35 protein-coding genes and 1 pseudogene are annotated in these 45,043 nt (G+C 65.3%); 21 read left to right on the top strand and 15 right to left on the bottom strand.

The window, feature by feature from the left end; genetic code table 11:
- A pseudogene (locus tag Q0L30_RS13680) lies at positions 1-323 on the top strand (heme ABC transporter permease); the annotation flags it as partial.
- A gap of 422 nt (positions 324-745) precedes the next feature.
- Positions 746-3,124: a GNAT family N-acetyltransferase gene (locus Q0L30_RS13675; protein ID WP_296657064.1), complete on the top strand. Its 2,379-nt coding sequence runs from the start codon at positions 746-748 to the stop codon at positions 3,122-3,124.
- An 84-nt stretch (positions 3,125-3,208) separates the two neighbouring features.
- On the opposite strand, the gene Q0L30_RS13670 is transcribed toward Q0L30_RS13675, so the two are convergent.
- Positions 3,209-3,751 carry a hypothetical protein gene (locus Q0L30_RS13670; protein ID WP_296657061.1) on the bottom strand — a complete coding sequence of 181 codons (543 nt, stop codon included), beginning with the start codon at positions 3,749-3,751 and terminating at the stop codon, positions 3,209-3,211.
- A 519-nt stretch (positions 3,752-4,270) separates the two neighbouring features.
- On the opposite strand from Q0L30_RS13670, the gene Q0L30_RS13665 reads away from it, so the two are divergent.
- The 4 genes from Q0L30_RS13665 (at position 4,271) to Q0L30_RS13650 (ending at position 7,941) form a co-directional block, all read left to right on the top strand.
- Positions 4,271-5,311 carry an aldo/keto reductase gene (locus Q0L30_RS13665; protein WP_296657059.1) on the top strand — a complete coding sequence of 347 codons (1,041 nt, stop codon included), beginning with the start codon at positions 4,271-4,273 and terminating at the stop codon, positions 5,309-5,311.
- Between the two features lie 25 nt (positions 5,312-5,336).
- Positions 5,337-6,173 carry an amidohydrolase gene (locus Q0L30_RS13660; protein ID WP_296657075.1) on the top strand — a complete coding sequence of 279 codons (837 nt, stop codon included), beginning with the start codon at positions 5,337-5,339 and terminating at the stop codon, positions 6,171-6,173.
- A 98-nt stretch (positions 6,174-6,271) separates the two neighbouring features.
- Complete coding sequence (locus Q0L30_RS13655) at positions 6,272-7,015, top strand: SDR family oxidoreductase (protein WP_296657056.1); 744 nt, start codon at positions 6,272-6,274, stop codon at positions 7,013-7,015.
- A 77-nt stretch (positions 7,016-7,092) separates the two neighbouring features.
- The gene (locus tag Q0L30_RS13650; protein WP_296657051.1) at positions 7,093-7,941 is read left to right on the top strand and encodes an ureidoglycolate lyase; all 849 of its coding nucleotides are present in this window, start codon (positions 7,093-7,095) and stop codon (positions 7,939-7,941) included.
- A gap of 106 nt (positions 7,942-8,047) precedes the next feature.
- Here the strand turns inward: Q0L30_RS13650 and Q0L30_RS13645 are convergent, their stop codons facing one another.
- Both Q0L30_RS13645 and Q0L30_RS13640 read right to left on the bottom strand, forming a co-directional pair.
- Positions 8,048-8,491: a PaaI family thioesterase gene (locus tag Q0L30_RS13645; RefSeq protein ID WP_296657050.1), complete on the bottom strand. Its 444-nt coding sequence runs from the start codon at positions 8,489-8,491 to the stop codon at positions 8,048-8,050.
- Positions 8,492-8,584: 93 nt separating this feature from the next.
- Positions 8,585-8,788 carry a hypothetical protein gene (locus Q0L30_RS13640; RefSeq protein WP_296657048.1) on the bottom strand — a complete coding sequence of 68 codons (204 nt, stop codon included), beginning with the start codon at positions 8,786-8,788 and terminating at the stop codon, positions 8,585-8,587.
- A 49-nt stretch (positions 8,789-8,837) separates the two neighbouring features.
- On the opposite strand from Q0L30_RS13640, the gene Q0L30_RS13635 reads away from it, so the two are divergent.
- The gene (locus Q0L30_RS13635) at positions 8,838-9,563 is read left to right on the top strand and encodes a Tar ligand binding domain-containing protein (RefSeq protein WP_296657046.1); all 726 of its coding nucleotides are present in this window, start codon (positions 8,838-8,840) and stop codon (positions 9,561-9,563) included.
- On the opposite strand, the gene Q0L30_RS13630 is transcribed toward Q0L30_RS13635, so the two are convergent.
- The gene (locus tag Q0L30_RS13630; RefSeq protein WP_296657044.1) at positions 9,534-10,619 is read right to left on the bottom strand and encodes an AGE family epimerase/isomerase; all 1,086 of its coding nucleotides are present in this window, start codon (positions 10,617-10,619) and stop codon (positions 9,534-9,536) included. The two genes, Q0L30_RS13635 and Q0L30_RS13630, sit on opposite strands and share 30 nt — an antisense overlap.
- A 98-nt stretch (positions 10,620-10,717) precedes the next feature.
- On the opposite strand from Q0L30_RS13630, the gene Q0L30_RS13625 reads away from it, so the two are divergent.
- The 3 genes from Q0L30_RS13625 (at position 10,718) to Q0L30_RS13615 (ending at position 12,627) form a co-directional block, all read left to right on the top strand.
- The gene (locus Q0L30_RS13625; RefSeq protein WP_296657042.1) at positions 10,718-10,864 is read left to right on the top strand and encodes a hypothetical protein; all 147 of its coding nucleotides are present in this window, start codon (positions 10,718-10,720) and stop codon (positions 10,862-10,864) included.
- A gap of 68 nt (positions 10,865-10,932) precedes the next feature.
- On the top strand, positions 10,933-12,285 hold the full coding sequence (locus Q0L30_RS13620) for a hypothetical protein (RefSeq protein WP_296657040.1): 1,353 nt from the start codon (positions 10,933-10,935) through the stop codon (positions 12,283-12,285).
- Between the two features lie 186 nt (positions 12,286-12,471).
- Positions 12,472-12,627 (top strand): hypothetical protein, encoded by a 156-nt coding sequence (locus tag Q0L30_RS13615; protein WP_296657037.1) that lies wholly within the window; start codon positions 12,472-12,474, stop codon positions 12,625-12,627.
- A 390-nt stretch (positions 12,628-13,017) separates the two neighbouring features.
- On the opposite strand, the gene Q0L30_RS13610 is transcribed toward Q0L30_RS13615, so the two are convergent.
- Positions 13,018-13,926 (bottom strand): LysR family transcriptional regulator, encoded by a 909-nt coding sequence (locus Q0L30_RS13610; RefSeq protein ID WP_296657034.1) that lies wholly within the window; start codon positions 13,924-13,926, stop codon positions 13,018-13,020.
- A gap of 139 nt (positions 13,927-14,065) precedes the next feature.
- Between Q0L30_RS13610 and metE the strand changes: the two genes are divergently transcribed.
- Entirely contained in the window at positions 14,066-16,354 is a 2,289-nt protein-coding gene (gene metE / locus Q0L30_RS13605; RefSeq protein ID WP_296657032.1) for a 5-methyltetrahydropteroyltriglutamate--homocysteine S-methyltransferase, read from the top strand.
- 153 nt (positions 16,355-16,507) lie between these two features.
- On the opposite strand, the gene Q0L30_RS13600 is transcribed toward metE, so the two are convergent.
- From Q0L30_RS13600 to Q0L30_RS13590, 3 genes are read right to left on the bottom strand one after another with little or no spacing between them, the layout of a single operon-like run.
- Complete coding sequence (locus tag Q0L30_RS13600; RefSeq protein WP_296657071.1) at positions 16,508-17,191, bottom strand: anaerobic ribonucleoside-triphosphate reductase activating protein; 684 nt, start codon at positions 17,189-17,191, stop codon at positions 16,508-16,510.
- A gap of 52 nt (positions 17,192-17,243) precedes the next feature.
- On the bottom strand, positions 17,244-17,438 hold the full coding sequence (nrdD, locus tag Q0L30_RS13595; RefSeq protein ID WP_296657029.1) for an anaerobic ribonucleoside-triphosphate reductase: 195 nt from the start codon (positions 17,436-17,438) through the stop codon (positions 17,244-17,246).
- 3 nt (positions 17,439-17,441) lie between these two features.
- Positions 17,442-19,238 carry a ribonucleoside triphosphate reductase gene (locus Q0L30_RS13590; RefSeq protein ID WP_296657026.1) on the bottom strand — a complete coding sequence of 599 codons (1,797 nt, stop codon included), beginning with the start codon at positions 19,236-19,238 and terminating at the stop codon, positions 17,442-17,444.
- A 330-nt stretch (positions 19,239-19,568) separates the two neighbouring features.
- Here Q0L30_RS13590 and Q0L30_RS13585 point away from each other — a divergent pair, with 330 nt between their 5' ends.
- Entirely contained in the window at positions 19,569-20,183 is a 615-nt protein-coding gene (locus Q0L30_RS13585) for a flavin reductase family protein (protein WP_296657020.1), read from the top strand.
- Between the two features lie 163 nt (positions 20,184-20,346).
- Here Q0L30_RS13585 and Q0L30_RS13580 read toward each other — a convergent pair whose 3' ends face one another.
- On the bottom strand, positions 20,347-21,492 hold the full coding sequence (locus Q0L30_RS13580; protein WP_296657069.1) for a porin: 1,146 nt from the start codon (positions 21,490-21,492) through the stop codon (positions 20,347-20,349).
- 300 nt (positions 21,493-21,792) lie between these two features.
- Between Q0L30_RS13580 and Q0L30_RS13575 the strand changes: the two genes are divergently transcribed.
- Positions 21,793-24,327: a transglycosylase domain-containing protein gene (locus Q0L30_RS13575; protein ID WP_296657017.1), complete on the top strand. Its 2,535-nt coding sequence runs from the start codon at positions 21,793-21,795 to the stop codon at positions 24,325-24,327.
- Between the two features lie 267 nt (positions 24,328-24,594).
- Here Q0L30_RS13575 and Q0L30_RS13570 read toward each other — a convergent pair whose 3' ends face one another.
- The 3 genes from Q0L30_RS13570 to Q0L30_RS13560 all read right to left on the bottom strand — a co-directional run bounded on the left by Q0L30_RS13570 (position 24,595) and on the right by Q0L30_RS13560 (position 27,651).
- Positions 24,595-24,735 carry a hypothetical protein gene (locus Q0L30_RS13570; protein WP_296657016.1) on the bottom strand — a complete coding sequence of 47 codons (141 nt, stop codon included), beginning with the start codon at positions 24,733-24,735 and terminating at the stop codon, positions 24,595-24,597.
- A gap of 82 nt (positions 24,736-24,817) precedes the next feature.
- Positions 24,818-26,317: an MFS transporter gene (locus tag Q0L30_RS13565; RefSeq protein ID WP_296657013.1), complete on the bottom strand. Its 1,500-nt coding sequence runs from the start codon at positions 26,315-26,317 to the stop codon at positions 24,818-24,820.
- Between the two features lie 404 nt (positions 26,318-26,721).
- Entirely contained in the window at positions 26,722-27,651 is a 930-nt protein-coding gene (locus tag Q0L30_RS13560; protein WP_296657012.1) for a LysR family transcriptional regulator, read from the bottom strand.
- A 142-nt stretch (positions 27,652-27,793) separates the two neighbouring features.
- On the opposite strand from Q0L30_RS13560, the gene Q0L30_RS13555 reads away from it, so the two are divergent.
- Positions 27,794-28,525: an NAD(P)-binding domain-containing protein gene (locus tag Q0L30_RS13555; protein ID WP_296657009.1), complete on the top strand. Its 732-nt coding sequence runs from the start codon at positions 27,794-27,796 to the stop codon at positions 28,523-28,525.
- Positions 28,526-29,215: 690 nt separating this feature from the next.
- Here the strand turns inward: Q0L30_RS13555 and Q0L30_RS13550 are convergent.
- Together Q0L30_RS13550 and Q0L30_RS13545 are read right to left on the bottom strand one after the other, a co-directional pair.
- Positions 29,216-31,705 (bottom strand): heavy metal translocating P-type ATPase, encoded by a 2,490-nt coding sequence (locus Q0L30_RS13550; RefSeq protein ID WP_296657008.1) that lies wholly within the window; start codon positions 31,703-31,705, stop codon positions 29,216-29,218.
- Between the two features lie 282 nt (positions 31,706-31,987).
- Positions 31,988-32,632, bottom strand: coding sequence for an FMN-binding negative transcriptional regulator (locus tag Q0L30_RS13545; RefSeq protein WP_296657006.1), 645 nt, complete (start codon positions 32,630-32,632; stop codon positions 31,988-31,990).
- Between the two features lie 236 nt (positions 32,633-32,868).
- Between Q0L30_RS13545 and Q0L30_RS13540 the strand changes: the two genes are divergently transcribed.
- Together Q0L30_RS13540 and Q0L30_RS13535 are read left to right on the top strand one after the other, a co-directional pair.
- Positions 32,869-34,290 carry a DUF1254 domain-containing protein gene (locus Q0L30_RS13540; protein WP_296657004.1) on the top strand — a complete coding sequence of 474 codons (1,422 nt, stop codon included), beginning with the start codon at positions 32,869-32,871 and terminating at the stop codon, positions 34,288-34,290.
- A gap of 266 nt (positions 34,291-34,556) precedes the next feature.
- Positions 34,557-38,444, top strand: coding sequence for a DUF748 domain-containing protein (locus tag Q0L30_RS13535; protein ID WP_296657002.1), 3,888 nt, complete (start codon positions 34,557-34,559; stop codon positions 38,442-38,444).
- A gap of 36 nt (positions 38,445-38,480) precedes the next feature.
- On the opposite strand, the gene Q0L30_RS13530 is transcribed toward Q0L30_RS13535, so the two are convergent.
- Positions 38,481-40,019 carry a PLP-dependent aminotransferase family protein gene (locus Q0L30_RS13530; protein WP_296656998.1) on the bottom strand — a complete coding sequence of 513 codons (1,539 nt, stop codon included), beginning with the start codon at positions 40,017-40,019 and terminating at the stop codon, positions 38,481-38,483.
- 184 nt (positions 40,020-40,203) lie between these two features.
- Between Q0L30_RS13530 and Q0L30_RS13525 the strand changes: the two genes are divergently transcribed.
- The 5 genes from Q0L30_RS13525 to Q0L30_RS13505 form a co-directional block, all read left to right on the top strand.
- Entirely contained in the window at positions 40,204-41,298 is a 1,095-nt protein-coding gene (locus Q0L30_RS13525; protein ID WP_296656996.1) for an ABC transporter ATP-binding protein, read from the top strand.
- A gap of 90 nt (positions 41,299-41,388) precedes the next feature.
- Positions 41,389-42,432, top strand: a complete 1,044-nt coding sequence (locus Q0L30_RS13520; RefSeq protein ID WP_296656994.1) for an ABC transporter substrate-binding protein — start codon at positions 41,389-41,391, stop codon at positions 42,430-42,432.
- Positions 42,433-42,537: 105 nt separating this feature from the next.
- A complete protein-coding gene (locus Q0L30_RS13515) occupies positions 42,538-43,815 on the top strand; it encodes an ABC transporter permease (protein WP_296657065.1) in 1,278 nt (425 codons plus the stop codon).
- A gap of 22 nt (positions 43,816-43,837) precedes the next feature.
- A complete protein-coding gene (locus tag Q0L30_RS13510) occupies positions 43,838-44,677 on the top strand; it encodes an ABC transporter permease (RefSeq protein WP_296656991.1) in 840 nt (279 codons plus the stop codon).
- Positions 44,678-44,866: 189 nt separating this feature from the next.
- On the top strand, positions 44,867-45,043 hold a 177-nt coding region (locus tag Q0L30_RS13505; RefSeq protein ID WP_367277819.1), incomplete at its 3' end, for a transposase.

Below are 45,043 nucleotides of genomic sequence, written 5' to 3'. Positions count from 1 at the left end.
ACCCGCAGCGCGCGGACCGGGCGTGCGCGGTGCTGGCGCTGCTGGGGGCGCTGAACCTGCCGGTGATGTACTTCTCGGTGCGGTGGTGGAACACGCTGCACCAGGGGGCGACGATCCGCGCGAGCGGGGCGAGCATGGCGCCGGTGATGCTGTGGGCGATGCTGCTGTGCAGTGTGGCGGCGTGGGCGTGGGCGGCGGCGACGACGCTGCGGCGCGCGCAGCTGCTGATTGCCGAGCGCGAGGCGCATACGCGCTGGCTGCGCGCGATGCAGGACGAGGCGCCGGTCAGTGTGCCGGCCGCGCTGCCGGTCGATCCCATTTGATGAAAATTTCCGGACCTGCGCGGCGATCGGCACGATCGACATGATCGACACAATCGGCACAATCCGCACAATCCGCAGGTCTGGAACGACGCGATCGAGCCATTCGGTTTCGGTCGCAGTGAACACCGCGCGTTGCAGCGCCGGATAATCGCTCTGCGTGCCGATGGACCGCGAGACAGTCATCGACTGCTCGCGACGCTCCACGGTCATCGGACGCATCTTCGCATCACAAATCCCATCACGAATAACGACGCGATAGCGTCCGCGTTACCTCTCCCGTTCCCGCAAGTGCGTGTCGTCGCCGCGCACACGATTGCGTGTCTTTCATACCCGCCGCACCCTTGCGCGAAATCTGCGCGCCGCCGGGGCGATTAGCCTATCCTGACTCCGTATGCCGTCCATCCGATGATTCAGGAGAATCTGTGACAGTACGCAACCTCGACGCGGTCTTCCAGCCGAAATCCGTCGCCGTGATCGGCGCTTCGCGGCGTCCCGACAGCATCGGCGAGATGGTGTGGCGGCGCGTGATCGAAGGCGGTTTCACCGGCCCGCTGTGGGCCGTCAATCCGCGCCACGCGAACGATTCGGAAAACTTCAACGGCCGCCCGGTTCTGGCCGACGCAGGCGATCTGCCCGCCGCGCCCACGGTCGCCGTGATCTGCACGCGGCCCTCCACATGGCCCGGCCTCGTGCATCGTCTTGGCGGCATGGGCACACGTGCGGCGATCCTCATCGGCGAGGTACGCAACGACGAAGACCGCGCCGATCTGCGCCACGCACTGGCCGCCGCGCGCCCGCACCTGTTGCGTATCGTCGGGCCGGGCAGCGTCGGCGTGCTCACGCCCGCGCTCAACGCTCAACTCGGCGCGGCGGCGTCGCTCGCGCGGCCAGGCGGCGTGGCGTGGGTCTCGCAGTCGAACGCGCTCACCAATGCCGTGCTGCGCTGGGCCGATGCGCGAGGGCTCGGCTTTTCACATGTGATCACGCTCGGCGACGAAGCCGACGTCGATGCGGGCGACGTGCTCGACTACCTCGCAAGCGATCCTTCGACGCGCGCGATCCTGCTCGAACTCGACACCGTGCGCGCGGCGCGCAAGTTCATGTCGGCGGCGCGCGCGGCTGCGCGCAACAAGCCGGTGCTCGCGCTGCGCAGCGGCCGCGACGATCCGGGCGATGCGCTCTATTCCGCGGCGTTCCGGCGCGCCGGCATGGTGCGCGTGGACACGCTCGACGACCTGCTCGACGAAATCGAAACGCTCGGCGTGGGCCGCGTCGCCGCGAGCGACACGGCGACGCTCATCACGAGCGACCGCGGTGTCGCGATACTCGCGCGCGACGCATTCAACGCGGCGGGCGACACGCTCGCGGCCTGGACCGATGAGGCGCGCGCGGCGATGCAGAAGGCGCTGCCGCAGGTGCAGGCGGGCAATCCGCTCGTGCTCGGCGAAACGGCGAAGCCCGAGCATTTCGGGCTCGCGCTCGACACGCTCGGGCCGCATCCGAAGACGGGCACGGTGTTCGTCGTGCACGCGCCGACGCACAGCGCGCCGGTCGACGCTGTGGCGCGCATGCTTATCGATCATCACCGCGTGGCGTATCGCGGGGTGCTTGCGTGCTTCTTCGGCGGCGTCGACGCTGCCACGCGCGACGCGCTGCACGCGCACGGCATCCCGGTGCATACGACGCCACGACGGCTCGCGCGCGCGTTCGCGCGTCTGGTCGACTACCGGCTTGGCCGCGAGCTGCTGATGCAGACCCCCGAAGGCACGCCCGCGCAGCGCGCGGACGCGATCGAGGCCGCGCAGGCGCAGGCGCGCGCGGCGCTGGCTGCGGGGCAGTCGGAGCTGGATGGCGAGGCGGCGGCGAGTTTGCTGGGGTTGTTCGGCCTGCGGACCTGGACGCCGGGACAAAGCGGCACGCTGGATTCGCTATCGCCTGTGGTCGACGTGAGGGTGGAGTTTCGCGACGACGAAAACTTCGGCCCGGTGTTCTACTTCGTTGCGCCGTCAATGGACGGCATCTCGCCGCCGTTGCGCGTCTACGGGCTGCCGCCGCTCAATCCGATCCTGGCGCGCGACATCGTCACGCAGTCGCCGCACGCACAGCGCGTGAACTCGCCCGAGCCGACGCTCACCGCGCTCACCGAACTCTCGCAGGTGACGTGCGACGTTCGCGAGATCGTCGGCATGGAATTGACACTGCGGGTGTTGCCTGCGGAAACACTGGTCGTGGCGCCGCGCCTGCGGCTTGCCGCGACGCGCAGCCGCTTCGCGATCATGCCGTATCCGCGCCGCCTGGAAGAGACGCTGGACTGGTGCGGCGAGCGCCTCACGATCCGGCCGATCCGCCCCGAAGACGAGGAGCAGCACCGCGCATTGATCGAATCGATGACGCCCGACGATTTGCGCCTGCGATTCTTTTCGGCGGTCCGCAGCTTCGACCATTCACAACTCGCGCGCATGACGCAGATCGACTACGACCGCGAGATGGCGCTCATTGCAACCGTCAAAGACGAGCACGGCAAGCCGCGCACGCTCGGCGTGGTGCGTGCCGTTTCGGATCCGGACAACGAAACCGCGGAATTCGCGGTGACGGTGCTCTCGAACATCAAGGGCCACGGTCTGGGACGCATGTTGATGGAGCGGATCATTGCGTACGCGCGCTCGCGCGGCACGCACTGGCTCCTCGGCGAGGCGCTGCGCGAGAACACGCCGATGATCGGCCTTGCGCGCGCCTGTGGCTTCACGGTGACGCCGACCGAAGATCCCGGTGTTGTCGGCTTTCGCATGCCGCTGGATTGATGCAATGCGCCGCGCCTGCGACCTGGTTCGAACGGATGAAAAACCAGGCCGCAGTCAGCAGACCAAGTGCGGCGCATGCGTGCGTCAGGCTGCGAGCTTCGCGAGTGCGTCGTCCACCTGGCCGCGCGTGAGCGAGAGCTCTTCGAGCCAGGCCTGCGCGTATTGCACGCCGGTTTCCTTTTCGAGCCGTGCGATGGTCGCCGCGCAGCGCGTGGCGTCCTTTGGCGTCGCGATGAAGACCTTGACCGACTGCCCGCCCTGGAACGCCTCGAACAGCGGCTCGCGGATTTCCACGGGCAGCGCGCGCGTCCATTGATGCGTCTTGCCGTTGAACGTGAGCGAAGGCGGCAGCACGCGCTCTTTCTTCGTGGCCGGAATCAGGCCGAAATTGCGTGCGGCTTCGGCGATCTGCTCCGGCGAGAACAGTTCGTCCGGCGTGATTTCGAATTGCGTGATCGCCTCTTCGGCTGTCTTCATCGCGCTCGCGCGGTCGTCGCGCTTCTTCTGCGCGCGCGCGACGATGTCACGCAGTTCGTCGGCTTCCTCGCTCGTGATCGTGAAGCTCGCCTGCTTTTGTTGAAGCTCGGAAAAACGCTGGAATTCCTGGTCGTTCAGAAGTTTCGCCATGAGGTGTACGTGCGCTGCTGCCGCTTGTCCAGAGAAGTCCCGAGAAGTCCCGAGAAATGGACACGGCGCGCCGGAAATTTGGAGGGACGCCATTCTATCGTTTTGTGCGCACACGTTCCAGTCAAAAAAACACAACGGAAATAGGTTGAAGCGGATTGTGTGGGGCCTGAACGCGGATGCGGCATTGCCTGTTTCGACCGCATGAGACGACATGAACAGGAACGCACTCTCGGCATGGGCGCGTGATTTTCATATCTATAGAAGTGCATATTAATTAACGAAAAGATGGCGCTCGCAGTGCGATCCATCCTTTCGTGCAACAGATGCGCGGACAGCGAACGCGCCGCGGCCTGCGATTACCAGGGCGGCACGACCGGTTTCGTCGCCCGCTTCCTGATCCCGCTACGCAAGCCTGTTTCTCAACTCCAGCAGCTTCAAACGATCGGTCGAGATTGCCCCGCATTGACGCGCGCCGTACATGGCGTAATCTGTCGCAAACACTCACCGGGAGACACGCGCATGGTGCAGGAGCGACATCCGCAGGTGGCGCACAGGCGGCGCATCGGACGCACGGCGCTTGAAGTGACCGCACTCGGCCTCGGTACCGCGCCGCTCGGCGGCCTGTATCGCGATCTCTCCGAAGAAGAGGCGCAGGCCACCGTCGATGCCGCCTGGGAAGCCGGCATACGCTTCTTCGATACCGCACCGCACTATGGCCATACGAAAGCGGAACATCGACTCGGCGCGGCGCTCAGGCGCCATCCGCGCAGCGAGTACGTGCTTTCGACCAAAGTGGGCCGCCGCTTCGTGCCGCGCGTGCATGCCTACGACGGCAGCGAAGGCTGGCAGAACCCTCTGCCGTTCGAGGCGATCTACGACTACACCTATGGCGGCATCCTGCGCTCGTTCGAGGACAGCCAGCAGCGCCTCGGCATGGTGGACATCGACATTGCACTTGTTCACGACATCGGCCGCTATACGCACGGCGAGCGTCATGCGCACTACTGGCAGCAATTGACCGATGGCGGCGGATTCCTTGCGCTCGATGAATTGCGCGCGGCGGGCGTCGTGAAAGCCGTGGGCCTCGGCGTGAACGAGCGCGAAGTGATTCTCGACGCGATGCGCGAATTCGACATCGACTGCGCGTTGCTCGCGGGCCGCTATACGTTGCTCGAACAAGCACCGCTCGACGATTTGCTGCCCGCTTGCGTCGAGCGTAACGTGAGCATCCTGCTGGGCGGTGCGTTCAATTCGGGCATTCTCGCGCACGGATTGCAGGGCGAGCGCAAATTCAACTACGCCGATGCACCGGCTGAGGTAATCGAGCGCGTCGCACGGCTCGATGCCGTGTGCGCGACGTTCGGCGTGCCGCTCGCCGCCGCCGCGCTGCAGTTTCCGTATGCGCATCCCGCGCTCGCAACGGTGCTCAACGGCGCGCGCAGCGTGGCCGAAGTACGCGAGAACGCCGCGTCGTTCGAGACGCCCATCCCCGCCGATCTGTGGATCGCGCTGCGCGAGCAGGGCCTCATCGATTCGCGCGTACCGCTGCCCGCGTGCTGACATGACGACGCCTGGCACGCGCGCCATGGCGGCGCAAATCGACGCGCACCAGCACTACTGGGATCCGGCGCGCGGCGACTATGGCTGGCTCACGCCCGCCATGCCCGCTCTGTACCGCACTTTCGCTCCCGCCGATCTGGCGCCGTTGCGCACGCGTTGCGGCGTGACGCGCACGGTGGTCGTGCAGGCTGCGCCGACTGTCGAGGAGACACGCTATCTGCTTGCGCTCGCCCGCAACGATGCGTCGATTGCGGGTGTGGTGGGCTGGGTGCCGCTCGACGATCCGGACGCACCGGATCTCATCGCCGATCTCGCACGCGAGCCGAAATTCCGCGGCGTGCGCCCGATGTTGCAGGACCTGCCCGATGACAACTGGATCGCCACTGCCGATACGTCACGCGCGGTTCAGGCGCTGATCGCGCACGACCTCGCATTCGACGCGCTGATTTTCACGCGCCACGCCCCTGCACTCGAAACGTTTCTCGCGCAACATTCCGCATTGCGCGTGGTCGTCGACCACAGCGCGAAGCCGCCGATCCGCGACGGCAACGCGGGCTGGTCGGCATGGTCCGACGCGCTCGCGCGCCTCGCGCGCTTTCCGCAGGTGTGCTGCAAGCTCTCGGGCCTTGCCACCGAGGCCGCGCCGGGCTGGGGCGACGCCACGCTGCGCCCGTGGATCGCACACGTGCTGGCTGTTTTCGGCCCGCAACGTGTGATGTGGGGCAGCGACTGGCCGGTGTTGAACCTCAACGGCGACTATGAACGCTGGCATGCGTGCGCACAGCGTCTGCTCGCGCCGCTCACGGACGCCGGGCGTGATGCGGTGTTCGGCGCGAACGCAGCGGCGTTTTATCGATTGTGAGCGCGTGCGGCCAGCGCCAAGAAGCATTCATCCCCTGAACGCGGCCGCTCGAGGCTGCTTGAGGCTACTTGAGGCTGCGATTCCAACCGGAGTGACAGATGGCACCAAGACTGGCGGGCAAGACGGCTTTGATTACGGCGGCGGGGCAGGGCATCGGCTTTGCGACCGCCGAACTGTTCGCGCGCGAAGGCGCGCGTGTGATTGCCACCGATATCCGGCCCGATGCGCTCGCGTCGCTGCCGGTTGAAGCGCGGCGTCTCGACGTGCGCGACCCGCAGGCCATCGCCGCGCTCGCGCGCGAACTCGGCGCCATCGATGTGCTGTTCAACTGCGCGGGCTTCGTGCACGCAGGCTCGATCCTCGAAGCGAGCGAAGCGGACTGGGATTTTGCGTTCGACCTGAACGCGAAGGCCATGTACCGGATGATCCGCGCGTTCCTGCCCGCAATGCTCGAAGCGGGGCGCGGGTCGATCATCAACATGTCGTCGGCGGCGTCGAGCGTGAAGGGCGTGCCCAACCGCTGCGTGTACGGTGCGTCGAAGGCGGCTGTGATAGGGTTGACGAAGTCGGTCGCGGCCGACTTCGTCACGCGCGGCATCCGCTGCAACGCGATCTGTCCGGGCACCGTTGCGTCGCCCTCGCTCGAAGAGCGCATCGCGGTGCAGGCTTCCGAACAGGGCACGAGCGCCGATGCAACGCGCGCCGCTTTTGTCGCGCGTCAGCCGATGGGGCGCATCGGCAAGCCGGAGGAGATCGCCGCGCTCGCACTCTATCTCGCCTCGGACGAATCGTCGTTTACGACCGGCCAGGCTCATGTGATAGACGGCGGCTGGGCGAACTGAGAAGGAGGCGATGCAGCGCCTCGCAGCGCCTCGCATCGCCTCGATAGCACCGAAGAGAACCGGAGGAAAGACACGCAATGAAACTGCTTCGCTACGGGCCGAAAGGCCATGAGAAACCCGGCATGCTCGACGCCGAAGGCCGCATTCGCTCGCTCGTGGGCGCGGTGCCCGATATCGCGGGCGGCGTGCTGTCCGACGCGGGCCTCGCGCAGTTGCGCTCGATCGATCCCGAGACGCTGCCCATCGTTGGCGACAATCCGCGCATCGGCGCGTGCGTGGGCCATGTCGGCAAGATGGTGTGCATCGGCCTGAACTATGCGGATCACGCCGCCGAAGCAGGCATGCCCGTGCCGCCCGAGCCGGTGGTGTTCAACAAGTGGACGAGCGCGATCGTCGGCCCGAACGACGACATCGAAATTCCGCGCGGCTCGAAGAAGACCGACTGGGAGGTCGAGCTGGGCGTGGTGATCGGCAGGCACGCGAAGTACGTGGACGAGGCGCACGCGCTCGATTACGTGGCGGGCTATTGCATCGTCAACGACGTTTCAGAGCGCGAATGGCAGATCGAGCGCGCCGGGCAGTGGGACAAGGGCAAGGGCTTCGATACCTTCGGCCCGACCGGCCCGTGGCTCGTCACGCGCGACGAAGTGCCCGATCCGCAGAACCTCGGTTTGTGGCTCGAAGTGGACGGCCATCGTTATCAGAACGGCAACACGCGCACGATGATCTTCCCGGTGGCGAAGCTCGTGTCGTACCTGTCGCAGTGCATGAGCCTGCAGCCGGGCGACGTGATCTCGACCGGCACGCCGCCGGGTGTCGGCATGGGCATCAAGCCGTCGCCGGTGTTCCTGAAGCCTGGGCAGACCGTGCGTCTCGGCATCGAGGGGCTCGGCGAGCAAACCCAGCGCACGCGCGCCGCCGAATAAGCGCGCATCGCAAACGCCGCGATTCGTCATCGCACGCGGGGCCGCTCACCACGAGAACCCCGCAAACCCTGCGTTTTCCACGTTTCCCGCATGGCGTTTGAGCGGCTCAGCCGGCGGGCTCCGGCTCGCCGCGCGCGGCCGGCTCCGACAGCCGGTTCACCGTCCCCTGCGCGAGCGCGACGAGGCGCTCGTCTCCGTTCTCGATCACGAACACGCTGCACTGGCAGGTGGCCTGCTGGCGTCCCGCGTAGACCACCTTCGCGCGAGCCAGCAGCGTGCCGTTCAGCGCCGGGCGCAAATAGTTGATCTTGTATTCGCCCGTCACGACGCGCGGCCCGAGTGCGAGCGCGCCCGCGAAAGTCAGCGCGTTGTCGGCGAGGTAGCTGATCACGCCGCCATGAACGAAGCCATGCTGCTGCCTCAGCTCGTCGCGTACCGGCAGCCGCAGCGTCAGGTCGTCTGCCCCGATGTGCGTCAGTTCGGTGCCGAGCAGCACGCTGAACGGCTGTGCGTGCAACGCACCGCGCGCACGATCCACAAGATCAGTCATCGTCGGATTCCTCGGCGGGGCCCACGCCCGCATGGTTTCCTAACCACTCTAGGAAGTGCTTCGCTGCGGCGCAAGGTGAATCGAACGGCGCGTTTATGCGCTGCCGATGAAAATCGCCGGAAGGTTGAGTACGCCGTTTCCGCAACCGCCTGGTGCGCCGGTTTGGTGCACCGCAGGCTGCGCGTTGGGTTGTGCTTCGGGCTGCGCTTCGGGCCGCGCTTTGGACCGTTTTGTCGCGGTCTGGCGCTCAAGAAAACGTTTGCGCAGCCGTAACACAGATTGGCTGCGAGCGATCACACGCTTCGCTCCACGCGATTTCCCGTTCTCCGTCCCGAGGTGTTCGAAGATGTCCGGCAAGCTCAAGACCGCAGCTAGCCTGTTGTGTGCGCTCTTCCTGTTCTGCGTGCCGCCGCTCGTGGCACAAGGACCGGCTTTCTGCGCATGCGCGCACACGCGCGACGACGTGGACGATCTTGCGCGCGTCGCGCAGCACCAGACCAGCGCGGCGGACGAAACCACCCGGCATCTCGAAGATGCGCGCAGCAATCTTGCGCGCGCAGGTACGCGCATGGCCGGCGGCGACGCCGCCCCGCGCGATGTCATCGAGCACGCCCGCGAGGAACTCGCGGCGGCCGACCGCTCATTCGCGGCGCTGGTGGACGTGCCGCCTGCCGACGAGGCAGACCGTGCCCACGTTGCGGCGCTTGCGCGGCGCTATCAGGTCTTGCGCCGTGCGCTGGGCGCGCTGGTCCAGGATCTGGACGCGCGTGATCTCCGGGCGTTTTTCGATCAGCCGACGCAGTCGTACCTGGACGCCTGGGTCGCCGAATTGCGTGGGTTCGCCCAGTTCAGCGCGGCGGCGAGCCGCGATGCGTCCGGTTCTAACGATTGGCACGATTGGCGCGACGCGATTCACGTGCGCATGACGTTCCTGCGCACGGCGGGCGCGTTTTTCCTCGTGGCGCTGGTCGCGCTCGCGGGCCTCGCGATGAGCGTCACGCCGCGCGCCAGGGCGCCGTACTGCGCGTGCCGGGTACGTGGTTCAGACCGGCAACGCGAGATAAGCCGATAGCAGGTGGTAAGGCGTCGTCGACGGCATGTCGGCGCGCGCGACGTTGCCGGACGCCCTCCGGCATTCCACCCACCCTTGCGGCGTGAGGAAGCGTGCTGCGAAGCGGCCGATCTGCGCGGGCAGCGTGGCGTTCACATCGGCATCGCCGTGCGTCGCGATGGCGCGCAGATACTCGGTTTGCGCCCAGATGCGCTGCGTCGCGTCGATGACGCGGCCCTGTTCGTCGAGCGCAGCCGCCACGGCGCCGCTCGCCGGGTCCATGCCGTGCGTGACGGCGAAGCGAAACGCGCGCGCGAGCGCCTCGGCGAGGCCCGACGCGCCCAGCCGCTCCGAAGCACATGAAGCGAGCCAGAACCATTCGAACTGATGGCCGGGTTCGAGCCGGTTGTCGGCCGCGCCGATCGGGAGTTCGGCGATGCAGCCCGTCGGCTCATGCAGGAATGTCCGCGCGACGGCCTCGACGAGCCGCGTGAGCGCCGTATCGAAAGCGGCGTCGCCGGTGGCTTCGCGGGCGGCGAGCCAGGCTTCGGTGAGATGCATCAGCGGATTTTGCAGCGGCGTGCCGGTGACAGCGGCAAACGGCGCGTCGAGCGACGCATTGAAGAGACCGTTCCCGGCGTCGAAGCGGTCGACGATCAGCGCGGAGGTCGACCGGGCAATTTCGAGCGCGGCGTCCACGCCGAAGCGCTGACCGTAGATCGAGCATGCGAACACGACGAAGGCGTGCGTGTAGAGGTCCTTGGTGGTGTCGAGCGGCGTACCGTGCGGATCGACGCTGTAGAACCAGCCGCCGTGCGCGCGGTCGTGGAAACAGTGTTGCAGCGATTCGAAGAGCGTGTGCGCGTGCGCGGCGTCGCCCGCCTGCGTGAACACGAACAGTTGGCGGGCGCATGCCATCGCGCGGTAGCGCACGACTGGCAGCGGCGCGGCGCCCGCTGCGTCCAGCGCCTCGTAGGGCAGGCGCAGTGCGGCGTTGAAGCCCGGGCCGTGCCACTGCGGCAAGACGATGCGTTCGAAGTGATCGCGCAGCCCTGCTGCGCCTGGGAATGCGTTCATGAGTGGGGCGTTTGGCACGCGGGTGCACGGCTTGAAGGCGACGCTCGCGATTGTACGCTGCGCCACGCGCCGCAAGCGGGCGTCCGGAGCACGCGTGCGTGCGCCGTACCCGATATCGGCCGTGGATTACGGCGCAATTCACGGGCAAGGATTTCCGCGAAAACGGCGAGCAGGAATGGCCCACACGCGACGCGTGTACGGCGCTGCCCCCGCTTGCGGCCATGCGACAATGGCGGCTCGAATAAAAAACACGAGGATGTTGCGCGACGGACCGGACCAGCCGTCGCGCGGCGCCAGGCGCCTCGAATCCCTCATGGCAGAAAACGCAGATACCGCATCCCTGAGCCCCGCACGTGAGGCGCGTCGCGCGCCGTCGAAGCGACGTCGGGCATCGTCCATCCCCTCCGATTCCGCGCACCAGCCCGCATGCGAGGCTCAGCAGCCCGCGCAGCCGGGCGAGCCGGTGCGCGACGAGAATACGCTCGATCTTTTTGCCGGCGATCCGGCGCATGCGCCTGCTCAAACGGTGGAGACCGGACGCCGCCGGGGCAGGTCGAGCGGTGGAGAGCGGTCGCGTCCGGTGCGATCGGTGGACGAGGCGGACGAGGCGAGCGAGGTAGCGCAGGCGGTGGAGACGCTCCCTGTGGCTGCCGTCGAAGAGAAGGTTGAGGTGTCGCGCACGATTGCGCGGGCGGAAGGTGTGGCTGCCGCCGAGGAGCGTTCGCCGTCCGCAGTGGATGGCGGAGGCGTGCCTGGCGAACTTGCAGCAGCGTTGAAGCCTGCCGACGGCATAGTCGACGGCACAGTTGGCGACGAACGCGCGGCAGAAGTGGTTGCTCCAGCAACGGACGCGGCGCAAGGCGTTGCCGCCGTCGAGAGCGATGCTGCCGCTGTGGCGAACGTGCCGGAGGTTGTCCCGGCCACGGTAGAGGCGCCCGTTGCGGAACCGATGCTGCCCGGCCAGGCACTCGCGCAGGCGCATACGGCCCGTGCCACGGCGGCGCAGCGGCCAAGGAACGGCTGGACGGCAGCCCAAGCGGCGGCTGCCGATGCCGCAAACGCTACCACCACCACTGGCGACACGTCCGGCTCCGGCCCGATGGAGGCCGCTGTACCGGGGCACAAGCCGCGCGCCGAAACCTCGCCGGTTGGCGGTCGTAAAGCATCCGAGACCCGCAACGCCGCCGCGACTATCGCGCGCGCGGCTGCCGCAGCTGTACCGGCAGCCGCCGACACAGCCCGCACGGCGCGGCCCGAACCGGACCGTGCGCGTTCCGCCGCATCACCGAGCACAGTCGATGCGCTCGATGGCCTGATCGCCAGCCAGCGCCGTGCGTCCGCGGATCTGTCGCGCCGGATGCGGTGGATGCTCGGCACGGCGGTGGGCGCGCTGGTGGTCACCGTGGCCGCCGCTATCGCGCAGACGGTCATGCTCTCGCGCGTCGCTGCGGACGCCCGCGCCCAGCAGCAGCGCCTCACTCAGATGATGGAGGAGCAGCAAGCGGCGTTCGCTGCCGCGCTGGCGCGACTACCGGCGCCGCCCGCTGAAGCATCCTCCGCGCAGGCCGTGCCGCAAAGCGTCGCCCGTCCCGCTGCGCCCGGTCCCGCACACCGCACCCGACGTGCGGCCGCGCACGCCCACCGTGCGCGCCTCGTCAGCCAATAAACACATTTCGACCCCAGTTGGAAGGCGACGGTGCGTTGCATTGATGCAGCGCATCATAGGTACTCACGCCCTGTGGCAGGCCGCCGCAGTTTTTTTGCTGCGCCGCACTAGCAGTCTGTCAGGGAAAACCCTATAATGGCCTTGTCCTAGGGAAAACCCTGATCGTCCAACTAACCGGGAGTCGCCATGAGCTTTATCCTTGCACTGTTTGAAAAGGTGAGCGATCTCTTCGCCTCGCCGTATCTGCCGATGGATTCGGATTATTCGTACGAAGCACGGTCTCGCGAAGCAGAGCGCATCCGCCGCTCGCACTACCTGCCGTTCAACGTACCGCGCGGCTAAGTCGCACGAGCGCGGTTCGAGGCGGCGTTCACCGCCGGTTTCACCGCGCCGGATTCGTCCGCGAAACAAGTTTGAAGTCTGCCAAACAGGGCCGGCTCTCGACAGAGAGCCGGCCCTGTTCGCATGGGCGCGCTCAAGTGGCCACGACAAGGACGATGCACACGTCGCGTGCGTGAACGCTGCGCGATACAAGCGACCACGAGTAACCGCAAGCGATTAGAAGTGGCGCAGGATGCACGGCAAAAGCGCGGCGCTGCACAAATCTGTCAGTGCCCCAAAAAAGCGTTGTGCGTCAGCGGTCTGGCTGGGATGTGCCCAGGTTGTCCACATCCCTGTCCACGAAAACTGTGGAAAACTGCGCTGTGGAAAAGTGCGGCGCACGACGAGGCATCATCGCCGCATGCGGGACGCCTGCCAGTTCGATTCCCGCGCGAACTGGACGAACGATCTCAAGTAATCGACCGCGCCATCTGCCTCACGCGTGCCGAGAAAGATCTGCTTCGCGATGCCTTCCTTGCCGAGTTTCACGATGGCGAGCGGCATGCGGTCTGCGTACTCCTCCGCGAGCCATCGGGGCAGGGCGGCCACGCCGCGAAGGCTGGCCACCATCTGCATCATGATGTCGGTCGTTTCGATCGTCTTGTGACGGCGCGGCACGATGCTCGCCGGGCGCAGAAACTGGTTGTAGATATCGAGCCGGTCCGTTTCCACGGGATACGTGATGAGCGTCTCGTCGACAAGCTGCTCGGGCTTCACATAGCGCACGTTGGCAAGCCGATGACCTTCCGCCACGACCAGCACCTGCTCGTAGTCGAACACGGGCTCGAAACGCAGGCCGGGACGATTGAGCGGATCGGGCGTCACGAGCACGTCGACGTCATAGCCGAACAGCGCGCCAATGCCGCCGAACTGGAAGCGCTGCTTCACGTCGACATCGACATCGGGCCAGCGCGCGAGATAGGGCGACACCACCTTGAGCAGCCACTGATAGCACGGATGGCATTCCATGCCGATGCGCAGCGTGCCGCGCTCGCCGGCGGCATATTGCTTCATGCGTTCCTCGGCGAGCTCGAACTGCGGCAGGAGACGTTCGGCCAGCGAGAGCAGATATTGGCCCGCCTGCGTGGGGCGCAGGCTGCGGCCTTCGCGGTCCCAGATGGGCGTGCCGAGCTGCTGCTCGATCTTCTTGACCGTATGGCTCAGCGCGGATTGCGTGAGAAAGAGTGTGCTCGCCGCCGCCGTAAGCGATCCCTGGCGCGCGACTTCGCGGACGATGACGAGATGAATGCGTTCGAGCATGGCAAGCGAGACTGAATTTTCGAATGAAGAAAACTAATGGATAAATGAAATAATGCCATTTTATTTCATTAACTGATACCTCTATCATCGCAGCCACTCCGCTTTGTTTTCAGTACTTTTCCTACGGATGGCAGCGCACATGGTCACTACACATAATCTCGGCTTTCCGCGCATCGGCGCAAAACGCGAACTGAAGTTCGGCCTCGAACGCTACTGGAAGGCCGAAGCCTCGCGCGACGAACTGAAGGCGCTCGGCGCCGATCTGCGCGCGCGCAATTGGGCGAGCCAGGCGTCGCTCGATCTCGTGCCCGTGGGCGACTTCTCGTTCTACGACCAGGTGCTGGACATGAGCTTCACGCTCGGCAACCTGCCGGAGCGCGTGCAGGGCTTTCACGGCGACAAACTCGACAATTACTTCCGCGTGGCGCGCGGCCGTTCGGCGCAGGGAGCCGAAGAGCACGCCGCGTGCTGCGGCGGCGTCGCAGCGGGCGAAATGACGAAGTGGTTCGACACGAACTACCACTACATCGTCCCCGAATTCACAGCCGATACGCAGTTCAACCTCGACACGTCCCATCTGCTCGAACAATTGCGCGAAGCGCGTGCGCAGGGCGTGAAAGCCAAGCCTGTCATCATCGGGCCGCTGACCTACCTGTGGCTCGGCAAGGCCAAGGACGATTCGGACAAGCTGGCGCTGCTGCCGCGCATCATGCCGGTGTACCGCGCGCTGCTCGACTATTGCCGCGTCATGGACGTCGAGTGGGTGCAGATCGACGAGCCGATTCTCGTGACCGAACTCGATCCGGCGTGGCGTGCGGCATTCGCGACCGCGTATGAAGGCTTCGAGGAGCGCAGCGTCAAGTTGCTGCTCACGACGTATTTCGGCCCGCTCAAGGAGAATCTCGACCTCGCGTGCGCGTTGCCGGTCGACGGTCTGCATATCGACGGGATCAATGCACGCGAAGAAGTCGCGCTCGCCGCGCGCAAGCTGCCCGAGCAGAGCGTGCTGTCGGTCGGCGCGATCAATGGCCGCAACATCTGGAAGACGGACCTGACTGCGACGCTCGAATGGCTCGAACCGCTCGCGAAGCAACTCGGCGAGCGGCTCTGGATTGCGCCGTCGTGCTCGCTGCTGCACGTGCCGGTCGATCTCGCGAGCGAAGAGAAACTCGATCCGGAAATCCGCTCGTGGCTCGCGTTCGCGCTGCAAAAGCTCGACGAAGTGAAGCTGCTGGCCACCGCGCTCAATGAAGGCCGCGACAAGATCGCTGCGGAACTCGCCGCAAATGCAGCCGCCATCGCGGCGCGCCGCGACTCGCCGCGCGTGAACAACCCGGCGGTGAAGGCCGCGCTTGCGCGCATCGACGCGAAACTCGGCCATCGTCAGAACGGCTACGCCGAGCGTGCAGCGAAGCAAGCCGCGATCCTCAAGCTGCCCGCGTACCCGACCACGACAATCGGTTCGTTCCCGCAGACGGCGGAAATCCGCCAGGCGCGCAGCCAGTTCAAGAGCGGCGCACTCGACCACGCGGGCTACCGGGTCGCGATGCGCGCCGAAATCGAGCGCAGCGTGCGCGAGCAGGAAAAGCTGGGCCTCGACGTGCTCGTGCACGGTGAAGCCGAGCGCAACGACATGGTCGAATATTTCGGCGAACAACTCGACGGCTACGCGTTCAGCCAGTTCGGCTGGGTGCAGTCGTACGGTTCGCGCTGCGTGAAGCCGCCCATTCTGTTCGGAGACATCAGCCGTCCGAAGGCGATGACGGTCGAGTGGATCACCTACGCGCAGTCGCTCACGAACCGGCCGATGAAGGGCATGCTGACCGGCCCGGTGACGATCCTGAACTGGTCCTTCGTGCGCGACGACCAGCCGCGTTCGGTGTCGTGCTACCAGCTTGCGCTTGCGATCCGCGAGGAAGTGCTCGACCTGGAAAAGGCCGGCGTGCGCGTGGTTCAGATCGACGAGGCCGCGCTGCGCGAAGGGCTGCCGCTGCGCCGCTCGCAGTGGACCGAGTATCTGGGCTGGGCCGTCGAATCGTTCCGTATCGCCGCGAACGGCGTGCAGGACGAAACGCAGATTCACACGCACATGTGCTATTCGGAGTTCAACGACATCATCGCCTCGATCGCCGACATGGATGCGGACGTCATCACGATCGAGACCTCGCGCTCCGATATGGAACTGCTCGATGCGTTCGACAATTTCCGCTATCCGAATGACATCGGGCCGGGCGTGTACGACATCCACTCGCCGAACATCCCGAGCGAGGCGCATATCGTGCAACTGATGCAGAAGGCCGCCGAGCGCATTCCGGCGCAGCGTCTGTGGGTGAACCCGGATTGCGGTCTGAAGACGCGTCAGTGGGCCGAGGTGATTCCGGCGCTTACCAACATGGTCGCCGCTGCGAAGACGTTGCGTGCGCAATAAGCGCGGCGTGCTTCCGGGCTAGCATCCGCCGCACGCGCGACGGATGCGGCGAATCAAGTTGTTAATGTCCCGAGCCAGTCTCGGGACATTTGCTTTTGGACAACGCAAACGGGCCGCGATGACATCGCGGCCCGGATAAACATACGTGTGGCTTTATCCGCGGCGAAGCGTAAAGGTGGGAAACAGCGCTTCGACCTGCGTCACGACGTCGTTGCCAGGGTAGCCGGCCAGTGACGCGGCGTTCAGGCCGTTGTCATTGCAACCGTTGGTTCGGAAGATCTGGAGCGCGTACTGCTTCACGTTCATCGCCGACAACGTCTGCGCAAGGCGCACTATTTCGTCTTCGGGCAACAGTTCGGGATGCAACGTCGTGCGGCATTCGTAGTCCACGCCGCTCGCCAGCACGGCTTCGAGGCTCTCGCGTGCGCGATCGCCGCTGCCCGGTTTCTTCGTGATGCGCGGGTAGTTGTCGAAAGTCGCCTTGATATCGATGCCGACCCAGTCCAGCAACGGCAAGACCTCTTTGATCCGCTGCGGATGCGTCCCTGCGGTATGCATGCCGACCTTGAATCCGAGTTGCCTGACTTCGCGGATGGCATGGCCGAGCGAAGGATCGGTTGCCGGTTCTCCGCCGCTGAATACGACACCGTCGATCAAACCCACCCGGCGCTTGAGCAGGTCCATGACGCTGTCCCACTGAACCGCGCCCTGGCGGGTTCGCGGCTGCAAATGCGGGTTATGGCAATAGCCGCAGCGCCAGGGGCAGCCCTGCACGAATACGACTGCGGCAAGCTGGCCCGGGTAGTCGGTCGCGGTGAACGGCACAACCCCGCCCACGCGGAGCGGGCGGGGTTGCGTCGAACCGGGTTCGACGTCTGGCGATGCGAGCTCAGGCTGCAACCGATGCCTCGTGTTCGCTGAAGAACTTGCGCTCGTGGAATTCGCCCTTCTTGCCCGTGTTGAATGACGACACGGGACGGTGATATCCCATGACCCGCGTCCAGATTTCGCACGGTTGACGTTCTTCGTCGGACAGCGTGATAGCGGCGTGACGAGCTTCTGCGGATTGAGCGATTGCGGTCATGGTTCAGACTCCAGCGGGTTCGAGTTGAGAAAGTTTGCGTTGAATGAGTTCTTCATCGCATCGTGGGCAAAACTTGTGGCTGCCGCCCAGGTAGCCGTGCTTCGGGCAAATCGAGAACGTCGGCGTGACGGTGATGTACGGCAGCGAGAAACGGTTGAGCGTGCGCTGGACGAACGTGCGGCATGCGTCGGCGGTCGAGAGCGGCTCGGTCATGTACAGGTGCAATACCGTGCCGCCCGTGTACTTGCGCTGCAGCTCGTCCTGACGCTCCAGGGCTTCGAACGGATCGTCAGTGAAGCCGACCGGCAGTTGCGACGAGTTGGTGTAGTACGGCATGTCCGGCGTGCCGGCCTGCAGGATTTCCGGGAAACGCTTGCGGTCTTCCTTGGCGAACCGGTAGGTCGTCCCTTCAGCCGGCGTGGCTTCCAGGTTGTACATATGTCCGGTTTCTTCCTGAAACGCGAGCATGCGCGCACGCACGTGGTCGAGCAGACGCACGGCGAATGCATGGCCCCATTCGCTCGTGAGATCGTGCGAATTGAACGTGAAGTTGCGCACCATTTCGTTGACGCCGTTGATGCCGAGCGTCGAGAAGTGGTTGCGCAGTGTGCCGAGATAGCGCCGCGTATAGGGGAACAGCCCGTTGTCCAGATGCTGCTGAATGACTTTGCGCTTGATTTCCAGGCTGACCTTGCCAAGCTCGAGCAGTTCGTCCAGACGCCGGAACAATGCGGCTTCGTCGCCTGCGTACAGATAACCCAGACGCGCGCAATTGATGGTGACCACGCCGAGCGAACCTGTCTGCTCGGCGGAGCCGAACAGCCCGTTGCCGCGTTTGAGCAGTTCCCGCAGATCGAGCTGCAACCGGCAGCACATCGAGCGGATCATGTTGGGCTTGAGTTCCGAATTGATGAAGTTCTGGAAATAGGGCAGCCCGTAGCGGGCGGTCATTTCGAACAGAAGATTCGCGTTCGGGCTGTGCCAGTCGAAGTCGGGCGTGATGTTGTAGGTGGGGATCGGGAAGGTGAACGCGCGGCCCTTCGCATCGCCCGTCATCATGACTTCGATGTACGCGCGGTTGATCATGTCCATCTCGGCCTGCAACTCGCCGTAGGTGAACGACACTTCCTTTCCGCCGATCAGCGGGACCTGCTCACGCAGATCTTCCGGGCACACCCAGTCGAACGTGAGGTTCGTGAACGGCGTTTGTGTACCCCAGCGCGAAGGCACATTCAGGTTGAAGATCAGTTCCTGGATGTGCTGGCGGACTTCGCCATAGGACAGGTTGTCGTTGCGGACAAACGGCGCCATGTACGTATCGAACGAGCTGAACGCCTGCGCGCCCGCCCATTCGTTTTGCAGCGTGCCGAGAAAATTGACGATCTGGCCGACCGCGCTGGACATGTGCTTCGGCGGCGCGGCTTCCACCTTGCCCGGCACGCCGTTGAAGCCTTCGGTCAGTAGCGTGCGCAACGACCATCCGGCGCAGTATCCGGCCAGCATATCCAGATCGTGAATATGCAGATCGGCATCGCGGTGCGCCTGTCCGACGGCCTGCGGATAGATATGGCTGAGCCAGTAGTTGGCAACGACCTTCCCCGACACATTCAGAATCAAGCCGCCGAGCGAATAACCCTGGTTCGCATTGGCGTTGACGCGCCAGTCCTGCTGTTCGAGATACTCGTCGATCGAGGACTGGACTTCGATTTGCGGATTGCGATTGGTGCGATCGGGCGTGGCGTTTTGGGCGCTCGCGGGCGTGTCCACGCGGCTGGAAGCGGGAAGAGGGCTTGACACCATGGATTCTCCGGTGGATACGACATATTGTTGATGTCGGCATCGTATACACCACCTATAGTGTCAGTCAATGGGGCTCGGCCGTTATTTTGTTTGCGCTTGGATTCCGTTGATCCGGGTCGTCCTTGGGCCCCGAGCGCCGCGCTTGTCGGCTTGACGGAACCCGGGCCGTGTGGGTGGCGTGGTTCAAGACAGCACGCGACGCGACGATCCAATGGGCATCGTCGCCGCTGAGCATCCCCGGCTGCGATCCGGCGCGGCGCGTGTCATAGTGCTAACCGATTCCCGCCGCACGCCGCGTAGCGCGCGTGCTTCAACCCTGCCTCGCGCAACATGTCGAATACCTACTTTTACGACCCCATCGAAGGCCACGGCCTCGCGCACGATCCATTCAAGGCGATTGTCGCGCCGCGCCTGATCGGCTGGATTTCCAGCCGGTCGGCGCAGGGCTGTCCGAACCTCGCGCCGTACAGCTTCTTCGGTGCGTTCGCAACGTTTCCGCCGGTGATCGGATTCTGCAGCGAAGGCCGCAAGGACAGCATCAACAACATCGAGGCGACGGGCGAGTTCGTCTGGAATCTCACGTCGAAGACGCTCGCCGAACAGATGAACCGCACCTCGGCTCCGGTGCCCGCCGATATCGATGAATTCGCGCTTGCGGGCCTCACGCCCGCGCCGGGGCGCAACGTGAACGTGCCGCATGTCGGCGAATCGCCGGCCGCGCTGGAATGCAAGCTGATCCGGGTTGTGCGGCTGAACACGATAGACGGCACGCCGATGGACAACTGGCTCGCGCTCGGCCAGGTGGTCGGCGTGCATATTCGTGAGGAGTACATCATGGATGGCGTGTTCGATACGCACGCCGCGCAGCCCGTCATGCGCGCGGGGTATCGCGCCGATTACGCGGCCATCGGCGAGATGTTCCAGATGATCCGGCCAACGGAATAAGCCTGCCGGGACGGGCTGTCGCGGTCAGGCATCGCGCCGTTAACGCATCTGGCCCACCTCGCAAGGTGGGCCAGAGGACGGGCTCTAAAGCGGCTCTAAAGCGCGCTTGAAAGCGCGCCTGGAAGTGGCCTTGGAAGCGCCTTAGAAGCGCCTTAGAAGCGCCTTAGAAGCGCGTCATGATGCCGGCTGCGCACATCACCTGGTTGGCCGTCGACGAGAAGCCGCCTGCGTTGTACATGACCGCGACGTTCTTGTTGCCCGTCGCGTGCTGGTACATGGCTTCGCCGTACAGTTCGGTGCGCTTCGTCAGCGAGTAACGTGCAATCGCGTTCACCTGGTTCCACTTCGGATCGGCGCCGAACGTGGTCGGGCCGCTCAGATGCGCGTCGGTGTACGCATACGAGACGCCGAGCTTCAGGGCCTGCGTCGCGGTGTACACGCCGTTGACTTCGTAGTTGTCGAAGCGTGCCGAGCCGCTGTTCAGGCCGAATGCATTCGTGCCCTGGTACTGGCTGTGCGAATAGACGAAGCCCACGACAGCCGGACCGAACGCATAGTGCGCGCCCGCGGCGACCGTGCGTTGCACGTCGGACGTGAGGGGATTGTTGCCGTTGGCGGTGGGCTTGAGTTCGCCCTGGTCGACTGCGCCGCCGGTGTTCGCGAAGTTGCTGCCGGACTTCATGCCCGTGCCGTTGGTCTGGAGGTAGCCAGCCGCGACGCTCAGCGGGCCGTAGTTGTAGCTTGCGGCCGCGCTATAGGCGCGGCTCACGGCGAACTCGGCGTTGTTGCTGAACGCATACATGCCGCTGAACTTGAAGCCGTTGTAGTCCAGGCTCGTGTACTTGACCGCGTTGTTGAAGCGGATGGTGTGCTGGAGGTTGTCGTTGTCGTACGGGTGGGCGAAGCCCGAGTCGCCGAACGTGCCTGACGTGGCCGAGAGCGGCGAGACGAACTCGACGATGCTGTCGTATTGACGGCCCACCGTGACCGAGCCGAATGTGTCGCTCGTCAGGCCGACAAACGCTTGACGGCCGAACATGCGGCTCGCGTTCGACGTGCTCTGGCCCAGCGCGCCGTTGCCGACGTTAAAACCGTTCTCGAGCACGAAGATGGCTTTCAGGCCGCCGCCGAGGTCTTCACCGCCGCGCAGGCCGAAGCGGCTGCCGCTGATGTTGCCGCTTTGCATGGCGACACGGCCGCTGCCGTTCACGTTGTTCGTGTAGGCGATGCCGGCGTCGATAAGGCCATACAGCGTGACCGAGCTTTGCGCATGGGCAGCGGGGGCGAGAGTGGCGAAGGCGGTACCCACGGCGACGGCCGTCGCGGCGGCCGAAATCTTGTTTTTCACGGATAGACTCCTGATGGTTTCCGTTTTGGTTGAAACAGCGACAGGAGTGTAAGAATTAAGCGCGGCCAGAAAACCGCCTGTGACTGGACAGGATTATTCCAAAATCTGGAAGAAACGTTTCATCGAAGTGAAATAAAACGGTGGTGCGAGTTGCGGTTCGGCGCCGAACACCGGCTGCACGGGGCTTGTCGCCGGAGGGCGCGCAGAATTTTGATACGATGCACGCTTTCCAGCCGATCCCTTGCCCGCGTGAAGCGCTTCGTGTCGTTTGTCCGCGATCAAATCGCGAAATGGTCTGCCCGCCTGAGGCCCACTGTGGTTTCCACGAGCGCCCGGTTGCAGCCCTTCGTCGCCCGCGCGCTGCATCATCTGCGGCATCCCACGCGGCGCGGCGTGCTGTACGCGATGGCCGCGGTGCCCGCGCTCGTCGTGCTCTACGTGCTCGTGCTGATCCCGTTCACCCCGAGCATCGGCGATATCCGCAAGGCGCGCGTCGACGAGCCCGCGCAGATTCTCTCCGCCGACGGCAAGGTGCTCGCCGAATTCAAGCCGTCGAATCGCGAATGGGTGCCGCTCAGCGAGATTTCGCCGCACATGGTCGATGCGCTGATCTCGACCGAGGATCACCGCTTCTACGAACACCACGGCATCGACTTCAAGCGTACGGCGGGCGCTGCGCTGCATACGTTCTCGGGCGAGCGCCAGGGCGGCTCGACGATCACGCAGCAACTCGCGCGCAATCTTTATCCCGACGAGATCGGCCGCGCGCCGACGCTCACGCGCAAGATCAAGGAAGCCATCACGGCGCTCAAGATCGAGGCCGTCTACAGCAAGCCGCAGATTCTCGAAACGTATCTGAATACGGTGCCGTTTCTGTACAACGCCTACGGCATCGAGATGGCGGCGCGCACGTATTTCGGCGTGTCGGCGGATCAACTCGACATCCTGCAAAGCGCGACGCTGACCGGCATGCTCAAGGGCAACGCCTATTACAACCCGGTGCTGAACCCCGAGCGCGCGCTCGCGCGGCGCAACACGGTGCTCGGGCAGATGGTGAAGTACGGCAAGCTCACGCCCGCGCAATACACGACGCTCTCCAGAAAGCCGCTGCGCCTCGACTTCGAGCGTCAGACCGAGCCGCCCGGCCCGGCGCCGCACTTTGCGCAGCAGTTGCGCAAATGGCTGATCGCGTGGGCCGACCGCAACGACTACAACGTGTACTCGGACGGACTCGTTGTGCACACGACGATCGACGCGCGTCTTCAGGCGATGGCGACGGCGGCGCTCGCGCAGCACGCGAACCAGTTGCAGGGCATCGCCAACGGCGCGTGGAGCGGCCGCAACGGCTGCACGCCGGGCAACGAGCTGTTCAGGACATTCATGCGCGAGACGCCGGACTATAAGACGGCGCGCGACGCGGGCGCGGGCGACGCGGATGCCGTGAAGCACCTTGCGGCCGATCGCGCGTTCATGCACGCGCTGTGCAAGGACAAGACGGAACTGCAGGCGGGCTTCCTCGCGATCGATCCGCGCAACGGCCAGATCAAGGCGTGGGTCGGCAGCCGCGATTTCACGGGCGAGCCCTACGATCACGTCCAGCAGGCACGGCGTCAGCCGGGCTCCACGTTCAAGCCGTTCGTGTACGGCGCGGCCTTTGCGGGCGGCGCGAAGCCGACCGATACCTTCATCGACCAGCCTGTCGAAATTACGCTCGCGGGCGGCGAGATCTGGCGTCCGGACGACGATGTGCCGCCGAGCAACAAGCCGATGACGCTGCGCGACGGGATTGCCTTTTCGCGTAACCGCATCACGGCGCAGGTCATGCAGGAGGTCGGCCCGGACAAGGTGGCGCGCCTCGCGCGGGCCATGGGCGTGCGCGACAGCCGGCTCGACCCGGTGCCGTCGCTCGCGCTCGGCACGAGCCCGGTGACGCTCAAGGAAATGGTGTCGGCGTACAGCACGATCGCCAACGACGGCGAGTACATCGAGCCGCGCATGGTCACGAGCATCGAGGACAAGCATGGCGAAGTGCTCGCCGAATTCCCGAGCGCGTCGCCGGAGCGCGCGCTTTCCGTTGCCGCCGACCGCACGCTGATCGACGTGATGCGCGACGTGGTGAATCGCGGCACGGGGTCGGGCATTCGCTCGCGCTTCGGCATCCACGCGGATGTCGCGGGCAAGACCGGCACCACGCAGGGCAACACGGACGGCTGGTTCATCCTCATGAACCCGCAGCTCGTGGCGGGCGCGTGGGTGGGATTCGACGATGGCCGCGTGACGCTGGACGACTACTGGGGGCAGGGTGCGCGCAGCGCGCTGCCGATCGTCGGCGACTTCTTCCAGCGCGCGTTGCGCGCGCGCATTGTCGATTCGCACGCGCGCTTCGATACCGAAGTGGCGCCGAGCGCGTTCGATACGTTCCGCACGAACCTCAGTGTCTGGATCGACATGCTGTTTGCGCCGAAGCAGAAGGCCGCGGCGCCGGTCAAACGCGCGCCGGTTCACGCGCCGCGTGCTCCATCGGCATCCGCGCCGGCGCCAGCACCGGCACCGGCGCCAGCGCCGGAAGCGGCGCCTTCGGGGGCCGTGGGTGCTTCGGCGCCGTCCGCTGCGCCGCAGCCATACGAACCGGGCGTGCCGCCGATCATCGGACCGGCGAGCGCGCCGCCTGCGGCGTCGCCGTTCCCGTCGCAGGCGCCCGCGCTCGCGCCGACTCCGACACCTGATGACACCGAGCCCGCTCCGGGCGGCGGTGCGCAGTACACGCCGCCCGTGCAGCAGCAGCCGGGGCAGTGAGGTGCGGCGCGCGCCGCTCGTTTGGGCGGTTGCGTGGCGCGTGGCGGATGAGCGTGGGAGCGTGGGAGCGTGGTGTGAGGCGCGTGGCGGTTGGCCGGATGCTCGTGCTCGAAGTCGGGTTCGGCATTGAGGTGGGCGTTCCCAAGTAACTCTCGGAATTGCGCGCGCATCTGGGTGATCGTCGCGCGGCGGATGCGAACGGCTGACGCCGAGGTGACCAACGGCGTTTCCCGGGAGACTGGCGCAGATGCGGATGCGCCTCGTAGGTTACGTACACTGAATGGCAATCACACCCACCATGTCCTGCGACCAAGGCAGCGGCATAATCCGGTAAGTTCCGACCAGCTCACCCTGGCTGGAATACTCGCGTACGATCGAATGCCGCACGCCATCGTTGTCGATGAACACCTTAATTCGCTTCGGATCACGAGTTAATCCGCAACCCAGGCACTTGAGTACCGCTTCCTTGCACGTAACGTGCGTCGTTCTTTTAGCCAGGTGCCGACTTTTTACGGCCGAATACGATCGCGGCGGCAAACCCGAGCACCAGTGGCGCGATGGTTCCGTAGAGCGTGACCCAGCCGAATCCCTGAGTCAGCGCAGCGCGCGCCGCGACGACTGGAATTCCGTCGGCTTCGGCCAACTGGAAGTTACCCGCCGAAACCGCGTCGACCAGATAACCGATATTCGCGCCGGTCGGCAGCGCACCCAACAGGCCCGCCGATACACCGTTCACCAGCACGAAGCCCATGATCGCGATATTGATCGCCAGCGAAATCATCCGCGCGCTGAACTCCATGCCGGATGCCATGCCTGCCCGCTCGGGGGGCAGCGACGCGGTGGCGACGTTCGTCACGGGCGTGTTGGTCAGCCCGAGGCCGATGCCCGCCACCAGGCAACCCGGCAGTAAGGTGATCCAGCTCGCGTGCGCAGCCATCACGATCAGGTGGAGTAGCAGGAAGCCTGCCCCGATCGTGAACAGCCCGACGGGAATCACGAAGTTCGGTCCGCGCTTCAGCAGCAACCGCTCGGCAACCGGCGGCACAATGATCGTCGGTAACGTATAGGTCAGTACGATCAGGCCCGCAGCGACACTGCTGTAGCCGAGCACCGACTGCAGATAGATCGGGAAGTAGATGATGAACGGCCAGAAGCTGAAATTCATCCCGCACGCGCCGAGCAATGCGCCCGAGAAATTACGGACGCGAAACGCCTTGAAGTCGAACATCGGCCTCGCGACCCGGTTCTCGATGATGACGAACAGGATAAAGCTGACCACGGCGACCGCGACTGCAGCCACGCCGAGCGGATTGCCGGCCTCGGGCTTCTGCCCTTGGGTAATCAGATACACCAGGCAAAACACCGACAGCGACAGAGTCACCATCCCGCCGAAATCGATCTTGAGCGCATGCGGATCGGACGACTCGACGACACCGACGCGTGCCAGCGACACCGCCACAACGGCGATTAGTACGTGAATCAGGAACACCCATTCCCAACTGGCGAAGCTCACGATCGAGCCACCGACGATGGGCCCGAAGCCCAGCCCGAGCCCGAACACGACGCCCCACCACGCGAACGCGACCCCACGCTCCGGGCCGTTCTGGAACTGATGGGACAGCACCGCGACCTGGCACGACAGCATCGCTGCGGCACTCACCCCTTGGAGAAATCTGGCTGAGATCAGCAGCGGCGCGCTGGACGCCAATCCACATATCAAAGACGCCACACCGAAGACCACGATGCCGATCGTGAACACGCGCTTGCGCCCGAAACGATCCGCCAAGGCACCCATTGCCACGAGCGACGAACACATCGCGATCGTATAGGCATTCATGATCCACTGTAATTGCTTGAAATCGGCTGGTAATACATGCTCCAGCGTCGGAAGAATGGAAGGGATGCTGGTAATTTCCAGCCCCAGCATCACTGCCGACAAGCAGATCGCTGCAAGTGCGATCTTGTTTTTCGGCGATACGTCTACAGGCATTTTATTCGCACTCCAAATCGTTAATGGGCCCGATGATAACAGTGAGATCGGGCATTTCATTCACTGAAAATAAAGATTTCTGTAATAACAGAATTAGATATTCGGAAAGTTAATGGACTAGCCCGCTGAAACACCGTGCACCGCCACCCACTTAAACTAGCGGGTAGGTATAAGACTGTGTTTTTGACTAACTCACCGGGGGATGGCTGCCGACTCCGGCCGCAGGATGAGCCGGCCGTCGTGTACCGTGCCATCGCGAAAGCGGACGGGAGGACGCGCGGCCTCGGGCCGTGGACCGGGGCCGTGCTCACGCGATGCGACATGCACTGCGCGCGACACGCGGGACCGGTCGCTGGCCACGCGGCGTGAGACCTGTCGTTGGGTATGCAGAAGGTCCGGGTAGGCTACGCGATCGTGGCAAAGGCCGCGGTACGTTCCGGATCAACGATGGACGTCTCGTGTAGCGCCGGAACTGGGCGAGACGCCCGATGTTCACGGTAGGTCGCGGCAAGCGTGCGCAGCGCGTCGCGAGAGCGCTGGTCCGACAGCGTCGAATGCAGGACAATTCGCGACGACAACAGGCTGGGGAGGCCGAAACGCTGGCTGACCTCGATCGTGTCCGGCGGTGCGAGCCGACATGAAAAAGCCGCTACCGCCAGACCGGCCGACACCGCCGCCATGACCGCGGCGTGGCCGCCGCCGACAAACACCTCGGTCCAGCTGATGCCGGCGTCGTCGAGCGCGCGCATTGCGATGTCTCGCACTCCGCAGCAAGGCGCCAGTGCCGCGAGCCGCAGCGGTTCGCCCGCGCGGTGAGTGAAACCAGGAGCAGCGAACCAGCCAAAATTCTCTGGGCCAAGGTCGCTGCCGTCGCGACGATCGTCTCCCTGGCGGACGATCACGGCGTCGAGTTCGCCTTTGTCGAAGGCATCGAGCAGGGCACGGGAATGCTCAAGGCGCACTTCTGTTGTCAACGCCGGATCGCGCTCGTACAGGCGCGCAAGCAATACCGGGATTTCTGGCCCGGCCACATGCTCGGCGATGCCGAGCCTGAAGTGGCGGCGCTTGGCGGACAGTTCGGCCACCGCGCGGTCGTGTGCGGCGAGGAACTCGCGCGCGGCATTGAGGAACAGCGCACCCTGGGCCGATAGCCGCACGAGACGCGGGGTGCGCTCGATCAGCTTGTGACCGAGGCGCTGTTCCAGGCGTTTCAGCTTCACGCTGATTGCGCCTTGCTGCGTGCCGAGCGCTTCCGCCGCTTTCGTGAAGCTCTGGAATTCCGCGATGGTCACGAATGCCTGGATGGCATCGACGTCCAGGATCAATTTGCTCACGATCTATTAAGGATTGCTGTCATTGTTATGTTCGATCGTAGCATTGTCTGATGATGGCTATATTTCGTAACATCGACAGCTCGATCGCCACCCGCACATTGTGTTTGGTCGGCGAGCCGTCGCTCATCCCCGTCGCGCCTCGATGTGGCAGAGCCAGCGAAGCCGCGGTCGGATGAAAACACCGAAAAGGAGGGAGAGTATGAAGATTGGAATCATTGGCGCCGGGCGTATGGCGCAGTCTGTCGCCTGGCTCGCAACCCGTGCCGGTTACCAGGTCATGTTGAGCAATTCACGCGGACCAGAATCCATCCAGACGCTGCGTAAGCCGCTTGGCTGCGAAGTCGGGTGGGTGAATGAGGCCGCCGCCTACGGCGACATCGTGTTCGCGGCGCTTCCGCTGCAGGCCTGTCGCGCGGTGCCGGCCGAGCCGCTCGAGGGTAAGATCGTGCTCAACCCGCAGAACTATTTTCCGCATTTTGGCGTGCTGCCCGAACTGGAGAGCGGAGTGATGACGACGGCTGATGTGCTCGCGCGTCACCTGCCGAAGTCGCGCGTCGTCAAGGCATTCAACGCCATCCTGGTGGAGGAAGTGGTGCCGGACGCGCGGCCTGCCGGTGCGCGGGACCGCCGCGCGCTGCCGATCGCCGGCGACGACGCGGACGCGCGCAGCACGACGATCGCGCTAATGGATCGCCTCGGTTACGACGCGGTCGATGGCGGGCAGCTCGCGGAAGGCTGGCGCTTCGAGCGGCAGAGGCCGGTGTACTGCGTGCCGCTCGACAAGCCAATGCTCGCGCAACTGCTGGCTGAGACGACGCGCGATTCGGTGATGCCGGAAGCGCATTGGCTCACGCACCGCGGGATGCGTGCTTGACGCTGCGCCCCAGAACATCCCCCAGACAACCTGTGCGCCGTTCAGGCGCGTCCCCCCAAAGTGCCTAACAGCTCTAGCAAAAAGCCATAGGAAATTTCATAGAAATTATTCATTCAATACCGCCTCTTCGGATGCCGATCATCCTGTCGCCGCCAACTTGCCAGCGACACCCCCTGTAGCACGACGTAGCATAGCGGCGGGCTATGCGGGGATGCACAGAGACACACAGCGACGCACAGGGGCGCGCAAATTATCCCCAGTTTTCGTGGAAAGGCTTGTGGGCAAGCTTGGGATAGCGCGCCTAAGTGCCTGATGCGTAAAGGATGATGCGTCGAAGCCGCGCGACAGGCACGGCGTGCCTGGCTACGCGGCACTTTTCCACAGAAATCGTGGAAAGGGTTGTGGGCAAGTTTGGGACATCGGACCTAAGTGTCTGACGCACAAGGAAAGTCGCGTTAGCACCGCGCCGCGAGCACGGCGCAGCCGAAAGTGGGCCATAAGCGCGCCATATTTCCCGGCACTACCGCACCTGAAGGCGTTTGTTGAGAACGCATCGGGTTGTCCACATTTTTCGTGGAAAGCCCTGTGGACAAGCTGTCCGCATCCTGCACAACACGCTGATCCGCAAAGGATTTACGGCGGCGGGCACGAAATGCGCCCGCCGCCGTCCGTTACAGTCGCCCGTTTGCTTCAGCGCTTGTCGCGCCAGGTGCGCAGCAAGAGCGCATTGGTGACGACGCTCACGCTGGAGAACGCCATCGCCGCACCCGCGATCATCGGATTGAGCAGGCCGAAGGCCGCGAGCGGAATGCCGATCAGGTTGTACACGAACGCCCAGAACAGGTTCTGCTGGATCTTGCGCCACGTGCGCCGCGCAATGTCGATTGCGGCCGCAACGAGTGCCGGGTCGCCGCGCATCAGCGTGATGCCGGCCGCGTGCATGGCGACGTCGGTGCCCGTGGCCATCGCAATGCCGATATCGGCGGCGGCGAGCGCCGGTGCGTCGTTGATGCCGTCGCCCGCCATCGCGACGATGCCGCCCGTGCGGATCTTCAGGTCGCGGATCGTGCGGGCCTTGTCGTCGGGCAGCACCTGCGCATGGACGTCGTCGATGCCGAGCTGCGCCGCGACTGCCGCCGCGCTGCCCGCGTTGTCGCCCGTCACGAGCACGCTGCGGATGCCCATCGTCTTCAGGCGCGCAATTGCCTCCTGCGCGCTCGGCTTGACCGTGTCGCCGAAGGCGAGCAGGGCGAGCACCGCGTCCGGTTCACCGGTTGCGCCCGCACCGATCAGCCAGGAGACGGTGTTGCCCGCCGCTTCGAGTTCCTGCGCGCGCGCCTTCAGCCCGGCCGGCACAGCAAGCCCGAGCTCGTCCAGCCAGCGGCCGCTGCCGAGCGCGTAGCGCCGCCCGTCGACTTCCGCTTCCACGCCGCGGCCCGGCACGGCGCGTGCATGTAAGGCGGCGGGCAGCGCGGCGGGCAGGGCCGCGCCTTGTGCCTGCGCCTGGAACGCCTTCACCACCGCCTTGGCGAGCGGGTGCTCACTTTGCTGTTGCACGGCGGCTGCGCGTGCGAGCGCCTCGGCGCGAACGACGCCATCGGCGGTCTCGAACGCCGTGAGCGACGGCTGACCGAGCGTGAGCGTGCCGGTCTTGTCGAAGGCGACCACGCTCACGTTGTGCGCGGTTTCCAGCGCTTCCGCATCCTTGATCAGCACGCCGTGGCGCGCGGCGACGCCGGTGCCCGCCATGATCGCGGCAGGCGTTGCGAGTCCGAGCGCGCACGGGCACGCAATTACAAGCACTGCAACGGCGTTGAGGATCGCGGTTTCGGCAGACGCGCCCGCGATGAGCCAGCCCACGAGCGTAATCGCCGCGATGATGAGAATCGCGGGTACGAACACGGCGCTCACGCGGTCGACGAGCCGCTGGATCGGCGCCTTCTCGGCCTGCGCGCTCTCGACGAGCCGGATGATGCGTGCGAGCGTCGTTTCCGCGCCGATGGCCGTGGTGCGCACGGCCAGTGCGCCTTCGCCATTGATCGAGCCCGCCGTGACGGGGTCGCCGGGCTGCTTGGCCACGGGCAGGCTTTCGCCGGTAATCAGCGATTCGTCGATGTGGGTGCGGCCTTCCAGCACGACGCCATCCACCGGCAGCCGCTCGCCAGGACGCACGACGACCACCATGCTCACGCGCACGGCGTTGAGCGGCACTTCGCGTTCGACGCCGTCTTCGCGGATGCGTGCGCGGTCGGGGCGCAGCGCGTTGAGCGCGCGGATCGCGTCGGTCGTCTGGCGCTTCGCGCGCGCTTCGAGCCACTTGCCGAAGCGCACGAGCGTGATGACAACCGCCGATGCCTCGAAGTAGAGATGCGCGTCCTCGCCCGGATGCGCGAGCATCGCGTAGACGCTCACGCCCCACGCCGCCGACGTGCCGAGCGCCACGAGCAGATCCATGTTGCCCGCGCCCGCGCGCAGTGCGCGCCAGGCGGCGCGGTAGAAGCGCGCGCCGAAGCCGAACTGCACGATCGACGCGAGCACGAGTTGCACGCTGGCGGGCAGCATCCAGTCGATGCCGAGCCCGCGGGTGAACATCGGCACCACGAGCGGCGCGGTGAGCACGGCCGAGATCAGCACGGCGTGCCATTCGCGGCGCGTGGCGTCGCGGGCGGCGGCGTTGCGCGCCTCGGCTTCCTGGCTGGCTGCGGCGGAGTCTTCGGCCGCGAGCGGCGTCGCTTCGTAGCCGGCCTTCTTCACGGCGGCGACGAGCTGATCGCTCAGGTCGCCGGTGAGCGGCGCGCGCAGGTTGACGGTGGCCTGTTCGGTCGCGAGGTTGACGGTGGCGCCCGCGACGCCGGGCACGCGCGCGAGTGCGCGCTCGACGCGGGTGGCGCACGACGCGCAGGTCATGCCGCCGACGGCGAAGACGGCCGTTTCGGTGGCGACCGGCACGGCCTCGTAACCGGCCTTTTCGACGGCGGCCACGAGCGCTTCCGGCGTGACGCCGTCTTGCGCTTCGATGGTGGCTTTTTCGGTGGCGAGATTGACTGTGGCGCGCGCAACGCCCGGCACTTTGGCGAGCGCTTTTTCGACGCGGGTGGCGCACGAGGCGCACGTCATGCCGTGAATTTCGAATTCGGCGACGCGTGTATCGGGGCGCTCTTCAACGAGAGGTTCGTTCATGATGGCTGGCTCTGACGCAATGGTTTACTTCAACGTCACGCAGTATGTACGTTCCAGCGATGGGAAGGTCAAGACTGGTTTTTCGACGCACCCCTCGAATTACGCTTAATCACACTTAATTACGCTTCGTTGTGCAGAATCCAGCCTTAGAAATCAAAAATATCGATAAAGCGTTGATGATGAGCCGAATCTGCGAACTTTATCGACGTGTTCGAATTCGGCTCCGGATCATGCCGCGCACGGCGCGGGCCAGCGCCGTCGCGCGCGAACTGTTTCACCCGGTTATTTGCGGCTGGCGGCCACGTCGAGCATCGCCTGGCCGACCGCGCGCTGCGCCTCGCCTTCGCGGGCGAGGAGCGTCGTGGCGGCGCCGTCGACATCGGCGGCGGCCTTGTTCTGGCTGAGTTTCCACTTGCCGACGAGCTTCGTCACCTGGATCTCGATGCCGACGATCGCGCCGAGCATCTGCGTCAGGTAGTCCGCGGGCGCGTCGCCCATTTTCCAGGGCACCGGCTCGCCCGCTTCCATCTTGCGCGTGAGCCGCGCCACCACGCCACGCACGTAATCTTCATCGTCATGGACGACGATGTGACCATGTGCGTGCACAACGATATAGTTCCAGGTCGGCACCTGGCGATGCGTCTCGTGCTTGCTCGGATACCACGACGGCGAAACGTAGGCACACGGACCCTGGAAGATGACGAGCGCGTCCGGCGCGGCGGCGGCTTCCTGCCAGACCGGATTCGCGCGCGCCACGTGCGCGCGCAACGTGCCGAACGGACCGTTGGCCGGTTCGAATTCGACGGGGATATGGTTCGCGTCGAGCCCGGCGGGGCCATGCGTGACGAGCGAGCCGAAGGGCTGTGCGGCGATCAGCGCGTCGAGCACGTCGCGGCGGTTTTCTTCGAAATGGGCGGGTACGTACATGTAATAGGTCTCCTGAGGGCGTCGGCCAGTCACGATTTGTAGCGCGGTGTGCGGACTTGCACGCAGAAATGCATATAGAAACGCTTTTCATGCCGTGGCGCGAGCGATACGATACCACCCGGCGTCATTCTCACAATGCAGCGCAAAAATGCACGGCCCAGGGGGGACGGCGCGCATCGTCGAGGACACGTCGACGTCGGCTGCCGGACCGTCTGCATCGCACACAAAACCTACAAATGACAAAAAAACGTCAAGCGTATTCATTTTCCCGCACCTGCTTTGCGCTTGCAGGCCTCGCCATCTTTGCCGGATGCGCGACAGCGCCAGGCGTCGCGCCCAAGGACACCGGGTGGGTGAGGGACGAAGTGTCCGACTCCTACGTTTTCGGCTTTCCGCTCGTCCTGATGGACGTGTCGCGCGAAGCGGCAACGGGCAACGCGCCGGGGCAGGCCGCGCCGAACACGCTGCGCCACGCGCAGTCGCTGCCCCCGGTGGGCGCCTCGAATCCGCCCGAACCCAATCTCGATACGCTCGGCTCGACCGGCTGGCTCGATCTCGACAGCGGGCCGGTGCTAGTGAGCCTGCCCGATTCGCACGGCCGCTATATGGACGCGCGTGCGCTCGACATGTGGACGAACGTCCTGTGGTCCACGGGGACGCAAGTCGGCGAGCATGGCGGTGGCCTGAAAGCGCAAACGATTGCGTTCGTGCCCGCCGGCTGGAAGGGCACGCTGCCCGCGCGCGCGCAGCGCATCGAGGTGGCCACGCGTTACGTCTGGTTCCTCGCGCGAATCGAGACGCGCGGCGGCGGCGATCTGGCTGCGGTGCGCAAGCTGCAGCGCGCGATCCGCGTCGCGCCGCTTTCGACCTGGGACGAGCATGGCGGGCGCGGCGCCGAACCGGCGTCCACGGGTGCGAGCCAGAGCGGCGATCCGGTTGCGCCGGGCACGCCCGCCTCGCGCGTCGCGTCGCTCGATGCCAACGCCTTTTTCGATCGTCTTTCGCAGTCGCTGAGCGATAACCCGAGCACGCCCGACGATCCGCACGCGCTCAAGATTCTGGCCGATATCGGCGTGCATCCGGGCGACGCCGTGGAGTTTCCGAGCGACGCGAAAGATGCGGCGGCGGCCGGTTACGCGGATGGCCGCGCGCGCGTCGCGACGCCGCCGTCGAATTTGCTGGCGGGCAACGGCTGGCTGTGGGTCGGCGACGAAGCGGGCGACTACGGCCCGGACTACGCGCTGCGCGCCTACGCGGCGTATATGCAGCCGGGTTTGCCGAAGACCTCCGATGAGGTCCGCGCGCGCGTGTCGCTCGACAGCGACGGCCATCCGCTCAACGGCGCGAACCGCTACGTGATTCATTTCACGGCGAAGCAACTGCCGCCCGTGCGCGGGTTCTGGTCGATCACGGCGTACACGGCCGACGGTGCGCTCGACGAGCACGCGCCTGTGCGCGTGGCGTTCGGCGACCGTACCGGCGCGCGGCGCAACCGCGACGGCTCGCTCGACGTGCATGTTTCTGCCGAGCGCCCGCGCGGCGTCGCGAACTGGGTGAACGCGCCGCGCGGCGACTTCCGGCTCGTGATGCGCCTGTACGCGCCGAAACACACGGCCGTCGACGGCAGCTGGCAGCCGCCCGCAGTCGAGCGTCGCTGACGTACGCAGCCGAGACGTGTAACCGGGGTACGCAATCGAGACACACAGCCGAGGCGCGCAGCCGGCAGTCCGCCGCCTGAATACCTGAACGCCAGCGCGCGCGCCACCTTCAGGCACTGTCTCATCACGGCGTATTCGTGCACCGCGGCATTCTCCTGACGCGAGTCACCCCATCGGGCCTATACTTTCGCCTGTCGGGGTCTTCGATCGTCATTCCAGTCCTATTCCATACGGCCGGTTTGCGGCCGCGTCACTGGCAAGCGAGTATGGCAAGTCTCAACAAAGGTCCTCTGAATTCTTCGCTGCAATCGGTCCGCGCCATCGCGCGAGCACCCCGCACCCGGCACATCCTGACCGGCGTGTTGATCTTCCTCGTGGTATTCGGGCTGCTCGGCTTTTTCGCCGCGCCGCCGCTCATCCGCCACATCGCGGCCCAGCAGTTGAGCAAGCAGCTCGACCGTCCGGTCAGCATCGGCCGCATCGCGCTCAATCCGTACACGCTGCGCCTCGAAGCCGACCGCGTGCATATCGGCGAGCGCGGCGGCAACGGCGATTTCTTCGACGTCGAGCGTCTTGTCGTCCAGCCCTCGTGGTCGTCGATTTTCCGGGCCGCGCCCATTGTCGACCAGGTGCATCTCGACTCCCCGCGCGTCAACATCGTGCGGTTCGATGCGCAACGCTTCAACTTCACCGACCTGATCGAGAAGTTCTCGAAGCCCTCGCAACCGGCCAGCAAGCCGACGCCGTTTTCGGTTTCGAATATCCGCATCGAAAACGGCCAGATCACCTTCGATGACCGCCTGCTCAACGAAAAGCACGTGATCGACCGCTTCACGCTCGGCATTCCGTTCATTGCGACGCTGCCGTCGAAGACCGATATCTTCGTCCAGCCGCTCCTGCGCGCGCGTCTCGACGGCAACAGCACGCTCGCCCTCGACGGCAAGACCAAGCCGTTTGCGGCGTCGCGCGAGTCGGAGGTGGCGGTCAAGCTCGATTCGCTCGACGTGCCGCGCCTGCTCACGTACTCGCCGACGAAGCTGCCGATCCAGGTGAAGAGCGGCAAGCTCTCGACCGATCTCAAGCTCAACTTCGTGATGGCGGGCGACAAGCCGGAACTGCGCGTGTCGGGCACCGCCGATCTGAACGACCTCGATACCGCCGACTCGGCCAACGCGCCGTTCTTCGGCGCACATAGCCTGCACGTCGCGGCGGCGTCGCTTGCGCCGCTCAGCAACGTCTTCCACTTCGACGAGATACGCCTCGACGCGCCCAACGTCTGGATCGCGCGCGACAAGAACGGCGCGCTGAGTGTCGAAAAGCTCGCGGGCAGCCCGAACGCAGCCAGCGGCGCAGCGGCGGCAGCGCCGCCGGCGGCTTCCGAAGCGGCATCGAAGCCCGCCGAAGCAAAGGCAGCACCGCTCGACCTCTCGATTCGCCAGGTCGCGATCAACGGCGGCACCGTGCACCTGCACGACGAAACGACGTCACGTCCGGTCGACAACGTGTTTTCGAACGTCGACGTCACGCTCGCGAATTTCTCGACCACGGCGAAGACGACCGCGCAATATACGTTCGGCATGTCCGAGAACGACGGCGGCACGGTGAAGGCTTCGGGTTCGTTCGGCATGGTGGCGAAGACCGCCGACGCGAAAATCGACGTCCAGGGCGTGCAACTCGCGCCGAAACAGCCGTATCTCGACAGCGTGAGCGGCGCGCAGATCCTCGACGGCAAGCTGGGCCTCGACACGACGATCACCGCCGACTGGTCGAAGTCGCCCGCCGCCGTGGTGGTCGGCGACAGCACGCTGAATCTGGAAACGCTCAAGGTGGCGGCGCGCGGCGAGAAGACGCCCGCGATCGCGCTCGGGCAGGGCGTCGTGAAGGTGAATCAGGTCGATCTCGCGGCGCACACCGCGCAGATTGCTTCGGTGGATGCGACCGGCCTCGTCGTGAACGCCGAGCGCCGCAAGGACGGCAGCATCAATCTCATGCAACTGGCGGGCGGCCACGAAGCCGCGCCGCATCAGGCCGCGCCGCATCATGCGGCGAATCACACGCAGACTCATGCGGCGAATCATGCAGCGCAGAAGTCCGCGCCGGAAGCTCCGGCCTGGCACTACAAGATCGACGCGCTGAACCTGAACAACGGCACGGTCAACTTCACGGACAGCACGACGCCGCGCCCGGTGAAGCTCGCCATCACGCCGCTCGACCTGAAGGTCCAGCAGATCAGCGACGACCTCGGCCACGCGCTGCCGGTCGAACTCAAGGCGACGCTGAACCGCAAGGGCACGCTCGCGCTCAACGGCGATGTGAGCCCGACGCCGCTGAAGGCGGCGCTCAAGATCGACGCGAACCGGCTCGACGCCGCCGCGTTCGAGCCGTACTTCGGCAGCCAGCTGAATGCGGTGATCGCGAGCGCGCTGCTGAACATGAAGGGTCAACTGGCGTTCGAGCAGAGCAAGGGGACGCGGGCGAACTATCGCGGCGACGCGGCGCTCGTCGACGTGCGCATGCTCGACAAGGCGACGTCAAGCCGGTTCGCGGGCTGGCGCTCGCTCGCGTTCTCGAACCTCAAGGCGAGCTTCGACGACACGCACGGCGCGGACGTCGATGCGAGCCGCGTGACGTTCGCGGGCTTCTACGGCCGCGTGCTGCTGGATGCGCAGGGCAAGCTGAACCTCAAGGACGTGGTGGCGCACCAGACCGGCGAAGCGCAATCGCTCACGCACGACACGAGCGCGGCGGCTGGCGGCAGCCACGAGCCGGTGCCGCTCTCGCCGCAGGCCGCAAGCGTTGCGGGCGCGCCTGCGCAGGCGTCGGCGCCTTCCGGGGCCGCCGCGCAAGCCACTGCCCAGGCCACCACCCAGGCCACCACCCAGGCCACCGCAGCGCAGACGGCGTCCGCACCGCACGCGGCGTCGGCGCCCGCCATGGTCACGGCAGCCGAGCCGCCTAAGAACCCGGTGCGGCTGCACATCGGCGAGCTGCTGCTGCAAGACGGCAGCATGAATTACACCGATAACTTCATCAAACCGAACTACACCGCCGACCTCGTGCAGATCCGGGGCAGGATAGGCGCGATCGGCACGCAATCGACCACGCCCGCGCCCGTCGACGTCTCCGCGAAGCTCGTCCCGAACGGCCCGATCACGATCAAGGGCACGGTGAATCCGCTCATCGAGAAACCGTCGCTCGACATCACCGCGAGCGCGCACGACATCGAACTCACGAACCTCACGCCGTACTCGGCGAAGTACGCGGGCTATCCGATCACGAAGGGCAAGCTCAACGTCGATCTGCACTACCAGCTCGCGAACGACCAGCTCACGGCGAACAACCACCTGTTCATCGACCAGCTCACATTCGGCGATCACGTCGACAACACCACGGCCACGAAGCTGCCCGTGCGCTTCGCCATTTCGCTGCTCAAGAACCGGGCCGGCGAGATCGACGTGAACATTCCGGTGTCGGGCTCGCTCGCGAATCCCGAGTTCAGCCTGGGCAGCCTGATCTGGACGGCGGTGCTGCACCTGATCGAGAAAGCGGTGACCGCGCCGTTCTCGCTGCTGGCGAATGCGTTCGGCGGCGGCGGCGAGGATCTCGGCTACGTCGAGTTCGCGCCGGGCACGGCCACGCTCAGCGATGCGGACACGAAGAAGCTCGACACGATCGTGAAGGCGCTGGACGACAAGCCGTCGATCAAGCTCGACCTGATCGGCCGCGTCGATCCGGCCATCGATACGCCCGCGCTGCGCGACCAGTACGTCGATCGCCTCGTGCGCCTGCAGAAAGTGAAGGACACGGTGGGCAATGGCGAGAGCGTGGACACATCGGAGGTGAAGGTCGACGACAAGGAATACGAGAAGTACCTCACCAAGGCCTATAAGTCGGCGGACTTCAAGAAGCCGCACAACCTGATCGGCTTCACGAAGACGCTGCCCGACGCCGACATGAAACAGGCGCTCGCCGAACATGCGCCTGTGGATGAGGCGGCCTTGCGCGATCTCGCGCAAAAGCGCGCGCAGGCCGTGCAGCAGTACCTCGAAGGGAAGGTCGATCCGAGCCGCGTGTTCATCGTCGCGCCGAAGCTCGACGCGAAGGGCATTCAGGACAAGGGCGCCACCACGCGCGTCGATTTCGGGCTTAAGTAAGGGAACGGCGGTACATGCGCACGGCGCCGAGACGCCTCACGCCGTGCGCTGCAACGCGCGCGGCGCGCGCGTAAAGGCGTGTTCCTCGATCACGCGCGCGAGCGTCGCGAAGGCCGGGTCGATCTGCTCGTGCGGCACGCACGCGTAGCCGGTCAAGATGCCCTTGCGTTCCTGCCTGCGGCTGTAATACGACGCGAGCGGCCGCACGATCACCCCGTTAGCGAGCGCGTCCGCCGTGATCGCGCGGTCGTCGCAGTGCTCGGGCAGGCCCAGCACGAAATGCAGCCCCGCTTCGTCGCCCATCACGGGCAGCGCATCGCCGAAATGGCGCGTCACCGCGTCGATCAGCAACTGGCGGCGCTCGCCGTAGAGCGTGCGCATCCGGCGCACGTGCGAGGTCAGATAACCGTCCATGATGAATTCCGCGAGCACGGCCTGCTGCATGAGCTGGCCTTCGCGGTACAGCTCGGCGACGCCGGTGCGAAACGTGGCCGCGAGCCGCTCGGGCACGACCATGTAGCCGATGCGCAGACCCGGAAACAGCATCTTGCCGAGGCTGCCCACGTAGATGACCCGGTCGGCATTGTCGAGGCCCTGCAGCGATGCGATCGGGCGGCTGCCGTAGCGGAATTCGCTGTCGTAGTCGTCCTCGATGATCCACACCTTGTGCTGGCGCGCGTATTCGAGCAGCATGCGCCGCCGCGCCAGACTCATCACCATGCCGAGCGGATATTGATGTGACGGCGTGACGAGCGCGACGCGCGGCGGCTCGCGCAGGTCCGCTTCGCCCGGATTGAGCCCCTCGTCGTCGATGGGAATCGGCGCGAGCTTGAGCCCGGACGACTGCAGCACGCTGCGCGCGCCCCAGTAGCACGGTTCTTCCACCCACGCGCGGTCGCCGACGTCGGCGAGCAGGCGCACGGCGAGGTCGATGGACTGGTGGATGCCGGTCGTGATGATGATCTGGTCGGGCGAGCAGCGCACCGAACGCGCGACCCGCAGATAGTCCGACAACGCGCGCCGCAGCGGCCGGTAGCCGCCGCCGGGCGCGTAGGTGAGCAGATCGTGGCTGGCCGAGCGCCACAGCCGCGACTGCAGGCGGCTCCAGGTGCGCGACGGAAATTCGGCCACGTCCGGCACGCCCGGCATGAAGGCTCCCCATTGCTTCGCCGACACGCCGGCCTCGTCGATCAACCGTTGCCCGCGCACCGACATGTCGCCGCGCGGGCAGGCCGCAGCGGCTGTCGCGGAACCGGCCTCGGCCGACGCGTTCGCCCCGGCGGGCGGGCGCAGTCCCACGGCGGCGGAATCGGGCCGCGTGTCGGCGACATAGGTGCCGCTGCCGGTGCTCGAAATCACATAGCCTTCCGCGCTCAACTGGTCGTAGACATGCAGCACCGTATTGCGCGCGACACCGAGGTCGAGCGCGAGCGTGCGCGAGCTGGGCAGCTTCGTGCCCGGCGCGAGCCGGCCGGTCAGGATGGCCTGCTGCATCAGTTGCAGGAGCTGGCGGTAGGCCGGTTCGGTGCTGTCTTTGTCGAGCTGTGCCGAGAGCCAGTCAGACAAAATGTCCATGACAAAGTGGTTCCATCAGGAATAATGAAATGGCTCCATGACGTGGAGCCGTGAGCGTCTATAGTAATCCGGACGTCAGATCTGGTTAATGCGCCATGCAGCATTTTTAATCGCGCCGGATCAACGGGGGTGGCCCGAAAGAGGTTTCAACCCGCGGTGACAGAAAAAGTAAGGAGACAGTGCGATGAAGAATTCTGACGTGATCGTCAGCTTTCGTGGCGTCCGCAAGACCTACGACGGCGAAACGCTGGTGGTCAAGCAACTCGACCTCGATATCTATCAGGGCGAATTCCTGACGCTGCTGGGACCGTCCGGCTCGGGCAAGACCACTTGCCTGATGATGCTCGCCGGTTTCGAGTTCCCCACCGGCGGCGAGATCCGGCTCGACGGCAAGCTGCTCAACAACGTGCCGCCGCACAAGCGCGACATCGGCATGGTGTTCCAGAACTACGCGCTCTTCCCGCACATGACGGTCGAGCAGAACGTCGCGTATCCGCTCGGCGTGCGCAAGGTCCCCACGGGCGAACGCGCCCAGCGCGTCAACGACGCGCTCAAGATGGTCCGCATGGAAAGCTTCGCGAAGCGCTATCCGGCGCAGCTTTCGGGCGGCCAGCAGCAGCGCATCGCGCTCGCCCGCGCACTCGTGTTCCAGCCGAAACTCGTGCTCATGGACGAGCCGCTCGGCGCGCTCGACAAGCAACTGCGCGAACATATGCAGTACGAACTGAAATCGCTGCACGAGAAGCTCGGCGTCACGTTCGTCTACGTCACGCACGACCAGGGCGAGGCGCTCACGATGTCCGACCGCGTTGCGGTGTTCGACAAGGGCATCGTCCAGCAGCTCGACACCGTCGACAGTCTTTACGAATCGCCGTGCAATGCGTTCGTCGCGAACTTCATCGGCGACAGCAACCGCCTGCGCGGCACCATCGCCGCCGTCGACGGCGAGTTCTGCGAACTCCATCTCGCCGACGGCACGCGCCTCACCGGCCGCAACGTTGCGGGCGCAAAGGCGGGCAGCGGCGCCGTGGCGTGCATCCGGCCCGAGCGCATGAAGCTCGCCGTGAACGGCGCGGCGCGCGCAGGCCTGAACGCGATCGCGGGCGAGGCACGCGGGCTGATCTATTTTGGCGACCACGTGCGCATGCGCTGTGGCCTGCCGCAACAGGACGAGTGCTTCGTGAAAGTGCCGCTCGGCACCGAAGCGCTTGCAGGGTTCGCGCCCGGGCAGCCGGTCGCGCTTGAATTCGCGCCGGAACATCTGCGCGTGTTCGCCTGAGCGGGCGGCCCTTGCGGGCCGTTGCGCTGTCGTCGAGGAGACCGGGTGGAACGCCCGGCATGACAACCACCAAGGAGAAGGGACAAAACCATGAGGAAGATCGGCAACACGCGCGTTGCAGCGATCGCGGCTGCGCTCGCACTGTCATTCGGCGTCGCACACGCCTCCGAACTGACCGTCGTGAACTTCGGCGGCGCGAACGGTGATGCGCAGAAAGCAGCGTTCAACGAGTCGTTCCAGACCAAGACCGGCAACAAGGTCACGGTCGTCGAATACAACGGCGAGCAGGCCAAAGTGAAGGCGATGGTCGAAGCGAAGCACGTCAACTGGGACGTGGTCGAAGTCGAAACCGGCGATATCGCGCGCGGCTGCGACGAAGGTCTCTACGAGAAGCTCGACTGGGCGAAGCTCGGCAACAAGGCCGACATCATGAAGGCGGCGCAGCAACCCTGCGGCGCAGGCATTTTCGTGTGGTCGACGGCGATGGCCTATAACGCCGACACGCTCAAGACCGCGCCGACGAGCTGGGCCGATTTCTGGGACGTGAAGAAATTCCCGGGCAAGCGCGGCATGCGCAAGGGCGCCGAGTACAACCTCGAATTCGCGCTGATGGCCGACGGCGTTGCGCCGAAGGACGTCTACAAGGTGCTCGCAACGAAGGCCGGCCAGGACCGCGCGTTCAAGAAGCTCGACGAACTGAAGCCGTACATCCAGTGGTGGGAAGCAGGCGCGCAGCCGCCGCAGTTCCTCGTCGCGGGTGACGTCGTGATGTCGACGGTCTACAACGGCCGCATCGACGCCGCGCGCCGCGAAGGCAAGAACCTGAAGGTGGTCTGGAACGGCAGCATCTACGATCTGGACTACTGGGCGATTCCGAAGGGCTCGCCGAACAAGGCGCTGGCCGAGCAGTACATCGCGTACACGATTTCGCCGCAGCCGCAGGCGCAGTACGCGCAGCACATCGCGTACGGCCCGGTGAACCAGAACGCGATCAAGGGCCTCGACGCGAAGACGCTCGCGGATCTGCCGAACTCGCCTGCCAACGCCAAGAATGCGGTTCAGCAGAACCTCGCGTTCTGGACGGATCACGGCGACGAGCTGGAGCAGCGCTTCGCATCGTGGGCCGCGAAGTAAGCATGTGAAAGCAGGAGTGGCCGCGCGCGCCTGAGTTGCCGAATGGTGCGCGCGGCTTGCTGTATTGAGCAGGTGGTGAGGCTGAGGAGACAAGCTGTGACAACGATGACGACCGTGACCAACGCCGCCGACACCGCAGGCGAACCGGCCGCCCGGCTCAAGCGCGAATTGCGCGTGGCGCAGGCGAAGAAGCGCACGATGGCGCTGATGCTGATCGCGCCGCTCGCGATTTTTCTGCTGCTGATATTCGTCGTGCCCATTGCGGCACTGCTCACGCGCGCCGTGCAGAACCCCGAAGTGGCCACGGCGCTGCCGCAGACGATCACGGCGCTGCGCGCGTGGGACCGCAAGAGCACGCCGCCCGATGCGGCCTACGTCGCACTCACGCAGGATCTCGGCGCCATCCAGGACGGCGAGGCGATGGGCGCGCTCGCACGGCGCCTCAACGTTGAAATTCCGGGCTTTCGCTCGCTGGTGGCGAAGACCGCACGCGCCATGCCGCTCGCCGACGACGACGGCCATCCGCTCACGCTGACGCCCGCGCAAACGCGCGCGAAGCTCGTCGAATTCGACGACCGCTGGGGCGACGTGAGCTACTGGCAGGCCATCGCGAAGAACAGCGGGCGCTATTCGCCGTTCTATCTGCTCGCGGCGCTCGACCATCGTCAGGATGCGTTCGGCAGCATCCAGCCCGCCGATGCCGACCACCAGATCTACCTCGATGTATTCGCCCGTACCTTCACGATCAGCGTATTCGTGACGATCTTCGCGTTGTTGCTCGGCTATCCGCTCGCCTACTGGATCTCGACGCTCTCCGATCGCCGCGCGAACCTCGTGATGATCATGGTGCTGATTCCGTTCTGGACGTCCATCCTCGTGCGCGTGGCCGCGTGGATCGTGATCCTCCAGGGCGAGGGCCTCGTCAACAAGTCGCTGATGAGCATGGGACTGATTTCGCATCCGCTCCCGCTGCTGTTCAACCGCGTGGGCGTCTATATCTCGATGACGCACATCCTGCTGCCGTTCATGGTGCTGCCGCTCTACAGCGTGATGAAGTCGATTCCGCCGACCTATCAGCGCGCGGCCGTCTCGCTCGGCAGCCATCCGTTTGCAGCGTTCTGGCGCGTGTATGTGCCGCAGACTTACCCGGGCATCGGCGCGGGCGCGCTGCTCGTGTTCATCCTCTCGATCGGCTACTACATCACGCCTGCGCTGCTCGGCGGCCCTGGCGACCAGATGGTGAGCTATTACGTGGCGTACTTCACAAACGTCTCGATCAACTGGGGTATGGCGTGCGCACTCGGCGCACTGCTGCTCGCGGCGACGACGGTGCTGTACTTCGTCTATGGGCGCTTCACGCGCTCGCAACTGAGCCTCGGCTGACGCCTTCACGGAGACGCAAGCGATGAAATTCGCCAAACCCCTTTTTGCGCCGCACACCTCCGGCATGGAGCGTCTGTGGTACTTCGTGATGCGCGGCCTGTGCGTGCTCACGCTGCTGTATCTCGTGCTGCCGGTGCTCGCCATCGTGCCGTTGTCGTTCTCGTCGAGCACGTTCCTCGTCTATCCGATTCCGGGCTGGTCGCTGCGCTGGTACCAGAATCTCGTGATGTCCGACGAGTGGCGCATGGCCGCGAAGAACAGCTTTATCGTCGGACCGTCGGCCACGATTATCGCGACGGTGCTCGGCACGCTCGCCGCCATCGGCATCACGAAGGCCGATTTCCGCGGCAAGGCGCTGCTGATGGCGATCCTCATTTCGCCGATGATCGTGCCGGTCGTGGTGGTCGGCGTCGGCATGTATCTGTTCTTCGCACCGCTCGGCCTCGCCAACACGTACACGGGCCTGATCCTCGCCCACGCGGCGCTCGGTGTGCCGTTCGTGGTGACCACCGTGTCGGCGACGCTGCAGGGCTTCAACTACAACCTCGTGCGCGCGAGTCTCTCGCTTGGCGCGAACCCGTTGACGACGTTCTTCCGCATCACGCTGCCCGTGATCGCGCCGGGCGTGATGTCGGGTGCGCTGTTCGCGTTCGCGACGTCGTTCGACGAAGTGGTCGTCACGCTGTTCCTGGCGGGCGCCGACCAGACGACGCTGCCGCGCCAGATGTTCACGGGCATTCGCGAGAACATCAGCCCGACCATCGCTGCGCTCGCAACGATTCTCATCGTGTTCTCGACGTGTCTGCTGCTTTCGCTCGAATGGTTGCGCGGCAGAAGCGCCGCGCGGGCGGTGAAGGCTTGATGGAGGGGCGGCACCTGCGTGATGGGTTATGGCGATCGTGTAACCGGAATACTTATCTATCGCGCAGAATCTTATAAAGCGAAATCAAACTGTTGTCGCACTCGAAACTAGCCAAATACTTAGCAACGCGATGTGGTTGCATCCGTTCGAGACAAGCAGGCGGACCTACTGGTCTGGCATCTTGGCGGGATGAGAAAACGCAGGCCCTACCCAACGGATGTATCGGATGAAGGGTGGCACTTCGCCGCTCCGTACCTGACCTTGATGAACAAGGACGCTCCGCAGCGCCGCTACGATTTGCGGGAGATGTTCAACGCGCTGCACCGGAAGCAGACGCAACGCTGGATTCAGGCGGGCTGTTTCGAG

This window comes from Paraburkholderia sp., assembly GCF_024281035.1.
Classification (GTDB): Bacteria; Pseudomonadota; Gammaproteobacteria; order Burkholderiales; family Burkholderiaceae; genus Paraburkholderia.
The sequence above is the reverse complement of the archived record's forward strand: the minus strand, read 5'-3'. Positions and strand labels throughout refer to the sequence as shown.

Coding starts and splice junctions, on each gene's coding strand:
- Q0L30_RS13555 (WP_296657009.1), top strand. CDS start 27,794: ATGTGGCAGAGCCAGCGAAGCCGCGGTCGGATGAAAACACCGAAAAGG.
- Q0L30_RS13520 (WP_296656994.1), top strand. CDS start 41,389: ATGAGGAAGATCGGCAACACGCGCGTTGCAGCGATCGCGGCTGCGCTC.
- Q0L30_RS13515 (WP_296657065.1), top strand. CDS start 42,538: ATGACGACCGTGACCAACGCCGCCGACACCGCAGGCGAACCGGCCGCC.
- Q0L30_RS13540 (WP_296657004.1), top strand. CDS start 32,869: ATGACAAAAAAACGTCAAGCGTATTCATTTTCCCGCACCTGCTTTGCG.
- Q0L30_RS13565 (WP_296657013.1), bottom strand. CDS start 26,317: ATGCCTGTAGACGTATCGCCGAAAAACAAGATCGCACTTGCAGCGATC.
- Q0L30_RS13510 (WP_296656991.1), top strand. CDS start 43,838: ATGAAATTCGCCAAACCCCTTTTTGCGCCGCACACCTCCGGCATGGAG.
- Q0L30_RS13655 (WP_296657056.1), top strand. CDS start 6,272: ATGGCACCAAGACTGGCGGGCAAGACGGCTTTGATTACGGCGGCGGGG.
- Q0L30_RS13635 (WP_296657046.1), top strand. CDS start 8,838: ATGTCCGGCAAGCTCAAGACCGCAGCTAGCCTGTTGTGTGCGCTCTTC.
- Q0L30_RS13550 (WP_296657008.1), bottom strand. CDS start 31,705: ATGAACGAACCTCTCGTTGAAGAGCGCCCCGATACACGCGTCGCCGAA.
- Q0L30_RS13630 (WP_296657044.1), bottom strand. CDS start 10,619: ATGAACGCATTCCCAGGCGCAGCAGGGCTGCGCGATCACTTCGAACGC.
- metE (WP_296657032.1), top strand. CDS start 14,066: ATGGTCACTACACATAATCTCGGCTTTCCGCGCATCGGCGCAAAACGC.
- Q0L30_RS13665 (WP_296657059.1), top strand. CDS start 4,271: ATGGTGCAGGAGCGACATCCGCAGGTGGCGCACAGGCGGCGCATCGGA.
- nrdD (WP_296657029.1), bottom strand. CDS start 17,438: ATGACCGCAATCGCTCAATCCGCAGAAGCTCGTCACGCCGCTATCACG.
- Q0L30_RS13525 (WP_296656996.1), top strand. CDS start 40,204: ATGAAGAATTCTGACGTGATCGTCAGCTTTCGTGGCGTCCGCAAGACC.
- Q0L30_RS13660 (WP_296657075.1), top strand. CDS start 5,337: ATGGCGGCGCAAATCGACGCGCACCAGCACTACTGGGATCCGGCGCGC.
- Q0L30_RS13650 (WP_296657051.1), top strand. CDS start 7,093: ATGAAACTGCTTCGCTACGGGCCGAAAGGCCATGAGAAACCCGGCATG.
- Q0L30_RS13620 (WP_296657040.1), top strand. CDS start 10,933: ATGGCAGAAAACGCAGATACCGCATCCCTGAGCCCCGCACGTGAGGCG.
- Q0L30_RS13535 (WP_296657002.1), top strand. CDS start 34,557: ATGGCAAGTCTCAACAAAGGTCCTCTGAATTCTTCGCTGCAATCGGTC.
- Q0L30_RS13590 (WP_296657026.1), bottom strand. CDS start 19,238: ATGGTGTCAAGCCCTCTTCCCGCTTCCAGCCGCGTGGACACGCCCGCG.
- Q0L30_RS13615 (WP_296657037.1), top strand. CDS start 12,472: ATGAGCTTTATCCTTGCACTGTTTGAAAAGGTGAGCGATCTCTTCGCC.
- Q0L30_RS13585 (WP_296657020.1), top strand. CDS start 19,569: ATGTCGAATACCTACTTTTACGACCCCATCGAAGGCCACGGCCTCGCG.
- Q0L30_RS13545 (WP_296657006.1), bottom strand. CDS start 32,632: ATGTACGTACCCGCCCATTTCGAAGAAAACCGCCGCGACGTGCTCGAC.
- Q0L30_RS13530 (WP_296656998.1), bottom strand. CDS start 40,019: ATGGACATTTTGTCTGACTGGCTCTCGGCACAGCTCGACAAAGACAGC.
- Q0L30_RS13670 (WP_296657061.1), bottom strand. CDS start 3,751: ATGGCGAAACTTCTGAACGACCAGGAATTCCAGCGTTTTTCCGAGCTT.
- Q0L30_RS13645 (WP_296657050.1), bottom strand. CDS start 8,491: ATGACTGATCTTGTGGATCGTGCGCGCGGTGCGTTGCACGCACAGCCG.
- Q0L30_RS13610 (WP_296657034.1), bottom strand. CDS start 13,926: ATGCTCGAACGCATTCATCTCGTCATCGTCCGCGAAGTCGCGCGCCAG.